Raw genomic sequence first — 55,713 nt, 5'->3', positions numbered from 1 at the left:
ATCGCTTCGCGATGACGGGCCTGCTGGAACCTAGACCTATTGGGCTTCTAGGCCGAACAGGGCTCGATCGGATTTCCGCTTACAGAACTTATCCATGAGCTTCATCAAGAGCGGAAGCTCAAGCCGCCCATCGTTCACAGCAGCCAGCACGGCCGCCCCGATCAGCACCTTCTTGTGGTTGAGTCGCCGGCGTTCGGCCGCCTGGTCCATCGCCTCCATCCGCTGTGCCCTTGCCTTCAGTTCGGCCGCCCGCTTCCTGAGCCCTTCGGCCTGCTCCGCCCTACTCGCCATCTCGTGGCCTCCTTATGTCCACCGTAGGGTCCGGAGGCGATTCCATGACTCTAGCGTGACTCTAGAAAATGAGAAATGCCAAGCATCGCCAAAAAGTGTTAAACATCATAAAAGAATAAAATAAAGAAGATGACCTAGGTTTGAAGTTGCTTGACGAAGTTCTGCGAGGCCCGGTTTTTTGGGCTACGAATCTGAGGGTCGGGCGTTCGAGTCGCTCCGGGACCACCACTCATTTCAGCACTTAGGCCCACCCGAACCGGTGGGCCTTTTTCATGTCTTCGGCTTCAGCCTGCGTACGGGGCAGCCGCTTTCTGTCGTCCCTTCGGAGGCCGTTCCGCTTGGTCGCCGGGTCAGGTCTGGATTGGAGCGATCAGCTCGGGCCCATCGTTCCGCACATCTCCGACAGCCGATCCCACGGGGTGGGCGGCCATCTGGTCGGTGGGGAAGGGTGCCAGCAGGGGGCGCAGCTCGCTTGTCTGGGCCGCGGGATCCAGCCAGAGGGACCAGGCCTCGCGGGGGAGGATGACGGGCATCCGGGTGTGGATGGCCGCCATCAGGGCGTTGGCCTCGGTGGTGATGATGCAGGCGCTGATCATCAGCTCGCCGTTCGGGCCGTGCCAGTCCTCCATCAGGCCCGCGAAGGCGAACGGCTCTCCGGGGTTCGTGGGGTGGATGTAGAAGGGCTGCTTGGCGCGGCCCTCCGCCTTCCACTCGTAGAACCCCGAGGCGGGGATCAGGCATCGCTTGCGCCGGAAGGCGCCCCGGAAGGAGGGCTTCTCCTCCAGCGTCTCGGCGCGGGCGTTGATGGGCTTGGCGAAGGCGTTGGGATCCTTCACCCAGCCGGGAATGAGGCCCCAGAAGGCCACGTCCGCCACGCGCTGGTCCCGCTCCGGGCGCACGATGACGATGTACCGGCCGGGAGCGAGGTTGTAGCCCTCCCGTATCGTGAAGCCGGGCGGCACCATTCCGAACGCCTTGGCCAGGGACTCGGCGGTGAAGGTGAAGGTGTAGCGGCCGCACATGGAGAGCATGGTGCCCGAAAAGCTTTTCGGAGGCCTCCCCCGTGCGGGGCCGGGCGCGCTCCTGGAGGCTTTATCCGATCCTCCTGTGGAATTCGCCCCCATCCAGGCGGAGTTGGGCTGGTATGTATAGGGTTCCACCCAGGATGACAGCGCGGTCTTGTGACCGGTCGATCGCCTCTGATCCCCTTTTCATGGAGGAAGCCTTTGTCCAGGAACCATGCATTCCAGCGTTCGGCCGCGTGGCTGGGGCTCTTGAGCCTCACGCCGGCCCTGGTCTGGGCCCAGGCCAAGCCGGCGACGGGCTACAGCCAGCCCCCGAAGGCAATCCTGGAGGCCATGCGGGCCCCTTCGCCGGCCTCCCCCAGCATCAGCCCCTCCCTCGACCGGATGCTGCTGGTGTCCTGGGAGGACTATCCCTCCATTTCCCGCGTGGCCACCCCCTACCTGCGCCTTGGGGGCGTCCGCGTTGAACCCGGGAACCACAGCAAGCACGACACGCCCGGGGGCTACGGCATTCCACCGGCGGTCCGCAGCTTCGAGTTGGTCCGCATCCCGGATGGCGCGACCACCAAGGTTCAGCTGCCGGCGGGCGGCATCGTGCAGGCCCCTCAGTGGAACGCGACCGGAACGGCGTTCGCCTTTTCCCGGGTGACCGACCATTCCGTGGAGCTGTGGGTGGGAGACGGCACCACGGGCGCCGTGCGACAGATCCCCGGAGTCTGGGTCAACCAGATGCTCGGCGGCGACGTCCAGTGGATGCCCGACCAGAAGACCCTGGTGGTGAAGGCGGTTCCGGCGAACCTAGGCAAGGCGCCCGTGGCGCCGGCCGTGCCGCCGGGACCGAGCATCCAGGAGTCCATGGGCGGAAAGGGGCAGAGCAGCACCTACGAGACCCGGGACACCCTGGGAAGCCCCCATGATGAGGACCTGTTCGACTACTACGCCACAGCCCAGCTGCTGCTGGTGAACGCGGAGACGGGTGCCGCGACTCCGATCGGGATCCCTGACCGCTACCTGCAGGTGCGCTCGGCGCCCGACGGGCAACACCTCCTGGTGACCGCGCTGCGGAAGCCCTACTCCTACGTGACCACCTTCGACCGCTTCCCCAAGGAGGTCGCGGTGTGGGACATCGCGGTGCCCGGGGCCATCGCGAAGCAGCCCATCGCCTCCCTGCCGCTGGCCGACCGAGTGCCCATCCATGGCGAGCCCCTCGGCCCGCGGCAGTTCTCCTGGCGGCCCACGGAACCGGCCACGCTGCTCTGGGTGGAGGCCCTCGATGGCGGCGACTGGAAGGTGAAGGTGCCCCACCGGGACAAGGTCATGGCCCTGAAGGCGCCCTTCACCGGGGCGCCGGTCGAACTCTTCCGCACGGAGCAGCGGTACCAAGGCCTGCAGTGGGCCGCGAGGCCCGGCGTGGCCCTGAGGTATGAATACGACCACAACCGCCACTGGCAGCGGACCTTCATCGTCAATCCGGACGATCCGAAGCAGGCGCCCCGGAAGCTCTGGGACATGTCCACGGAGGAGCAGTACGCTGATCCGGGTTCGCCGGTCATGAGCATCCGGCCGGACGGCACCTGGGTGCTCCGGCAGGAGGGAGACACGATCTTCCTGCGCGGCGGCGGCGCGTCGCCGGACGGGGACCGCCCCTTCCTGGACAGCCTGGACCTGCGCACCCTCAAGTCGGCGCGGCTGTTCCGCTCCGGCAAGGTGGAATTCGAGCAGTTCGTGGGCTTCACGGGCAAGGACTCGAAGCGGTTCCTCACCTGGCACCAGTCGCTCCTGGATCCGCCCAATGCCTACCTCCGCAGCCTGGGCAAGGGTGTGAAGGCCGAGGCTGGAGAGGCCGTCTTCACGTCCACCCGGAGCGCCGTGACGCACATCCCCGACCCGACGCCTGAGATCCGGAAGATCAGGAAGCGGCTGGTCAAGTACAAGCGCGCGGATGGAGTGGACCTGTCCTTCACGCTCTACACCCCGCCGGGCTACCAGGAGGGCACCCGGGTGCCGGCCATCCTCTACGCCTACCCCCTGGACTACGCGGATCCCTCCAAGGCGGGACAGGTGAGCGGCTCCCAGTACACCTTCACGCGGCTCCGGAACTACCGGCTGCTGCTGCTGGCGGGCTACGCCATCATCGACAACGCCTCCTTCCCGATCGTGGGCGATCCCACCAAGGCCTACGACACCTACCTGGAGCAGCTCGTCGCCAACGCCAAGGCGGCGGTGGACAAGGCCGTGGAGCTGGGCGTGGTGGACCGCGACCGCATCGGCGTCACCGGCCACAGCCACGGGGCCCTGATGACCGCGAACCTGGTGGCCCACTCCGACCTGTTCAAGGCGGGCGTGGCCACCAGCGGCTCCTACAACAAGACCCTGACGCCCTTCGGATTCCAGAATGAGCGCCGGTCCGTGTGGGAAGCCCCCGAGGTGTACCGCAAGGTCTCGACCTTCTTCTCCGCGGACAAGTTGAAGACCCCCCTGCTCATCATGCATGGCGCCGATGATGCCAACCCGGGGACCACGCCCCTCCAGGCCACCAAGCTCTACGAGGCCATTCGGGGCAATGGCGGCACCACGCGCCTGGTCATGCTCCCCTTCGAGCCCCACTGGTACACCGCCCGGGAATCGAACGAGCAGCTCCTCTACGAGATGGTCCGCTGGTTCGACACCTACGTGAAGACGGCAGGGAAGCCTCAGCCCTGAGCTTTTCCCGAGGTCCTTCCTCCTTTCGAAGGGCATCGAGAGGGGGAGGGACCTTGCGGTCTGCGTGCGGTCCAGCCGCCCGTCTCAGATGACCTGGCTGATGTGCATGGCCTGGAAGGCCCCGCCGCTCTGCTCGGCGGCGCGGGTCAGCTGGATCAGGCAGCCGGGGCAGGCGGTGACGACGACCTGCGCTCCGGTTCCCTGGATGTCCTCCTGCTTGCGCCGGAGGATGGCCTCGGCCGCCTCGGGGTGCTCCAGGTGGAAGCTGCCGGAGCCGCCGCAGCAGCGCTCCTTCTCCTTCAGCTCGATCAGCTTCCCGGCCTGCTCCAGGAGCTGCCGGGGCTGGCGGCGGATCCCTTGGCCTCGGGCCAGGTGGCAGGGATCGTGGTAGGTGAAGGTGGCTCCGGGAAGCGCCTTAGGACGGTAGCCGGCCGCGGCGAGGTACTCCGTCAGGTCCATGACCTTGGCGGAGAACCGCGCGGCCCGGTCCGCCCAGACGGGATCATCCGCAAACCAGGGCGCCAGGTGCTTGAGGGTCCCGCTGCAGCTGGCGCAGTCGGTCACCACCAGGTCCGCAGCCTCGAAGGCCCGGATGTTCTCCTGTGCCAGCTCGAGAAAGGCCTCGCGCTGGCCGTGGGCGAGGTGGGGCAGGCCGCAGCAGGCATGGTCCGGCCGCTGGAAGGGTGAGAACTGGGCCAGGATCCGCTGCGTGCTTCGGGAGGCATCCGGGAAGAGCAGCTTCATGCCGCAGCCCTGGAAGTAGGCGACCTTGGCGCCGGGATGGAGGGCGGGTTCCGGCCTCGGATCGGGAGCGCCCAGCAGCGCGGGACCCACGTGCTTCTCGAGGTAGGCCTGCCGGGAGGTCTCCCGGGGCACCAGCTGGGACGGCAGCAGGCGGTGGAGCCCCACGGCCCGAAACCCGGCCAGGGTGGCGGCGCCCAGACCGACCATCCTCCGGCGGCGGAGCACCCGGCCGATCCAGCGGCTGCGGAGCGGGGTGCTGCCCAGCCTGTCGGCGAGGGCCTGGCGGACCTGCAGCATGGCCTCGTCCGTGGGGACCTTGCCGGGGCAGGCGTCCGTGCAGGCCCGGCACAGGAGGCAGAACTCCAGGGCCTCCTGGGCTTCCTGGTCGGGCGGGATGAGGCCCTCGGCCAGCCCCCGGACGAGGGCGTTCTTGCCCCGGGCGCTGGCCCGCTCCACATCCTGGACCTGGAACAGCGGGCAGACGGGCAGGCAGGTGCCGCAGCGGTCGCAGCCCAGCACCTTCCCGCGGGCGGCCGTGAAGGGCCCCGGGCCGGCTTTCGTCGCGGCGGTCACCATATCTTCCCCGGATTGAGGAGGCCCAGGGGATCCAGGGCCCGCTTGACGGCCCGGTGCGTCTCCAGGCTCACGGGGCCCACGGCATCCGCGAAGTAGGGCCGCTTGGTGATGCCGATGCCGTGCTCGCCGGACAGGGTTCCCCCCAGGTCCAGGGCGGCCTGGAAGATGCCGTCCACCGCCTGGTGGGCCCGGGCCGCCTGGTCGGGGTCGGCGAGGTCGCAGAGCACGGAGGGGTGGAGGTTGCCGTCCCCGGCGTGCCCGAACACGGGGATGCGGAGGCCGCTGGAGGCCGAGATGGCGTTGATGCGTCGCACGACTTCGGGGAAGGCGCTACGGGGCACCGAGATGTCCTCGCCGAGCCGGTTCGGGGCCATGGCCGCCACGGCGGAGCTGAGGCCCCGGCGCTCGGCCCAGATCGCCTCGGTCTCCTCGCGGGAGGCCGCCGAGCGGAAGGCGATGCGACCGGCCCGGTCGGTGATGGCCCCGATCCGCCTGGACTGGGCTTCCAGGGCCTCGGCGCCATCCCCGTCGATCTCCAGGATGAGGCAGGCGCCGGCGCCCTCCTCCACCGGGGTGTTCCGGGCCCGGGCCACCGCCTCCAGGCAGGTGGCGTCCATGATCTCGGCCGCCGAGGGGGTGACGCCGTCCAGCAGCATCTCCTGCACGGCGGCGCAGGCCTCGTCCATGGTGCGGAAGACCACGCGGAGGACGCCCCGGGCCTTCGGCAGGGGCCGGAGCCGGAAGAGGGCCCGGGAGACGATGCCCAGGGTCCCCTCCGAGCCCACGAACAGGCCGGTGAGGTCGTAGCCGGTGACGTTCTTCACGGCCTTGCCCCCGGTCTCGAGGATCGCGCCGTCCGCGAGGACCACCTCCAGGCCCATCACATAGTCCCGGGTCACCCCGTACTTCACGGCGCGCATGCCTCCGGCGTTCTCCGCGACATTGCCCCCCAGCGTGGAGAACTTCCAGCTGCCGGGGTCCGGGGGGAAGAAGAGTCCGTGGCCGGCGCAGTGGTCGTGGAGGTCCACGGTGCGAACGCCAGGCTCGGCGCTCACCATCATGTTGGCGGTGTCCAGCTCCAGGATGGAGGTCATGCGGTCCAGGGAGAGGACGATCCCCCCTTGCAGCGGCACGGATCCGCCAGTCCGGCCGCTGGCGGCCCCCCGCGGCGTGATGGGAATGCGCCGCTCGTGGGCGAGGGCCATGACCCGGCTGATCTCCGCGGTGGTCCGGGGGCGCACCACGGCCTGGGGCATCGTGTTCCGGTCCAGGGCCAGGAAGGAGGCGTCGTAGGAGTACCCGAAGACTTCCAGGGGCGACTCGATGACGTGCTCGCGGCCGACGGCGTCGCGGAAACCGTCCAGCACCTCCGGTTCGAATGCGGTGAAGGTCGTCATGGGATCACCGCGTCAGGCCGAGCCAGTACCAGTAGGTCAGGGCCACCAGGGACATGAAGGCGGCGGCCAGCACGCTCATGACGGCGCCCGTGCGGATCATCTCCCGGGAGGTGACATGGCCGCTGCCCATGGCGACCGCGTTGGGCATGTTGGTGACCGGCAGCAGGTACTGGTGCTGCATGTTCATGCCGAGGACGAGGGCGAAGGCCATGGGATCCACGCCGATGGCCAGGGCGTGGGCGATGACGATGGGCGTGAGGGCCGTGGTCTTCGGGCCGCCTCCCGTGAAGAAGATCTGGAGGGCCGTCACGACCCAGATGAGGATGATCACCTGCAGGACATGGGACATCCCCGCGATGGGTCCCAGGAAGACGCCCGCCATCCACTTGGCCGCGCCGGAGGACGCCAGGGCCGTGCCCAGGGAGAGGCCCGCCCCGTAGAGGACGTACACGTTCCAGGGCACGCGGGTCTGGGCTTCCTTCCACTTCATGATGCCCTTGCCTGGCCAGAGCAGGGCGATGACGGAGGCCGCCCCCACGAGGACGACGTTCACCTTGTGGAAGGCGTCCGTGGCCCAGAGGAGCAGCGTCAGCAGGAAGACCGCCAGGGTGTACTTCTCCGCAGCCGAGAAGGGACCGAGGGCCTCGAGCTCCTTCTGGATGTAGTCGGCGCCGCCGCTGGCGGCTTCGGCTTCGGGGGGCCACATCCAGCGGATCACGAACACGCTGAGGAACGCCAACAGGAAGGCCGGCATGCCGCCCACCTTCAGCCAATAGGACCAGGAGACGGCGCGCTTCGTGGCCGCCTCGATGAGGCCCGCCGTGATGGGGTTGCCCACGTGGGCCGTGAGCACGCCCAGGCTCATCATCGTGCCGCTCATGGCCACGATGAACATCAGGGCCTTCATGGTGTTGCTCTTCCCGGGCTCGGCCTTCACCGCCTGGCCGATGCCGAGGATGATCGGAAGCATCAGCAGGGTGCGGGCCGTGATGGAGGGGACCAGGAAGGTCATGACCGCCATCACCAGGGCCACGGCCCAGTAGATGCGGGTGATGCTGCCTCCAGCCCGGGCCACGAGCCAAAGGGCCACCCGCTTGGAGAAGCCGGACTTCTCCATGGCCCCGGCCATGATGAAGCCGATCACGATGAGCCAGAGGGCGGTGTTGGAATACCCGCCGAACGCCGCAGCCAGGGGGACCGCCTTCAGCACGGCCAGAAGGAATACGATCACCAGGCCGCTGAGGGCGTCCTCCAGGGCCTCCGTGACCCACACCACGATGGCGAAGACCGCCACGGCGATGGAGGCCTTGCCCTGGGGACTGAGCCCCTTGACGGCGGGCGTCAGCCACAGGATGGCGGCGAGCAGCGCGAACGCGGCCACCAGCGATGCGATTTTCCTTGGACCCATGTCCATCCTCCTCGACGGTGCGCGATCGGGCCCCTCGGCCCGCCACTGGCATCAGATCGCGACCAGGGGGTCAAGAACATCCCCCGGGCGACGAACGGCCCTCAGGCGCCCACGAGCGGCCCTACAGAAACCTCAAAGGTGGAAATGGGACCGGATCCGGTCGGCGTAAGCCCGGCCCACCGGCACCTCGGCGGCCTTCTGGTCCCGGGGGGCCCGGAGCTTCAGCAGGTAGCCGTGGTTGAGCCAGGGCGTGAGCTGCTGGACCTGGTCGAGGTTCACGATGAAGTTGCGGTGGCACCGCAGGAACACCCGCGGATCCAGCTGTTCCTCCAGGTCCCGGAGGCTGGCGCGGATCGGCCACTGGCGGCCGTCGAGCGTCTCGACGATCACTTCCCGCTCCCGTGCCTGCACCAGGCGGATGCTGGTTACCGGAACCACCTCCAGGCTCGCTCCGTGCTCCACGAGGAGGGTGCGGACCCAGGGCTCGCGGTCCGGCTGCGGAGCCGGGGCCGATGGGGGGAGCACCCGCTCCGCCACGCGCCGGAGGTCGCTGGTGTCGAAGGGCTTGAGCAGGTAGTCCACGGCCTTCACCGAGAAGGCCTCCAGGGCGAAGGAGGCGTGGGCGGTCACAAAGACCACCCGCGGAGGCTTCGGCAGGGACAGCAGGCGCCGCGCGACCTCCAGTCCATCCATGCCCGGCATGTCCACGTCCAGGAAGACCAGGTCGGCTCCCTCCGCCTCGAGGAAGGCCAGGGCCGAGGGGCCATCGTGGTACACGCCCACCACCCAGGCCCAGCCCTGCTCCTCGAGCAGGCACTTGAGCTCCCCGCAGATGAGCGGTTCGTCGTCCACGAGGACGGCCTTGAGGCGCTTCATGGGACCTCCTCGCTCAGGGGCAGGTCCAGGGTAGCCAGTGTGCCGGCGCCCTCCCGGGCCCGGGAGAGCGTCAGCCCCGCGGGATCGCCGCACAACAGCTCGAGGCGGCGCTGCAGGTTCCGCAATCCGCTGCCTTCCCCGTAGCCTTCGGGCTCCCGACGGTTGATCTGGTCCAGCCGGACCTGGGGGAGGCCCAACCCGTCATCCTCGACTCGGATGAGCAGCCGTCCGCCCTCGCGTCCCGCCGTCACCTGTACTCGTCCGCCTTCCGGCCGAGGGCCGATCCCGTGCTTGATGGCGTTTTCCACCAGGACCTGGACGGCGAACGCGGGCACCAGGGCGCGGGACAGGACCGGGTCCACCTCGACTCGGCTGGCGATCCGGGGACCGAAGCGGGCCTTCTCGATGCCCAGGTAGAGCTCTACCGTCTTCAGCTCCTCGGCCAGGGGGATCTGCTCCTCGCGGCGGTGCAGGGACCTCCGCAGGAACTCCGACAGATGCTTGACGATCTCCCGCGCCCGGTCGGGGCTGGTGCGGGTCAGGGCGCCGATGGTGGCCAGGGTGTTGAAGAGGAAATGCGGGTTCACCTGGGCCCGGAGGGCCTGGAGTTCCGCCTGGACCTGGAGCGCCTGGGTGCGGGCGTCGGCCGTGGCCTTCTCCTGCTCCCGGTACACGTCCTTCACCACCAGGAGGAAGATGGCGACGGCGGTGGCGTTTGCCAGGATGGTGGGCAAGGCGATGGTCTTCTCGAGCTTCCAGGCCATGTCGAAGGGCTTGGACAGGGTCAGGATGCAGGCCTTCAGCACCAGCTCTCCCGCCACGCCCGTGAGGAAGGCCACGGGAACCGTGATCCGCCGGTAGCCCAGCCCGGTCTGGACCCAGCCCCCCACGAGGCCCGCCAGCACGTTCGCCACGAGGGCCGCCAGGGCGGTGTAGCCCCCCATGCCATAGCGGACGAGGCCTCCCAGGATGCCGGCCCCGGCCCCCACCAAAGGTCCTCCGATCAGTCCGCCAGCGATGGGCCCGACGATGCGCGTGTTGGCGAGGGCCCCGTGGATGGGCAGCCCCAGGAAGTTGCCGAGGATGGAGAACAGCCCGAAGACCAGGATGAGCACCAGCGTGTCCAGACGCCGGGAGCGGGTCCCCGTGAGGGCGCGGCGCACCGCGCTCAGGCGGGTCACGAAATAGGCGCCCATGCCGTTGAGGGCCAGGTTGCGGAGGATATCCCACAGCAGCTTGCCTTCGAACGGACCCCACGAGAAGTTCGTCCAGTCCATCATCCGCTCAAGTATCCATGGCGCGGCGGGCCCCACCAAGCGCGCGATCCGCCCACGGACGGCACGGGCAAGCCCAGGCCTGCCCGGTCAGGCAGGCCTGGGCTGGATCGCCGGGAATGGCCGGGGAAGCCTAGAACGCCACCAGCAGGGCGGCGACGACGGTGTTCCCGCCCTGCTCGCCGGTCTCGGCGCCGAAGGGCCGGAGGAAGTTCTTGCTGCGGGCGATGTAGTTGAGCTTGAAGTTGGCGGCCTTCACTTTCTCGGGGATCCAGGCGTAGGTGTAGCCAACGGTGACTTCGGTGTACTTGGGGCTGTAGTCGGTGCCCGTGGGCAGGCCGGTGGCCACGTTCGTGGTGTAGGGGTTGGTGGCCGTGTACCAGTCGTCCCCGCTGTTGAGGTTCATCAGGTCGTAGCGGGCCAGGATGCTGTGGGGACCAAAGGTATAGCCGCCCGTCACGTAGTAGCCCGTGAACTTCTGGTCCAGGTGCTCGCGCTTCACCACAGGGGCGCTGGTGGCGAGAGTGGCGAAGCGGCGGCCCAGCAGGCCGGTCATGTATTCCGCGGTGAAGGTCCAGGTGCCGTCCTGGTAGGCGTAGAAGGCGCCCAGGTTGGTGGTCTTGTCCTTGTTGTCGTAGATGGTGGCCTGGCTAGGCCACGTGCCGCCGGGGTTTGCGGCGATGGCAGTGGAGGGGTTGCCCTTGTCGGCCACGTCGGTCGTCCCCTGGAGGGTGTACGCCCCGAACTTATGCACCTTGCCCAGGCTGAAGTCCAGGCGCAGGACGAAGTCCTTCTGGGCGTTGGTGTCGTTGGTCTTGCCGGAGGTCGCGTCGTTCATGCCGTTGAACACGGCCGCGGTGACCTTGCCGGCGAACCCTTTGGGGTCGCCGTAGGAGTAGCCGAGGGCGAGGCCGCGGTCGCGCTTGTCGCCGAACATCCGGCCCAGCTGGCTGCGCTCGGCGAAGAGCAGTTCCGTGGAGCTGGTCACGCCCTCGTAGGTCTGGAGGTTCTTGAACTGGCCGGCCTTCACGTCGATGCCGGCGATGGGCTTCCAGACCACGAAGGCGTCCTGGAGGATGATGGGGTTCGACGTCCCCGTGGAGATGGAGGGATCGAACATGACTTCGTAATCCACACCCTCGGCGATGTTGCCGGAGACCTTGATCTCGGTGCGGCGGACGGAGAAGGTGTTCTCCTTGAACTCGCTGCGGAGGTTGTAGTACCCGCCAGGAGCCGCGCTGTTGTAGCGCAGGTTGCTGTCCATCATCTGCGTGTACCAGAGCTGGATGTCGCCGCCGATCTTCGCGGTCTGGGCCGAGGCGGGCAGGGCGGCCAGGGCGAGGGCCGCCAGGCTGAGGGTGCGCGTGCGCTTCATGGGGTCTCCTAGGGGCCAACAGGCCGATGGGGAAAGGTTCCCGGCTCCCTGTGACATGCCCGCGAAAACGCAGGTACGGTCCTGTGTCTGAGACGTGAATTCAGCTGAACCCTTGCCGGTCCCGGTTTTCTACAGGAGGTGCAGGCTTATGGAAACCTGAATTTACCCAATCTACCCACGGTTCTTGACCAGTAAGAACCTGAGCCGGTCGGTCCTTGCGAAAGCGCAGAGATCCCCTGCCAGTCCCATGGCCCTCGGGGTGTCGCCACACCATTGTGTCCATCATCACAACCATTGGAACTTTTGGTTCATTTTTGATAGACGCAAGCGACTCCCCCGTTTAGCTTGAATCCGTTTGATCAGCCCCCAGATATTCCGCGACTGATGTCCCAGACATCTGGTGGTCTGACCTGATTCGTCCACGCCACTCCTCTCCTTTCAATCCTCCCAACCCTCCCTCATTAGGAGCCCACCCATGAAGATCACCCGCCTTGCCGGCGTTGCCGCCCTTCTCGCCGCCGGGGTCACCCAGGCCCAGGCCCAGGACGTCAAGCTCACCGGCGTCCTCATCGAGTTCTGGCAGACCCAGATGCTGGACAGCAACCTGCGCAACAACGCGACCGCCACGGCCGGTGCCTCGAAGTACTACGGCCTCGACTCCCGGTTCCAGGAGAACACCTTCGCGGTGAAGCGCGCCGAGATCTACCTCAACGGCAAGATCACCGACGACGTCAGCTGGAACCTGATGTTCGACCCGAACAACTCCACCTCCAGCGTCGGCAACAACGTGCTGCACGACGCGGTCATCACCTGGAACGTCGGCAATGGCTTCACCGTGAAGGCCGGCCAGTTCAAGATGCCGACCACCTACGAGGCCACCATGGTGGCCGCCACGAACATCCTGTTCTTCGAGCGCAACCAGATCAACCGCGTGTTCGGCGACAAGCGCGACCGCGGCGTCTGGGGCATCTACAGCTGGGGCGACGCCAAGGCCTGGAACGGCAAGATCAATCTCGCCGTCTCCAACGGCACCACCGATGACGGCAGCGCCGGCAAGAACAACGACCTGAACGCCCAGAAGGACTGGACCACCCGCGTCGAGTTCGCCTACGGCCCCGAGCACAAGTTCGGCGCCTACTACCGCGAGGGCGTGACAAACCTGAAGGACGCCACCTCCAACAACGCCTCCGCCTGGGTGACCGCCGGCTACGTCAGCGCCGCCCAGATCAAGGACAACAAGGACAAGACCACCCTGATGGGTGCCTACTACGCCTTCGACAACGCCACCTGGCATGCCAGCGCCGAGTTCGCCACGGGCCTGCTGGGCCGCCGGTACCCCACCCTCTTCGCGGCCGCCACGACCAATCCCCTCCGCGAGCACCTCGATCAGAAGTTCCAGGGCTTCGTCGTGGATGGCGCCTACAAGATGGGCCGTCACTGGTTCACCGCCCGCTATGACATGATGAACTACAACTCCGGCGACGACTGGTACACCGCGACCAACCCCTACAAGCCCACCGCCGGTGGCGACTACAGCCCCAAGTACACCGAAGTCACCGTGGGCTACAACCTCCTGTTCAACCCCGCGAAGTACAGCGCGGGCAAGCTGAAGCTGGACTATGTCCACCGCAGCAAGAACTTCCTGGCCCCCCGCGCTGGCCAGACCGGCGAGCAGGGTGGCGACAGCCTGGTCGCCTCGGTCATGATCGGCTTCTGATCAGAGCACGTTCTACCCGGCAGATCCTTCTCTCTGCGCAGCCACGGAACTCACGGGTCACAACCCGCGAGTTCCGTGATTTTTTTGACCTCCAGCAGGTGTAGAATCCCGATACCTTCCAACCACATCTCTTTTGCATCGGAGCTGGCATGCGAAAGCACCTCTTGGCCCTGGGCGCCGCCCTAGCCCTCTCTCCGTGTCTCATGGCGCAGAAGGTCGGCGTCATCAACTCCATGAGTGGGCCCGAGGCACCCATCGGGGAACACATCACCAACGGCATCAAGCTTGCCGAAGAGGACCTCAAGAAGAAGGGCATCAACCTCCAGCTGGTGTGGGAGGACGACACGGGCAAGCCGCAGATATCCATGAGCGCCATGGAGAAGCTGGCCACGCGCGACAACGTCGTGGGCGTGGTGGGCCCCTACACCTCGGCCTGCTCCAACGCCGTCGCCAAGCTGGCGGAGAAGTACCGGGTCCCCCTCCTGATCCCTGCCGCCGCCAAGGAGGAGATCACGCGTCAGGGCCTCAAGTACGTCTTCCGGATGAACGCTCCGGCTGACAAGTACGCCTCCAGCCTCATCGATGCCGCCGCCGCCCTCGGCAAGCCGAAATCCATCGCCTTCATCTACGAGAACACGGATTTCGGAACGTCCACGACCAAGACCGCCAAGGAGTATGTGGCCAAGAAGGGCATGCAGGTCGTGGCCGATGAACCCTACCCCAAGGGCGCCGCGGACTACCGGTCCACCCTGGCCAAGGTGAAGTCGAAGAACCCGGACCTGGTGTTCATGGTCTCGTACGTGGCCGACGCCATCCTGCTCATGCGGCAGTCGAAGGAAGTGGGTCTCCAGCCCCAGGCTTTCCTGGGCGCCGGCGCGGGTTTCACCACGCCCGAGTTCGCCAAGGAGCGCGCGATCTCCGAGAACGTCATCTCCTGCACCCAGTGGACCGGCGATGTGAACTGGCCCGGCGCCAAGGAGTTCGAGGCCCGCTTCAAGGCGAAGTTCGGCAAGGAGCCCACCTACCACGCCGCCTGCGCCTACGCCTCCATGATGATCATGGCGGAGACCGCCAGGAATGCGGGTGGCGACCGGATCAAGACCCAGCAAGGACTGAAGGCCGGCAAGTGGAACGGTGTCATGGGTGAGGTCCAGTTCGCCGACTACGACGGCTTCACCAACCAGAACAACCACCAGATGCTCGTGCAGCAGATCATCAACGGGAACTACGAAACGGTGCTGCCCGCCAAGTTCGCCACCAAGAAGCCGATCTTCCCCTTCCCGAAGTGGAAGTAAGGCTCTACCCGGCCGGGGATTCCGCGCTGCGCGCACACCCCCGGGCCCCCGCGTCCCAGTCCGGCAAAGCCGGACTGGGGCTCTCCCTTCGGAGTCCTGCGCACCCATGGCTGTCTTCCTTCAATCTCTCATCAGCGGCGTCCTGATCGGTGGCGTGTACGCGCTCATCGGCATCGGGCTCACGCTCATCTTCGGCGTGATGCGCGTCATCAACTTCGCCCACGGCGACATCATGATGGTGGGGATGTACCTCACCTACCTGCTGTTCACGCTGATGGGCGTGGACCCCTTCGTGTCCGTGCTCATCAGCTTCCCGCTGATGTTCTTCTTCGGGGGATTCCTCCAGAAGGTCTTCATCAACCGCGTGCTCAACGCCGTCGCCCAGAACCAGATCCTGCTGACCATCGGCCTGGGCCTCGTCATGAGCAACACGGTGATGCTGATCTTCACGTCGGACTACAAGATCCTCACCACCTCGTACTCCTCCTCCACCATCCAGGTGGGCGGCGGAGTGTCGATCTCCACCCCACTGCTGGTCTCCTTCCTGATCACGGCCGTCATCACGGCCGCCCTGGGCTGGTTCCTCTTGAAGACGGACACGGGCCAGGCCATCCGGGCCACGGCCCAGGACCGGGACGCCGCCCAGCTGATGGGCATCAACGTCAGCCGCATGTCCGTCATCGCCTTCGGTCTCGGCGCGGCCCTGGCCGGGACGGCCGGCGCGCTGATCTCGCCAACCTACTACATCTTCCCGCAGGTGGGCGGCACCTTCACGCTGAAGGCCTTCGTCATCACGGTGCTCGGTGGCATGGGCAGCGTGGTGGGGGCCACGCTGGGTGGGATCCTCATCGGCATCACCGAATCCATGAGCGCGGTCTACATCTCCTCCGGATGGAAGGATGTGGTGGTCTTCGTGCTCTTCCTGCTCGTACTCCTTTTCAAGCCCTCGGGCCTGATGGGCAAGTCGCGGACCTGAGGAGGACGACATGAACAAGAGCATGCTCAAGGCCGCGATCGGCCTCATCGTACTGGCGGGCCTCCTGGTTGTTCCGCGTTTCGTGGAGAGCCCGTACGCACTTCACATGATGATCCTGCTGTTCCTCAGCGTGTCCCAGGGGCAGAGCTGGAACATCCTCGGGGGCTACGCGGGCCAGTATTCCGTCGGCCACGCGGCCTATTTCGGCGTGGGCGCCTACACCACCATGATGCTCATGTATTCCAGGCAGGTGGTGCCCTGGGTGGGGGTCTGGGCAGGCGTCGCGGCAGTGATCGTCGTGGCGCTCGTGATCGGCAGCATCTGCTTCAGGCTGCGCGGCCCCTACTTCGTGCTGGCCTCCATCGCGGTGGCCGAGATCATGCGGCTGTCCGCCATCAACCTCACCACGCTCACCAACGGCGCCGAGGGCATCCTGGTCACCGAGATCCCCGCCTTCAAGATCGGCGAGCGGGTGGTGACGGACTTCCTCACAAAGGTGCCTTTCTACTACATCGGCCTCTTCCTGGCCCTGCTGACCCTCGCGATCACCTACTGGGTTCAGCACTCCAAGCTGGGCTACTACTTCCAGGCCATTCGGGAGGACCAGGACGCGGCCCACTCCCTGGGCATCCACATCTCGGTCTACAAGAACATCGGGCTGGTCATCTCGGCGGTGCTGACGTCGCTGGCCGGGAGCTTCTATGGCATCTACGTCGGATTCGTCGATCCCCCCACGGTGCTCGGGCTGGATGTTTCCGTCCAGATCATGCTGATCTGCATCATCGGCGGCATGGGCACCATCTGGGGCCCGGTGCTCGGATCCCTGCTGCTCGTGCCCCTCTCCGAGGCCCTCCGCAGCAACATGATCACCGAGGGGCTCGTGAAGATCGGCCTCGTGAGCGCGGATTCGAAGGTGGGGCTCTTCCTCAAGGAGAACCTCGCCCACGCCCACGTCCTCATCTACGGCATCCTCGTGGTGCTGGTGATCCTCTTCATGCCGGACGGCCTGATGGGCTTCGTCAAGAAACTGGCTTCGCGCCGGAAGCGGGAGGCGGCCTGATGCCCATCCTGGAGATCAAGAACGTCAGCAAGTTCTTCGGAGGCCTGGCGGCCAATTCCGATGTGTCCTTCTCCATGGAGCAGGGCATGATCATGGGCCTCATCGGGCCCAATGGCGCGGGCAAGACCACCCTCTTCAACTGCATCACCGGCTACTACCCTCCTTCCAAAGGTGAGATCCTCTTCGATGGCCGGCGCATGAACGGACTCCAGCCGGACAAGGTCTGCAAGCTCGGCATGGTCCGGACGTGGCAGAAGGTCCGCCCTCTGGCCAAGCTGTCGGTGGTGGACAACGTCATGGTGGGTGCCCTGGCCCGAACCATCTCGCTGAAGACCGCCCGGGACATGGCCATGGAGCAGCTCAAGGTGGTCCGCATGGAGCACCGGGCGGACTTCCTGGCCGGGGGCCTGCCCATCGGTGAGCGGAAGAAGCTCGAGGTGGCCCGGGCCCTGGCCACGCAGCCGAAGCTCCTGCTGCTGGACGAGGTCATGGGTGGCCTCAACCCCGCCGAGAGTGAGGAGATCATCCAGCTCATCCTGGACATCAAGGCGCAAGGCCTGACGCAGATGGTGATCGAGCACGACATGAAGGCCATCATGCGCATTTCTGACCGGATCGTCGTCCTCACCTCCGGCGAGAAGCTGACCGAAGGCACCCCCCAGGAGGTGGTGAGCAATCAGGACGTGATCGATGCCTATCTGGGTGAGAGCCATGCTTAAGGTCGAGAAGCTGAATTTCGCCTATGGCGATCTGAAAGTCCTGTGGGACGTGGACCTGGAAGTCCACGAAGGCGAGATCGTCACGGTGGTCGGCGCCAACGGCGCCGGGAAGTCCACCACCCTCAAGAACATCTCGCGCCTCGTCAAGCCCGCCTCCGGGAGCATCACCTTCGAGGGCAAGGACCTCGGCAGGATGCTCCCGCATCACGTGGTCGAGGCCGGGCTCGTCCAGGTGCCCGAGGGGCGCCGGATCTTTCCGGAGATGACCGTCATGGAGAACCTCCGCATGGGGTCCTACGTCAAGGCCACCCGGGCGGATCGCCAGAAGAACATCGACTGGGTCTTCGAGCTGTTTCCGCGCCTCAAGGAGCGGGAGCAGCAGCTGGGCGGGACCATGTCCGGCGGCGAGCAGCAGATGCTGGCCATCGCCCGGGGGCTCATGGCCAACCCCAAGGTGCTCCTCCTGGATGAGCCCTCGCTGGGCCTGTCGCCCCTGCTGGTGAAGAACATCTTCGACATCATCACCGGCATCAACAAGCAGGGCGTTACCATCCTTCTCGTGGAGCAGAACGTCTACCAGTCCCTTCGCATCGCGCACCGCGCCTACGTCATGGAGACGGGCCGCGTGTTCATGACGGGCCGCGGAGAGGAACTGCTCGCCAACGAACACATCAAGAAAGCCTTCCTGGGCATGTGAGGAGACCCGTCATGAACACGGTCGAAAAGTGGATGACCAAGAACCCCATCACCATCGAGGAGGACGCCTCCATCATCGAGGCCATCCATCTCATGAAGGAGAAGGGCATTCGGCGGCTCCCCGTCATGGCCAGGGGCAAGTTCGTCGGCCTGATCACCGAGCGCATGATCAAGGACTACACTCCCGGGAAGGCGACCTCCCTGGACACCTGGGAAGTCCACTACCTGCTTTCCAAGACCGCCGTGAAGGAGGTCATGAACCTGCATCCGATCACGGTGACGCCGGATACCGATCTGGCCACGGCCGCCCAGGCCATCCTCGACCACAAGCTCTACGGCCTGTGCGTGGTGGATGCCAAGGGGCAGCTGGTGGGCATCATGTCCGTGGGTGACATGCTCAAGGCCGTGGTGGAGTTCGCGAAAGCCGGTAAGTAGGGACACAGCAGGCCACCGGGGCCTCTGGCGGGAGAACCGCGGCCTTCCGGGTGTTCCCCAGGCAGGCTCCTGGAGGGCATGGGTTGACCCTGCCTCCGGTTCCCCGGGAAGATCGAAGGTCACCATCACTCCCCAGGAGGTCCCTTGAGCCCAGCTCGACGCTTGCGTGAAATCCGCGACGGATTCGAGCGGCCCTTCTGGGTCGCGAACGTCAGCGAGCTGTTCGAGCGGCTCTCCTACTACGCGGCCTTCGCCTCCCTGGCCCGGTACCTGAACGAATCCCTGGGGTTTCCGACCCAGGACGCCAGCAGCCTTGCCGGGTTGTTTGGGGGGCTGGTCTGGTTCCTGGCGGCTTTCGGAGGCGCGGTCGCCGATCGCCTCGGCTTCCGTCGCGCGCTCTCCCTCGCCTATCTGATTCTCAGCTGCTCCTATTTCCTTCTGGGATCGCTCGGCTCCTCCTGGATGGCTCCGGTGCGCGGCCTGGTGCCGCTCGGCGCGCTCGTGGCGTTCCTGCTGATGCTGCCGGCCCTCGGCATCGCGCTGGTGAAGCCGGCCGTGGTGGGAACCACCGCACGCGCCTCGAAGGAGAATGTCCGCTCCATCGGTTATTCGATCTATTACACGCTGGTGAACATCGGCGGCGCCGCCGGTCCCTTTGTCGCGTCGTACGTCCACCGGCACATGAGCGTGGAGAATGTATTCCGCGTGGCGGCCATCAGTGTGTTCCTGATGTTCTTTGCGGTGTTGCTCCTGTTCAAGGAGCCTCGCAAAGACGGCGATGTGCCGCCTCCCTCCCTGGCGGAGACGGGCAGGAACTTCCTCACCGTCCTTTCGAACCCGAAGTTCATGCTGTTCCTGCTGATCTTCACGGGGTACTGGGTGGTGTACTGGCAGGAGTTCATCACGCTGCCCCTGTATGTCGCCAAGTACATCGATCCGAAGGCGGACACGGAGCTGCTGCTGATGACCGGCCCGCTGGTCGTGATCTCCCTGACAGTCCTGATCAACTTGGCTACCCAGAAGATTGCCTCGGTGAAGGCGGTCACGATCGGCACCCTGATGTCGTCCCTCGCCTGGATCGTGCTGATCTTCAGGCCGACCGTGACGGGCGTGATCATCACGCTCGTCTGCGTCGCGCTGGGGGAGATCGTGCAGTCGCCACGCTACTACGAATACATCTCGCGCCTCGCCCCACCAGGCCAGCAGGGGACCTACATGGGCTTCGCCTTCCTCCCCATCGGCCTCGGCTCCCTCATCGGGGGCTGGTTCGGCGGGAAGCTGATGCACCACTTTGGTGAGGTGACGCACAAGCCGGCGGGCATGCTCTGGACGATCATCGGCGTGGGCGTGCTCACGGCCGTGCTGCTCTGGGTGTACGACCGCATGCTGCCCGCCACACGGGAAGCCTGATCTAAGAGTGCCTAACACAACCCCGACGGGGCCGCGAGAAAGCCAGGTGGGATGCTCCGCAAGGAAGGGCCCGCAGGGCGATGCGGGACATCGTTCAAGGGCCGTGACGCCGCGGGGCGCCCACCTGGCTTTCTCCCTCTGGGCGAGGGCCGGCGGGCGTCGCGATGCCGCGTCACGCTCGTCGCGCGTAGTACCCGCTACGCTTTGACTCGCGTTCCACGCCTCGCTCGCCCGGCGGCCCTCGCGCGACCCCGTGGGGGTTTTGTTAGGCACTCTATAGGTACTTCGACAGGAACTCCCACATGGCCTGGAAGCGCGCCCAGTTGTGCTGAGGTGCGCGCGGGCTGTGGTCGGAGCCAGGCAGCAGCACGATCTGCGTAGGAAGTCCGGCCTTCTGAAGGGCGTCGATGAGCATGACGGTGTTCTGGGGATGGACGTTGTCGTCCAGGGTGCCGTGGAGCAGCAGGAGCCTGCCGGACAGGTTGGCCGCGGCCTTGAGCACGGAGCTGGACTCGTAGCCGGCCGGGTTGGCTGAGGGCAGCCCCATGTAGCGCTCGGTGTAGATGCTGTCGTAGAGGCGCCAGTCCGTCACGGGCGCCCCGGCGATGCCCAGCTTCCAGGCCTTGCTGTGGGTGAGGCCGTAGGTGGTCATGAAGCCGCCATAGCTCCAGCCGTCCAGGCAGATCCGGTCCATGTCCGCCCAGCCCTGGGCCCTCAGCCAGGCCAGGCCGTCGAGCTGGTCCTGGAGCTCCTGGGCCCCCAGGTTGCGGTAGATGCCGTGGGCGCTGGCCAGGCCCTTCCCCGAGGCGCTGCGGTTGTCGCAGACCCAGGTGGCGATGCCCTGCTGGGCCAGGAACTGGAACCAGGGCATGTCCCGGCGCCAGAGGTTCCGGACTTCGGGGGCCATGGGGCCGCCGTAGAGCGTCTGGAACACGGGGTAATTCTTCGCGGGATCGAAGTCCACGGGCAGGACCAGCATCGTTTCCATGGGGAAGCCGTCGCGGGTCTTCACCTGCTGGAAGCTCACCCTGCCGAGCTTCAGGGCCTTCCAGGCCTCGGCCGGGTTGGCGTCGATGAGGCGGACCAGCTTGCCATGGCCGTCGTGGAGTGACTGCTGGGGAGGGGTGTGGATGTCGCTCCAGGTGTCGAGGAAGGCGGTGAACGCGGCATTGAACTTCACTCGGTGGGTGCCCGGCCGGTCCGTCAGCCGCACGAGGCCCTTCCCATCAAGCCCCACCCGGTAGGCGTCCAGGCCGATGGGGCTGCGCTCGGTCGCATCGAAATAGAGTTGCCCGGTTCTGGCGTCCACGCCATGCACCTGCCGGACATCCCAGTCCCCGGCCGTGACGGCGCCGATGAGCTGGCCGTCCTTGCCGTAGCGGTAGACGTGGTGGCGCCCTGTGCGTCCCGACTCCCACAGGAAGCTCCCGTCGGAAAGGAAGTGGGGCAGGGGCAGCCGCTCCTGCCAGGCGCGGCCATTCTCGTGGATGAGCAGCCGGGATGTGGCCCCTTCGTAGCGGCGGAGGTCCAGCCAGCTCTGGATCCGGTCCTGGTGGGTGGCCAGCAGGTGGCCGGCCGAGTCCCAGCCCACCTGCACGATGAGGGTCTCCTGGCCGGAGTACGGCTCGTCCATCCAGGTGGTGGATCCTGAGAGGTCCACCACGCCCAGGCGGGCAGTGGGGTTGGGGTCCCCGGCCTTGGGGTAGCGAGCTTTCAGCGCCTTCTGGGGCTGGAAGCGGTCATCCATGAGGGTGTAGACCGGCACCTTGGTCTCGTCGAGGCGGAGGTAGGCCAGGCGCTTCGAGTCCGGGGCCCACCAGAAGGCGCGGAAGCTTCCTCGGCCATAGACCTCCTCCTGGTACACCCAGTCCAGGCGCCCATTGAACACGGTCTCCCCGCCGCCGGTGGTGAGCCGGGTCTCCCGGGCCGTGGCCACCTCCACCCGGTAGAGATCGTTGCCCTTGAGATAGGCGACCTGCCGGCCGTCGGGGCTGAAGGACGCTTCTTCGGGGTTTCCACCCACGAGCCGCTTGGCCGCGGCCGCCTTCACGTCCACCAGGAAGAGGTCCTCCGCCACGGTCAGCAGGAAAGCGCTGTGGCCCTCCTTCCAGATGAAGGCGCCGCGTCCGAGGGCCTCCTTGGCGGCGGCCTCTCCGGCCCCTGCCGCCACAAGGGCCGCTTGGAGGCGGGCGGACTCCAGCAGGGGCTTCCGTTCCCAGGTGGCGGGGTCGATCCGGTAGAGGGCCACCTGGTCGCCCTCCCGCCGGGTTTCGACCAGGGCGCCGTCCGGCAGCCAGTCCAGGCGCGTGGCCGGCCGACCTGCATAGGCCACCCGCTTCGTGGGATGCGCCACGGCTTCGAGGGTGAGCTGCCCAGAACCCTGTCCCGACAGGGCAGGGACGAGAATCAGGCAGGCCAGGAGGGCGCGGACGGGCATGGAGGCTCCGGGGGATCCTCCATGTATATCGGAAAACGAGGCTTCGTCAGCCCTCTGCTTCCTCCAACCGGATCTCAACCCAGGCCAGGGTTCCCGCGGTGAGCGGGATCAGGCCCATCTGCCCCCCCATCAGGTGGACGATCCCGGCGGCCAGGGGAAGGCCGATTCCGAGCCCGCCGCGCCGCCGGCGGAGGCTGCGTTCCTCCTGTTCGAAGGGCCTCAGAAGCCGCTCCCAGTCCGGCGGAAGGCCGGGGCCCTGATCCTCGATCTCGAGGCGCAGGCGCCAGGCGCCACCCTCGGGCCGGGCGATCATGCGGAAGGACACCGAACCGCGCTCGGTGAAGCCCACCGCGTTGTCCAGCAGGGCCTCCAGGGCCTGGGAGAGGCGGGCCGCGTCGCAGGCCAGGGGGGCGGGGAGCGGATCCAGGGCGACCTTCGCCTCCAGGCCCTTGGCCCTGGCCTGGCATTCGAACTTCTTCCCGAGCTGCGCCAGATGGGACCCCAGGTCCGTCGGGCCGGGCCTCAGCGTGAGGGTTCCCTGGGCGAGGCTGGCGAAGTCGAGGAGGCCCTGCACCAGATGGCCCAGGCGGGTGGCCGTTTCCTGGGCGCGGTCCAGGATCGCAACCTGTTCTTCGCTGGTGCTGAGGTCCCGGGCCATCTGCAGGTGGCCGGCCAGCACCTGCACGGGCGTGCGGAGCTCGTGGTGCGCGTTGTCCATGAAGGCTTCCTGGGCCAGGCGGAGGCGCTGCTCCGCCTCCAGGGCCTTGCGCTGCTCGCGGATGACGCGCGACTTCGCCGACACCACGCTGAAGAGCGCGAGCCACGCCAGCACCACCACGACGAACGTGGCGAGCACGAAGATCAGGAAGAGATGGACTTCCTGCATAGGAACACCTTGGCGAGGGCGATTTCGTAGAAGACGATCACCAGACCATGCACGAGCCAGGGAAGGGGGAGCAGGTGGGGCGGCAGGACACGCAGGAAGTGGTTCGAAATGGCATTGAAGATCAAGGTGGTGGAGCCGTAGATCAGGATCGCGCTGTTCAGCCAGAACTCGGGCTTGGCCGCGAGGTCCTCGTCATCGTCCCGCAGGGCGAGCCCGCGCAGTTCGTAAATGCCCAGAACGATGAAGATCAGGCACTGGGTGGTGGTGAACAGCGCATTCCGCAGGAACAGGCCGTTCACGAACACCCCGGCCACGGCGGCCAGCAGGCCGATTCCAGCACAGGCCCAGTAGAGCCTCACCCGTCGTGGTGACGGGTGCGAGGTCCTGACGAGCACCCAGAGCGTTCCCGCGAAGACCACGGGCTGTGACAAATGTCGGAACCACTGGTTGTTCCGGTGGGAAAGGGCCAGGGCAATGAAAATGACCCCTTGAACCAGATCGACGACCTGGACCGCGAAGAACCTTCCCATCCAGTGAGGGCGGGAAAACCCTCCCCGGATCCGGCTCCAGGCGAAAGCGAGGATCGGTGCCAGGATGAACGGATCGAAGACGTAGAGGAGGATCCACCTATAGATGGGCTTGATCACCGGGACACCAGGTTCCTCAAAAGTCCTCCTAGAGGCTGGTTCCGGTGCAATAGGGCGGGCAATCGTGGCTGTTCTGGATGTAGACCGCCTGGGCGCTGTCCAGGTCCTTCCCTGCGGCGTCTACCGCCACCATCACCATCGTCGGCGAGCCGTCCGCGTGCCGGGCGTGGTAGATGCGGATACCGGCTGCGCCGGGCTGGGCCAGGAGCTGCTCGAAGGCGCTGCGGTTGAAGGCCGAGGCGCGGTGGGAGCCGGCCTCGGCGCGGGCCTGGTGGTTCCGGACCAGGCTCGCGGCCTCGTCACGCGTGATGCGGTGGTCGCGGGCGGAATCGAAGGGCTGGGCGGACACAGGGTCACTCCTGGAGGGCGGCCGGGGGCCTGGTTGGGAGGTAGATCAAAAGGATGTCCCTCCCATCAGACCCGAAGACGCACCGGCTCACAAGATGGGACTGAAGCAAAAGGTGAGGTTGCCTGATCCAGGCAGCTCCGCAGGCTAGTTGGGCAGATGCGGCCGGGTGAGGTTGCGGTGCCCGGAGGAGGTCACCAGCAGGTTGTCCTCGATGCGGATCCCGCCGCAGGGCGTGAGCTCGTCGATGACCTTCCAGTCGAACCTCGCCTTGTGCTCGTTCTCGCGGAAGGGGCGCAGCAGCATGGGGATGAAGTAGAGGCCGGGTTCCACGGTGAACACCTGGCCCGCCTCGATGGTGCGGGTGGTGCGCAGGGTGGGGTGCTGGGGCGGCGGAGGCGCCAGGGTGCCGTCGGGCGCGCCCTGGCGGCCGGCCACGTCGTGCACCTGGATGCCCAGGTGGTGGCCCAGGCCGTGGGGGAAGAAGGGGCGGCTCAGGCCCAGTTCCACCGCCTCCTCGGGATCGGCTTTGAGGATGCTGTGTTCCTTCAGGAGGGCCGCGATGGCCAGGTGGCCCAGGTGGTGGAAGTCCCCGTAGGGCATGCCGGGCTTCACGGCGTCGCAGAGGCCGAGTTCGAGCTTCACCATGCCGTCCACCAGGTCGGCGAAGCGGCTGTCGCAGTGGGGGGCGGCCACGGTGCGGGTGATGTCGGCGGCGTAGCCGCGGACCTGGGCACCCGCATCGATGAGGAGGACATCGCCGTTCCTGACGTTGGCGCGCTTGTGCTCGTAGTGGAGGATGGCGCCTTTCTCGTTGAGGGCCACGATGCTGCCGTAGGGCATCTCGTGATCGACGATGCCGACGGCCTGGATGTAGGCGTAGTGGATCTCCAGCTCACTGGCGCCGGCCAGGAAGGCGGCCCGGGCGGCCAGGTGGCCCCGTGCGGCCAGCACCGTCGCCTCCTCGATGCACTGCACCTCATAGGCGGACTTGTTCGTGCGGTTCCAATCCAGGCGGGCGGTGAGGCCCGCCGGATTCAGCTCCAGATTGGCGGCCTCGGCCCGCTCCGTCTCGTTGCCGATGTAGGCGGCCTGTTCGGGCGATCCCAGGCGTTTCCATGCCTCCTCGACCGTTCCCACCTCCTCGATGTCGAATTCCGAGGCCCAGAACGGGCTCCCCAGAGGCAACTGCTCGTACCAGAAATCCTCGGGGGCGTACCGGATGAGGCGGGGGCGCTGGCCGGGCCGGACGACGAGGAGGTGATGGGGGCCCGCCATGGGGCACCAGTGGGCGAAGTGAGGCGTCGGATGGAAGGGGGCGTCCTGGTCGTCCGCGAAGTGCGTGTAGACCTGCCCGCTGGAGATCACCAGGGCGTCGAAGCCCGTTTCGGCCAGGGCCTCGGTGGCGGTCCGCTGGCGCTCGGTGATGTGGGTGTGGAAGAGGGAGGCGAGGTCGGTCATGGGGCGTCCTGGTGGGGGGGGGTCGGTGGCGGGCGTGCTCAGAGGAACCGCAGCGGCTTTTCTTCAGGGGCGAACCCGTGCCGCACGGCCTTCTCGAAGAAGAGGGCGAGGCTTTCGCGTTCGGCCTCGCCCAGGGTGTAGCTGATGTTCTCCGTCAAGTACTCGTGCAGCTCGATCTTGGTCCAGCCGATGGTGCGCCGGGCCTCCTCGATGATGGCCGGAAGCTGGGCCATGCCGATCTCGTAGCTCCTGTGGAAGAAGGAGGCCACCCCGCCGGGCACGGGCAGTTGCGGGGCGTTCTTCCGGACCAGCCACAGGGCGAAGACGAAGGGCAGGCCCGTCCAGGCGTGCCATTCCTCGGCCAGATCCAGCACGAAGAGCCCCTGCCGGGGGGCCCGCATGGCCGAGTCGCCGATCATGATGGCGGCGTCGTGGGCTTCGAGCATGGCCGGCAGGTCCGGTCCCATGTCCGTGATCTCGGGGCTCACCCCGTAGCGCTCCCGCAGGATGAGCTGCCCCAGCACCACGCTGGTGCGGCTGGAGGTGTCCAGGGCCAGGGTGCGGATCTGCTCGGGGGGCACCTTGGAGAGGATCACCACGCTGCGCACCCGCTTCGGCGACGCGATGCAGAGGCCCGGCACGATCAGGAGGTCCGGGATCCGCAAGTACTCGATGGAGCTGACGATGCCGGCATCCACCTCGCCGGAGCGCAGGCGGTCCGCACAGGCCGAGGGGTAGTGGAACTTGAGGTGGAAGTGCTCCCAGCCGAGGCCATGCTTGAATCCGTGGTTCAGGGGGGCGGCGTTCAGATAGTCGATGATGGACAGGCGAAATGGTTCAGTGGCCATGGAAACAGTCTAACGACCCTGCGATGATTCCCTGATGGTCCTCTGGCACTACGAGCTGAACACCCTGCTGGGGCCGATGCGTGCGGCCTTCGATGGGCGCGGGCGTCTGCGCGAGCTGGCCGTGGAGGGCCTCGATCCCCGCAAGACCAGCCCGTTGCCGCCCAAGGAGCAGCGGGAGGCCAAGCGATACCTCGACCGCCAGCTGGACGCCTACCTGACGGGAACCCTCCGGACGTTCACGGTGCCCGTGGATCCCCAGGGTTCGCCCATGCAATTGCGCATCTGGGACACGGTGAGGACGATCCCCTACGGTCAATTCCGCCGTCCCGCCGACCTCGCCGCCTGGCTCGGGGTGGACGAAGACCTCATCGTCATGACCTGCGCGGCGAATCCCATCGCCCTGCTCGTCCCCTGCCACCGGGTGGTCCTGCCCGGCGAGGGGCCCATTCCGAGGGCGCTGCGGGAACTGGAATCGGGTCTGGGATGGCGAAATCCCTGATCCATTGCAACAAAAAACCGTGATTCTGGCATGCTGGTGCCTATGAACGGGCCCTTACATCTGCTGCCCACTCCCCTCGGGGACCTGGGCGCGGCCTTCGACGGGGAAGGGCGCCTCTCCCACCTGGTCCGGCTGCACGGCCAGCCTCCCCCGGTTCCCACCGGCCCTGTACCGAAGAGCCTCCCCTTTCTGAAGCGCCAGCTGGAGGCCTACTTCTCGGGGAATCTCCGGAATTTCAACATTCCCATGCATGCGGAAGGCACCGATTTCCAGGCGCGGGTCTGGAAGGAGCTGCAGAAGATCCCCTATGGGCAGGCGATCTCGTATCTGGAGCTGGCCCGGCGTCTGGGGGACGAGAAATGCATCCGCGCGGCAGCCCGCGCCAGCGGCGCCAACCCCATCTCCATCCTCATCCCCTGTCACCGCGTCATCGGTTCCGACGGATCCCTGGTGGGCTATGCCGGGGGCCTGGACATGAAGGAGTTCCTGCTGCGCCTCGAGGGGGTGCTGCCCAAGGCACCGCCCCAGCCCCGCCTGCCGCTGACCTGGGACTGACCGGAAGAATTCCGGCGCCGCCCATCGGAGGACTTCCCTCCGGCGGGCTCCTAGCATGGAGCCATGCGCTGGTCGGACGAGCACCTCTACGAACGGATCCTGGCGAAGGATGCCTCCTTCGATGGGCGCGTGCTCACGGGCGTCCTCACCACAGGGATCTACTGCCTGCCTTCCTGTCCGGCGCGGAAGCCCCTGGCCCGCAACGTGCGGTTCTTCCTGGATGAGGCCGCCGCCCAGGCGGCCGGACTGAGGCCCTGCAAGCGGTGCCGGCCCGACGCCTTCTATCGGGGAGAGGACGCGGACCTGGCCCGGCTGGAGGAGGCCATGGCCCGCGCCTGGGCAGACCCGGCCGCTTTCGGCAAGGCCGAGGCCCTGGCGGAAGTGGCCGGCGTGGGGCTCACGAAGCTGAAGACCCTCTTCCGCGACCATGCCCACACCCAGCCCGCCGCCTTCCTCCAGGGCGCCCGCATCCGAGCCGCCTGCGCCCGGCTGCGGGAGGGCGCGACGCCCCTGCTGGACCTCGGAGCCGCCGTGGGCTTCGAGAGCCCCTCCGGCTTCCACGAAGCCTTCCGGCGCCAGACGGGCCTGGCGCCCGGAGCCTATCGGGACCTGCTGGGCTCCGACCGCTTCACGCTGCCGCTGCCCGAGCGCACCCGGCTCGGAGATCTGCTCCGATTCCATGGCCGGGACCTCGAGAGCGTGTCCGAGCAGGTGCAGGGCGACACCCTTCGCAAGGCCGCCCACTTCGCCGGCCGGCCGGGGGTGCTGACCCTGGCGTTCGGTTCCAGAGATGCGGTGGTGTCCCTGGCGGGCGCGGGTGGCCCCGAGGCCATGGCGGAAGCCCACCGGGCGGCTCTGCGGCTGCTGGCCTGGCACGGGGATGCCACCTCCTTTGAAGAAGCGCATCCCCGCCTGGCCCGAGGCCGCGAGGGCCTGCGGGTTCCCCTGACCCTGGATCCCTTCGAGGCGCTGGTCTGGGCCATCCTGGGCCAGCAGGTGAACCTGGCCTTCGCCTACGCCCTCCGCCGAGACCTGATCCGCCTGGCGGGAACCCCCGTCGGCGACCTCATCGCGCATCCGAACGCCGCCTGCATCGCCGCCCTGGATCCCGCGGACCTGACGGCCCGGCGCTTCTCGCAGCGTAAGGCCGAATACGTCCTGAACGCCGCGGCTCTGGTGGCGAGGGGCGACTTGAAACTGGAGAACCTGCTGACCGCGACTCGGGCCGAGACATCGCTGATGGCTCTGCGGGGCTGCGGCCCCTGGACGGCCCAGTACGTGCTGATGCGCGGCCTGGGTTTTCGGGACTGCGTGCCCGTGGGGGATTCGGCACTCACCCTGGCCCTCCAGCGCTGGTTCCAGCTTGAGGAGCGCCCGGGGCCCTCCGAAACCAAGAGACTCATGGCGCCCTTCGCGCCCCATCGCAGCCTCGCCACCTTCCACCTCTGGGCCAGCCTGAAGGGGGTGCCTGCATGATGGGAATCCACCGCCTCGATACCGCTCTCGGTCCCGTCCAGGTCGCCTTCGACGCCAAGGGCGCCGTCATCTACCTGGGTTTTGTAGGCCATGAATTCCGTGAAGCCCTGCTGGCGAAAGTCGCTCGGTCGGGTCCAGTGGCATCGCCGGATCCTCGCGCCGCGGCCCGCCTCCGCGACCAGCTGGAGGCCTATGCCGCCGGCCGGAGAACCGCCTTCGAGCTGCCCCTCCGCCTCCACGGAAGCCCCTTCGAGCAGCGCGTCTGGGCCGAGCTCCAGCGCATCCCCTTCGGAGAGACCCGCAGCTACGGCCAGCTGGCGGCAACCCTGGGCGGCGCGAACCTCAGCCGGGCGGTGGGCCGCGCCAACGGCGCCAACCCCATCTCCATCCTCGTGCCCTGCCATCGCGTCGTTGGCGCCGACGGCACCCTCACGGGCTATGCCGGCGGCCTTCGGATGAAGGAGCGGCTCTTGCGGCTCGAAGGGGCGATCAGGGATGGATCGCCCGCAGGGGCCCGCGCTCCAGCGTCATCCGGGTTTCTCCCGTAGCCTTGAAGGCGGTGTGGAGGACCGCCAGGCCCCGGTCCATGTCCACGGGCCCGCAGCTGAAGAAGTCCACGGCGGCGAACTGGTGCTCGGGCCAGGTGTGGATGGCCAGGTGGCTCTCGGCGATGATCACGGCTCCGCTGACGCCATGGGGGCTGAAGTGGTGGAAGCTGTGGGTGACGATGGTGGCGCCGGAAGCCCGGGCGGCGTCCAGCATGGCGGTGGTGATCCGCTCCAGGTCCGCGAGGATGGCGGCGTCGCAGCCCGTGTATTCCACGAGCAGGTGGCGGCCGAGGGCGCTCGCGGGGGCGCTCACGGCCGTTTGGCCAGCAGGGCCACGCACTCCACGTGGCTGGTGAGGGGGAAGAGGTCCAACACGGCCAGCTGCTCGAGGTCCCAGGAGGGTGCCAGGCGCTTCAGGTCCCGGCAGAAGGCCGCGCCGTCGCAGCCCACCAGCACGAGCTTTCCGGCTCCGGCGGCGCAGAGGCGCTCCGTGAGGGCCGGTTCCAGTCCCGCCCTGGGCGGATCCAGCAGGATCACGTCAGCGGATTGCCCCAGTCCCTCGGGCACCCAGGCGGCCACATCGCCCACCTGGCATTCCGAGGGCAGGCCCAGGGCCGCCAGGTTGCGGCGGGCCCAGGCCACGGCCGCCTCGCCGGACTCGACCAGCACGCGGTGGTCGAAGCGCTTGCCGAGCAGCGCGGAGAAAAGGCCTACGCCGCCATAGAGGTCGTAGAGGGTGCGACCCCGCACGTCCCAGCCTTCGAGCAGGCTGCGGAAGGCCTCGGCGGCCCAGGGTGGGCTCACCTGGAAGAAGGCGCCAGGCTCATGCCGGAGCGTGATGCCGCCGAGGCGCTGCGCGAGGGGCTCCTCGCTGCGATGCCATCCATCGGGTTCCAGACGCCAGGTGCGACCCCGCTCATCCGTGGCGAGCACCTCGCTCGCGGGCGTGCCGGTGGACAGTTCCCAGCGGCCTGGGCGGGAGGTGAGGATGTGCGCCGCCAGCGCCTCCTGCAGGCGCGGGATGGCCTGGGACAGGGGTTCCGCGGCGGCGGGGCAGGCGGAGACGGGCACGAGTGCATGGCTGTGCCGACGGAAGTAGCCCAGGGCGGAGCCGTCCCAGTGGAGCTGGATGCGGTGACGGCGGGCCTCCTCCGGGGCGGGGCGCCAGTCCCAATGCACCTCTTCGCCCAGCTGGCGACGGAGAAGGTCGGCCACCATCTGGCGCTTCAGCTCGGGCGCGTGGCGACCGGCTTCCCACAGCTCGCAGCCGCCGCAGGTTCCGGCCACAGGGCATTCCGCGGGGGCCCGGCGGGGGTCCCGGCTGAGCCAGCGGGTGATGCGCCCTTCGCCGTGGCGGGCCTTCCAGATGACGGTGGCTTCCACCTGCTCACCAGGGAAGAGGGCCAGCGGCGCCTCCAGCAGGAGCAGCCGGCCGTCAGCTTCGTGGGCCACGCCCCGGCCGCCCCAGGCCAGGCGATCCACGGATCCCTGCCAGGTCGCGGTGGGGGCGGGGGAATTCCGATATGCTGACGGGACTTTCGTCTTCGCCTTCCTGGAGCCTGCATCCGCCTTGCGCTTCACTGTCGCCGTCCCCCCAGAGCACCGTAGCATCCTCCTGGACCGCGTGGCCGGGGAGTTGCGGGAGGCCCTGGCCTTCGTGGAGGGAGGGCGGGCCGACGTGGTGCTGGGGGTGCCCGGCGACGGCACCTTCGCTGATTGCGAGGTCTGGCCGGGCCTGGAGGCCGCCGAGGCCCTGGTCCGGGCCGCCTGGGCCCGGCTGCAGGATCGCCGCGACATGGAACGGCTCCATGAGGTGGGCCGCGCCCTGGCCTCGGAACAGAACCTGGACCGGCTGCTGGATTTGATCCTCACCAAGGCCCGGGAACTGCTGAACGCCGAAGCGGGGTCGATCTACCTGCTCGCCGGCGAGGAGGATCGTCCCGAGCTGCTCTTCGCCCACACCCAGAACGCCCGCGTGAGGTTCCCCTTCCACCGGGAGGCCCTGCCCATCTCGCGGGAGAACCTGGCGGGCTTCGTCGCCCTCTGCAAGGAATGCCTGAACCTGCCGGATGTCTACGACCTCCCGGTCGAGGCTCCCTACCGGTTCAACGACAGCTTCGACCGTCTGGCGGGGTACCGCACCACCTCGATGCTCGTGGTGCCCATGCTGGACACGGAAGGCGAGATCCTCGGGGTCCTGCAGCTCCTCAACCGACTGGATGAGGATGGGCGCGCGATCGCCTTCTCCGCCTCGGACCAGCGGCTGGCCCAGAGCCTCGCCGGCCAGGCGGCGGTGGCCGTGAAGAACGCCCAGCTCCGGGAAGAGATTGAGCGGCTCTTCGAGGGCTTCGTCGCCGCTTCCGTGACGGCCATCGAGGCCCGGGACCCGGTCACCAGCGGCCACTCCGGGCGTGTCGCCGAGCTCACCGTCGGCCTCGCGGAGGCCGTGAACGCGACGCCCAACGGAGCCTACGGAGGTCTCTCCTTCAGCGACCGCCAGTTGCGGGAGCTGCGTTACGCCAGCCTGCTGCACGACTTCGGCAAGGTGGGCGTCCGCGAGCAGGTGCTGGTGAAGGCCAAGAAGCTCGATCCCGGCCAGCTGGAGATCATCCTCCAGCGCCTGCGCCAGCGGGAACTGGAGCAGGCCCTCGAGGCCCTGGCCCAGGCCTGGAAGGGCGGGGGGGGCTTCGACCTTTGGGAAAGCGCCATCCGGGATCGCCGGGAGGAATCGGAGCGGCTCATCCACCTGGTCCGCCAGAGCAACGAACCCACGGTGATGGCCCAGGAGGTGGCGGAGGGGCTTGGGCTCCTGGATGACCTCACCTTCACCCACTGGAGCGGCGAGCGCCGGAGCCTGCTAGAAGCCGGTGACTTGGCCAGCTTGCGCATCCGCAAGGGCAGCCTCTCCGAGACGGAACGCCTCGAGATCGAAAGCCATGTGACCCATACCTTCCGGTTCCTGGAACAGATCCCCTGGACCCGGGACCTGGCCGGCATCCCCGACATCGCCTACGCCCATCACGAGCGGCTGACAGGCCGGGGCTACCCCCGGAAGCTCACGGAACCGGAGATTCCCATCCAGAGCCGGGCCATGGCCATCGCGGATGTCTACGACGCCCTCACGGCCCAGGATCGGCCCTACAAGGGCGCGGTGCCCGTGGAGCGGAGCCTGGCCATCCTGGAGGACGAGGCCCGGGCAGGGGCCCTGGACCGGGGGTTGCTGGACCTGTTCATCGAAGCCCGGATCTTCGAGCGGACGGCCCGGCGATCCTGAGGCTGGAGGCCGGGGGGCGGAGCCGGTAACCTATAGGATTGGAGTGCCCATGTCGGAACGCGAACCCCGAACGATCGACCTGCAAGGAATCCTGGACCTGCTGCCCCACCGGTATCCGATCCTCCTGGTGGATCGCATCCTCGATTTCGAGCCCGGGCAGTGGATCCGGGGGCTCAAGAACATCAGCTTCAGCGAGCAGGTCTTCCAGGGCCACTTCCCGAGCCGCCCCGTGTTCCCCGGCGTCTACATCCTCGAGGCCATGGCCCAGACCGGCGGCTGCCTGCTCCTACAGGACATCGAGGACCGGGCCCGCAAGGTGATCTACTTCATGGGCATCGACGGGGCGAAGTTCCGGAAGCCGGTGCTGCCTGGCGACCAGCTGGTGATGGAAGTCAAGGTGGTCCAGCTCAAGGGCCGGATCTGCAAGATGCGCGGCGAGGCCTTCGTGGATGGCCAGAAGGTCGCGGAAGCCGAATTCATGTCCATGCTGATGGACCTGGCCGAGGGAGAAGGACGATGAGCACGCAGATCCATCCGAGCAGCGTGGTGAGCCCGGAGGCCCGGCTGGGCGAGGGCGTGGTCGTGGGGCCCTTCTGCGTCATCGAGGGCAACGCCGTCATCGGCGCCCGCACCCTGCTGCGCAGCCACGTGGTCATCGGCCCCCATACCGAGATCGGCGAGGACAACGACATCTACCCCCACGCCACCCTGGGCATGGGACCCCAGGACCTCAAGTTCAAGGGCGCCCCCACCCGCCTGAAGGTGGGGAACCGCAACGTGATCCGGGAGGGCTGCACCCTCCATCGCGGCACCGAGGGCGGCGGCGGGCTGACCACCCTGGGCGATGACAACTTCCTGATGACGGGTTCCCACGTGGCCCACGACTGCCACGTCGGGAACAAGAACATCTTCGCGAACTGCGCCACGCTGGCTGGCCACGTGGAAGTGGGTGACGGCTGCAACATCGGTGCCTTCTCCGCCGTCCACCAGTTCTGCCGCGTGGGCCACCATGCCTTCATGGGCGGGTTCACCGTGGCCACCCAGGACGTGCTGCCCTTCATGAAGACCGCTGGCGCCCGCGACACCAAGAGCTATGGCGTGAACACCATCGGCCTCCAGCGCAAGGGCTTCCCCGTGGAGGTCGTCGAGGCCCTGAAGAAGGCCCACCGCCTGCTCTTCCATGCCGGGCTGCTCCGCGAGGAGGCCATGGCCCAGACCGAGAAGGAAGTGGGGCACGTGGCCGAGGTGGCCTACCTGTTGCAGTTCATCCGGGAAGCCAAGCGGGGCGTGCATCGTGGCTGACCAGTCCGGCGCGGACCCGCAGCGGCGTCACGCGACCATCGCCATCATCGGCCTGCCCAACGCCGGCAAGTCCACCCTGCTGAACGCCCTGCTGGGCCAGAAGCTCGCCGCCACCAGCCAGATCCCCCAGACCACCCGCACCCGGGTGCTGGGCGTGGTGAACCGCGGCGACGTGCAGCTGGCCTTCCTGGACACGCCGGGCATCCACCTCCCCAAGCACGCCCTCAACGAGCGCATGATGGCCCATGTGGAGCAGGCGCTGGAAGCGGCCGACCTGCTGCTGTGGGTGGTGGACGCGGACGACTACCTGGGCACCGGCGAGCACGCCCTGGCCAAGCGCCTGCGCAAGATGGGGCGTCCCACCTACCTGCTGCTAAACAAGATCGACCTGCTCTCCAAGGGGCGCCTCCTGGAGAAGGTGGCCACCTACAAGGACCTGCTCCCCTTCAAGGAGATCGTGCCCATCGGCGCCAAGATGGGGCTGAACCTGGATCCCCTGTGGACCCTTCTGGAGCGTGATGCCGCCCAGCCAGGCTGGCTGCACGACGAGGAGACCTTCACGGATCAGACCGAGCGCTCCCTGGCCGCGGAGTTCATCCGCGAGAAGGTCCTCCGCAAGACCCGCGAGGAGGTCCCCCACGGTGTGGCGGTGCTCATCGAGCAGTGGGTCGAGCCCGGCCACGCGGACTATCCGGAGGATCTGGGGCCTGAGGGCGTATTCATCGCCGCGCGCATCCTGGTGGACCGCGACGGCCACCGCAAGATCCTGCTGGGCAGCCAGGGCGACATGATCAAGGACATCCGCCAGAGCGCCCAGCGCGAGCTGAGGAAGCTCCTCCAGCGCCCGGTGCGCCTCGAGCTGTTCGTGAAGGTGGACGAGGGCTGGCGGGACCGGCCCGACCGCCTGGACCGCCTGGAGATCTGATCCCCAGCGCGGTCGGCTAGATCGACAGGTCCGTGGCCCGGTGCTCTGTGTCCAACGGCGCCAGGCCCGCCGTGCCCGTGACCGAGGTGTACTGGCCCCGGTCCGGATCGAACGCGAACACCTCGCCGGTCTCGATCTTGTAGACCCAGGCATGCAGGTGCAGCATGCCGTTGGCCACGGCCTTGGCCACGGCCGGGTGGCTGCGGAGGTTCTCCAGCTGGACGAGCGCGTTCTCCTCGACGGTGGCATGCAGCAGCTCGTGGCCCTGGAGGTGCCCGTAGCTCTCCCACATGATCTGCTCGGTCTTGCGGGCATGGGACAGCCAGGTTCGGGTGGCGGGGAGCTGCCCCAGCTGCTCGGGCTCCAGCAGAGCCTTCATGGCGCCGCAGTTGGAGTGGCCGCAGACGATGATGTCCTTGACCTGGAGGACGGCGACGGCGAACTCGATGCCGGCGGCCGTGCTGCCCAGGCTCTCGTAGGGGGGCACCAGGTTCCCGACGTTGCGCAGGATGAACAGCTCGCCGGGCTGGGTCTGGGTGATCAGGTTCGGGCTGATGCGCGAGTCCGAGCAGGTGATGAACAAGGTCTCCGGCGCCTGATCCCTGCCCAGGCGTTCGAAGAGGTCCTTGTGCGACTTGAAGATCTGGGTCTGGAACTGGTGGATGCCGTGGACGAGCTTCTGCATGCCTCCAGTCTACCGGAGGTAGGCTAGAGATTCAGGTGCGCCAGGTGCTCCTCCGAGCTGATGGGCGTGTTCGGCTCGTCGTGGATGACCTTGCCGTCGCGCAGCTTGACGATGCGGTGGGCGTGGCGGGCGATGTCCTCCTCATGGGTGACGAGGATGATGGTGTTGCCCTTCTGGTAGAGGTCCTCGAAGAGGGCCATGATCTCCACGCTGGTCTTGGAATCCAGGGCGCCGGTGGGCTCGTCCGCCAGAAGGATGGACGGATCGTTCACCAGGGCCCGGGCGATGGCCACGCGCTGCCGCTGGCCGCCGGAGAGCTGGTTGGGCATGTGGTCGCTGCGGGTGCCCAGGCCGACGTTCTCCAGGGCCTTGATGGCCATCTGGTGCCGCTCGGCGGGTGTCTTCCCCGCGTAGATCAGGGGGAGTTCGACATTCTGGAGGGAAGTGGTGCGGGCGAGCAGGTTGAAGGTCTGGAAGACGAAGCCGATCTCCTCATTGCGGATCTGGGCCAGGTCGTCATCCGTCATGGCCGAAGCCAGCTTGCCATTCAGCTCGTAGGTGCCGCTGGTGGGTGTGTCCAGGCAGCCGATGACGTTCATCATGGTGGACTTGCCGGATCCGGAAGGGCCCATGATGGCCACGTATTCGCCCCGGCGGATCTCCATGGACACGCCGTCCAGGGCCCGCACTTCCATGTCGCCCATCTGATAGACCTTGGTGATGTCGGTAAGCCGGATCAGGGGCGCGTCGGTCATGGGATCCTCGAGGGGCCTCCGAAGGCCCTGGTCCATCTTCGCAGAAGCCCCGGGCCAGGTTTAGGGCTCCCCGCAAAACCCCAGGATGCCTCGTGGGGGGCTCTTCCTGGATTCCCGCTACAATCCTTGATCCGCCTACATCCTGCCGTTAGGTTCCGCCACGATGATCGATTCCCTGATCCGAACCCTGGGTCAGCCGCTGTTGCGGCTGCGCTACCGAATCCACACCGAGGGCCTGGAGGCCGTTTCCTCGAGCGCCAAGCCGGGGATCATCTTCCTGGCTTCCCACCCGAGCCTGGTGGATCCCTTCATCCTGGGATCGGAACTGCACAGGCAGTTCGCGCCCACCCTGGTGATGGGCCGCGACCATGCCGCCTCCGCGCCCATGCGCTGGCTGGCCCGGGCCCTGGGCGCCAGGCCCCTTCCGGACCCCGTGGAGCATGGGGACCGTACCCGGGAAGCCCTGGACGAGGAACTGGCGGCGCTGGCGGATCGCCTGGCCTCCGGGCGCAACATCCTGATGTTCCCGGGCGCCCGGCTGGCCCGGCAGAAGACCCAGGACCTCGCCGACAACAGCGCCGTCGCGGAGATCCTCCGCCAGACCCCGGGCGTCCGGGTGGTGGTGGTGCGCCTGCATGGACTCTGGGGCAGCCGCTTCAGCGCCGCGTCGGGGAGGCGTCCCTCCGTCGGACTTGAATTGTTGAAGGGATTGGGCTACCTGCTGGCCAATGCCCTGTTCTTCATGCCGCGGCGAGAGGTCCGGGTGGCCTTCGAGGAACTCCGTGACCTGCCGGTGAAGGCCGGGCGCGAGGCCATCAACCGCGTGCTGGAATCCCGCCTGAACGAAGGCGCCACGCCGCGCATCTTCGTGCCCTACCTGGTCTGGCGGGATCATGCGCCCCGCACCCTCCCCGAGCCGCCCCGGCCCAGGGTGGAAGGCAATCCCCGCAGCGTGCCGCCCCAGGTCAGGGATGCGGTGAGACGCCACTTGCAGGCCGTGACGGGCCATCCGGACATCCAGGAGCACCATCACCTCGTGAGGGACCTGGGTCTGGATGTCCTGGGTCATCGCGAGCTGGAGATCTGGCTCGAGCAGGCCTTCGGATATCCGTGCAGTGACCCGGCCTCGCTTCAGACCGTGGGCGATCTGCTATTGGCGGCCACCGGTGCGGCGGTCTCCCTGCGCCAAGGGGAACTCAAGGCGGTGCCCCATGCCTGGTTCCATTCGCGCACGGACCTGCCCATCGAGATGCCCGAAGGAGACACCATCCCCGAAGTCTTCCTCAAGCAGGCGCGGCGGGATCCGGGCCGCGTGGTCCTGGCGGACCAGCTCGGCGGCGTGAAGACCTACCGGGATGTCATCACGGCGGTACTTGTTCTGAAGCCCATCTTCGAGCGTCTGGAGGGTACCCATGTGGGCCTGATGCTGCCCGCCTCGGGAGGCGCCAGCATCCTGTACCTGGCCCTGCTCTTCGCCGGGAAGACCCCCGTGCTGGTGAACTGGACCGCCGGGGCCCGCAGCACGGCCTACGGCCTGGACCTCGTGGGCGTGAAGCACGTGGTCACCGTGTCCACGCTGGTGAATCGGCTCCAGGCCCAGGGCGTGGACCTCTCGGCCGTGAGGGACCGCCTGCTGCTGCTGGACGAGGTCGGGAAAGGCATCACCCTGCGGACCAAGGTGTCCGCCGCGCTCCGTGCGCGCCTCGGCCGGTTCTCCCTCGATCCGGCCAAAGCCCCTCCCACGGCGGCCCTGCTCTTCACCAGCGGCAGTGAAAGCCAACCCAAGGCTGTTCCCCTGAGCCACGGAAACATCCTGGCCAACATCCGGGACATCACCCAGGCCATCCATTTCCACGAGGATGAGCGGGTGCTGGGGTGTCTTCCGCCCTTCCACGCCTTCGGTCTCACCACCACCACCATCCTGCCGCTGCTGCTGGGCCTGCGGGTGGTCTACCACCCCAATCCCACCGAAGGCCGGATGCTGGCCCGCCTCATCGAGGCCTATCACGCCACGCTGCTGGTGGGGACGCCCACCTTCCTTGGCGGGATCCTCCGCACGGCCGAGGATCGGCACCTGGAGTCCCTTCGGATCGTGGTGTCGGGCGCCGAGAAATGCCCGGATCAGGTGTACGCCACCCTGGCCCGGCGCTGGCCGAGGACCACCGTGCTGGAAGGCTATGGCATCACCGAGTGCTCGCCGGTGGTGTCCGTGAACCGGGAGGAGGATCCCCGGACCGGAACCATCGGGAAGCCGCTGGTGTCCGTGGAGTGGGCCATCGTGGACCTGGAGGCGAGGCGCCGAGTGGAGCCGGGCCAGGCTGGCATGCTCCTGGTGCGCGGACCGAGCATTTTTTCGGGCTACCTCAACCCCGATGTGGAATCGCCCTTCGAGTCCTTCGAAGGCCGGGACTGGTATCGCACCGGGGATCTGGTGCGCCAGGAGCGGGGCGTGCTGGTGTTCGCGGGGCGCCTCAAGCGGTTCGTGAAGCTGGGCGGCGAGATGGTCTCCCTGCCGGCCATCGAGGAGGCCCTGGCCAAACGTTTCCAGGGGGAGGACGAGGTCGAGCCCCTGCTGGCGGTGGAAGCCGCCACGGAGGACCTCAACCCCGACCTGATCCTCTTCTCCGTGGCGGGCATCGGTCGGGATGACGCCAACGCAGCCATCCGTGCCGCGGGGCTATCCTCCCTGCACAACATTCGCGTGGTCCGGCAGATCGACCAGATCCCCACCCTTGGCACGGGAAAGACGGATTACCGGGCCTTGAAGGCCATGCTGGAAGTGGCCGGGGGCTAGGCGGGAACCTCCAGGAGCAGGGCCAGCCCCAGTCCCCCGCCGATGCCGAGCGTGGCCACCCCCAGGCCTCCGCCCCGCTGGCGAAGCTGATGGACGAGGGTCACGACGATGCGCGCTCCCGAAGCGCCGATGGGATGGCCCAGGGCCACGCCCCCGCCGGCGACATTGAGGCGGTCCTCCGGCAGGCCCAGCTGCCGCTGGCAGACCAAGAGCTGGGCCGAAAAGGCCTCGTTCAGCTCCCACAAGTCGATGTCCGCCACGGTCATCCCGTGGGCCGCCAGCAGGCGCCGCACGGCAGGGACGGGCGCCTCGCCCATGTCCAGCGGGTCCACGCCGGCCTCGCTCCACCCCAGGATCCGGGCCAGGGGAACGGCGCCGTCGGCCTGCTCACGTCGGCCGATGAGGAGCCCCGCCGCGCCATCCGACAGGGCCGAGGCGTTCCCCGCCGTGACCTGGCCGTGCGGATCGAACACCGGGGCCAGGCGGCCCAGGTCCTCCACCGCGACCTTCTGGCGTACGCATTCGTCGTGATCCAGCGCTGGATGGGGCAGGAGTTCCGCCCGGAAGTCCGCCCGGGAGGCCCGCCGATGACTTCCGGCCGCCCAGGTGTCCGCTTCGATCCGAGAGACGCCGCGCCTGGCGGCCAGCCGCTCGATGGTTTCCCCCATGAGAAGCCCGGTCACCGGGCAGCGCAGGCCGTCGTGGTGCATGACGTCCGGCAGCTGGCGGTGACCCATGCGGAACCCCCAGCGCAGGCCCGGCACCAGGTGGGGCGTATCCGACATGGCTTCGCTGCCGCCGATGAGCACCGGGGCCTCCGCGCCGTCCCTCAGGCGCTGGGCGGCGAGGATGAGGGCCTGGAGGCTGGAGCCGCAGGCCATGTTCACGGTGAACGCCGGGGTGCCGAAGGGCAGGCCCGCCTGCAGGGCCAGGGTGCGGGCCGGGTTCATGCCCTGGGTGTGGCTTCGCGCCACGCCCCAGATCAGGCTGCCGGGTCGGGGCAGGTCCGTCCGGGCCAGGAGGCCCTCCACGGCAGCGCGTCCGAGGGACACGGCGCCCAGGCCCGCCAGGCTGCCGCCGTAGCGGCCCTGGGGAAGCCTCCCGGCGCCGAGGATCAGCAGGTCGCGGGCTTCATTCATGAGGCCGGGTCCCAGTCATCCGGGGTCGGCTCCCGGGGGCCCAGCCGCGCATCCGGCGGGAACCAGACATCCCAGAGAGCCAGGTGCCTGGCGACGTACTCACGGGCCCAGTAGCGGATCCGATTCACGGGTGGACGGCTCTCGGTGGAGGCGGGGACGCCCCATGCCTGCAGCCCGAGGTGATCGGCCAGGTAGAGGGCCCGGGGCAGGTGGAAGTCCGAGGTGACGATGACCACCCTCTGCTGACCGAAGACGGTCTGCGCGCGCTTGAGGCTGTCCCAGGTGCGGAAGCCCGCATAGTCGCTGATGATGCGGGTGGGGGGAACGCCCTGCTTGACCAGCCAGCGTCGCATGGCCTGAGGTTCGTTGTAGGAGGGGTGGCGATTGTCGCCGGACACCAGGAACCAGCGTACCTTCCCGCTTTGGTAGAGGCTCAGGGCCGTACGGAGCCGGCCCTGGAGGAGCTCGGTCGGCTCGCCATCGCCGTAAACGCCGGCGCCCAGCACGAGCACCGGGCCGCCCATCGGCGGAAGCTCCTCAGCCCGGTAGATTTGCTGGTGGTGCATGGCCGGGAACCTTCCCAGGGTCCAGAGCAAGTCTCCCAGGAGGAGAAGCGCCAGGGCCAGAAGCAGGGTCCGCCGGTGCGGCCTGAAGCGATGAAGAAAGGCGGAGATCGGCATCGTGAGTTAGCATAGACCTTCCGTACGCCCCAGCCCCATGGACCTCCCGCCTGAACGAGACGCCTTGATGAACATGAGCCTTGATCCCGCAGTCCGTTCCCCTCGTCTGTCCCCGCGCCGCCTCCCGTTGGCTCTGGCCCCGTTGGCCCTGGTCCTGGCCGGGGGCGTCACGGGCTGCTTCCGGGCCACGGGTGTGGGCCGGCCCACGGTGGCGGTGGAAGAAATCCCCGCTTCCGGAGGCGATCGCCTGCACGGTCTGAAGGCGACCTCGGGACCCGGAGACTTCTACCTCGGCAACGATGCGGTCCAGATCGCCGTGGACGGCGCGGCGTTCGGGAACCGGGAAGGCCAGTTCGGCGCGCCCTCCGGTGGCGCCATCCTCGATGTGGGCAACGTCGCCCTCGACCAGAACTACAAGCGCGTGTCCCTGCCCACGGACATGGTCGAGCGCCTGGGTCCCGTGGTGAACCAGGACCCCGACCTGCCGCTGGTTTTCGACCGCTACTCGCCCGGGACGGGTGTGAACGAGGTGTACCTGGACATGCAGGGCTACCTCCTGGATCCCAAGGGGAAGCTCGGAGTGGCCACGGATGCCCAGGGGAGGGTGCTGGGAGTCAGCGTCGCCCACCGGATCACCCTGAACAAGGCCAATACCTACTTCACCCTGGAGACCACGATCACCAACGAGGGAACGTCGGCCCTCCCCATCCGGAACCTCGGGGATTTCCTTTCGCAGCATGGCGGTGGATTCCGGTTCGTGGTCCCCGCCGTGACGACCTTCGATGGGACCCCGATCAGCAGCTGGGGGGTGGAGATTCCGGGATCGGACTTCACGGCGCCTCTGACGACGAGCGTGGTGACGCCCATGGTGGCGCTCATGGGCTCGGAATCCTCCGGGGACACGCTGGATGCCCACTCTACCCTCGGCATTCTGCCGCTGGACGTGGATCAGGTGCTGGTGGCCTCGGATCCTCAACCCGCGCTCACCGAGCTCCGTCCCCGCTTCCCGGGCCGGCTGGTCGTGGGGAGCCCCGCTGCGACCAGCCTGCCGGCAGGACAACCCATGACCTACCGGCGCCGGTTGTACGTCCTGGGCGGAGAGGTCGGGAATGCCAGCATCTCAGGCACCCAGCCGGCCCAGGCGACCGCGGTCTTCAACGAGATGGTCCAGGCCCGGCTGGGGTTCCACAGCGGCGAATACGGCATCCTCACGTTCGACTCGTTCGGTACGGCCGCCCGCACGGGTCCGCTCCAGACCGAGTTCCGGTTCGATCGCTACACCGGGTCTAGCGCGGACCCCTCCACCGACGCCGATCCCTCCCATTGGGTCACCGAACGCGTGGAGTGGCGCGAGCCCAGCGACATCCCTTCCTCCAGCGGACCCATCGGCGTATTCCTCCCGGCCGTCGCGGATGCCAGCGGCACGGGCCTCAGCCAGCCGTACCGGGTGACCGCGCGAAACGCTTTCCAGAGCAACACGCTGTATCTCGGCACCAATACGTCCAACGCCGACCGGCCCTACCTGCCCACCCCCATCACACCTTCCAAAAGCCAGATCTGGACGTTGGCGGAGAACCTGAGTCCCGAGCGGGCCGAGGTCACGGACACGTCAGGGAACGTGGTCCGCAGCAAGCAGCAGCGCCACACCTTCGTGGCCCGGCAGGCCGGAACCCTGGAGATGGATGGCCTGAACCCGCTCCGCATCACCCTGGCCGGCCAGGGAGGAGCGGCCGATCCCTCCATGAAGCGCTCCCGCCGCCTGGCCGGGTACTACGACCGAATCTACAAGGCCAAGGTGATCTCAAGCGCGAGCGTGGCGGACTACCAGTACACCGCAGGAAATCAGGTTTTCGGGACCTCCTTCCGGTATTCCGGTGGAGGGACCTCGGTCTTCCTCCCTCCGGGAGACTACCTGGCCTACGGCACCCGCGGTCCGCTGTCCCACCTGGAAGCGCTGCCCGTGAAGTCCTATGACGGCCAGACGGATTTGAGCCATACCTTCGTGACCCTCCCTCCGATCCTGCCGACCGGTTGGAAGGCCTTCGATGTTCCGAGTCCCACCCAGGCGACCACCGGTGGCCTGAATCCGGGCGAGATGCTCAGCTCCGCCCTCGCGGAGGGGGTGGATGCGGTGGCCCGCACGGAAGAGGACCACCTGACGGATCCGACGGCCCTCAGGACCGAATTCCGAACGGAGATCGAGAACGCGGCGGTCACGGATGCCCAGCGCGTCCCCATCGGCATCGATCCGCTGGTGGTCGGTGCCCGTAGCTCCATGCTGGCGGACGGATTCGTGACGGCCCTCTTCACGCCCGCTCCCAACGGAGATCGCAACGGCGGAGCCAGGCCCTCCAAGGGTTGGACCCTGGCGGACTTCATCACCCAGGCGGAGGGGCGCTACAACATCGTCCACCGGCCCCGGGGGCCGCAGGGCCTGTTCACTATCCGCGGGTTCGACCCCGCCGTTCCCCTCGGATCGGGAGCGAACGCCTGGTGGACCCAGACCGGCCCCGTGTCCCTCGGTGCGCACCAGGGGGACTTCGATGCCCTGGAGCTGATCCGGGCCGAAGGGTGCGATCCCGCGGATCCCACCGCCTGGTTCGCCGAATTCAAGGCGGTCCGGAGCGACTGGTTCTCCCTGCTCAACCAGCAGACCCCGACGGCCTTCACCAAGGCGCTGGGGCTCTCCGCCTCGAAGTTCAGCTATGACACGCCGGTCGGCCTGGCCCGCACCTACCTGAAGCTCGGTTCCGAAACCTTGACCCAGGACACCCTTGATCCCCTGCTGGCCGCCCTTCGCAGCGGCGCAGCCGTGGCCTCCACCGGCCCCCTGCTCGACGTGGCCGTCAATGGCGTGGGTTCCGGGGGGCTGGTGGCCGGGCCCGCCCCCACCGTATCCATCGCCATCTCGCTCTACGCGGCGGACTGGGTGCCGGTCGATGAGGTGCGCGTGGTCGTGAACGGGGTGGCCCAGGCGGTGCCCATGAGCAGTTTCACCGCCTCTCCCACGGACTTCCGCCTCCGCACGGCGACCCTGGATGGCGTGGTCATGCCCACAGGCAAGGATGCCTGGGTGGTGGTCGAAGCGGGTGTGCCCCTGGCCACCACTGGGGCCTATCAGGCCGGAACACCCTGGAACAAGATCATGAAGGGCATCTATCCCATCGCCGTCACCAACCCGATCTTTGTGGATGTGGACGGCGGGGGGTACACTCCTCCGGGACTCTAGTCGGCAGGGGTGATGTGATGGCGGATTGGCTTCCGGAACGCCTTCCGGAGGATATTGATGCGGAACGGTCCTTCCTGGCCACCTGCTGCGCCCCGGGCGCGGGGTTCGTGGCCAGCGAAGCCGTCTTCGCCTTGGCCGAGGAGGACTTCGTCCACCCGGCCCACCGGGCCGTGTTCCGGGCCCTGCGCACCCTCATCGAAGCCCAGGTGGAGGTCAACTCCCTCACCCTGAAGGATGCCCTGGACCAGGACGACAGCCTGAACAAGGTGGGCGGCTATCCGGGCCTGGTGGAACTGCTGGCCGGTGAGGATGTGGAGCGCCCTCAGGTGCTGGCGGACCTCATCCGGCGCAAGGCCAAGCTGCGCCGCCTCGTCCATCTGGGGGCCCAGCTGGTGCGCCAGGCCGCGGAGGAAGACGAACCCCCGGAAGTGCTGGTGGACCAGACCGCCCAGAGCCTCTTCCACCTGGCTCAGGGAGATGCCAAGGCCAAGGGTCTGCTCACCATCCAATCGGTGGCGGACGACGCCATGGAGCGCCTCCACGATCGCCTGGAGGGACGTTTGTCGCCCGGCGTGCGGGTCGGTTTCCAGCGTTTCGACGAGCTCACCCAGGGCTTCCAGCCCGGCAACCTCATCGTCCTCGCTGCCCGCCCCGGCGTCGGCAAGACAGCCCTGGCCCTCAACTGGATCCTGCGGGCCGCCCAGGAGCGGGATGGCCGTCCAGGCCAATGCGGGGCCTTCTTCAGCCTCGAGATGAGCCACGAGGAGGTCTTCCTGCGCCTGCTCGCCGCCCAGAGCCAGACCAACATGAAGGACCTCCAGTCCGGCCGCGCCACTGGACGGCTGGACCACGTGATGCGGTCTCGGGACGAATTGGTGCAGATGCCGCTGTTCATCTGCGACCAAGCCTCCATCACCGTCCCCCAGATCCAGAACATGATCGTGAAGCAGGGCAGCCAGAGCAACCGGAGGGTGGAGTTCGTCATCATCGACTACCTCCAGCTGCTCAGCAGCCCGGAGAACAGCCGGGGCGCCAAGCAGAACGAGGCCGTCCGCATCGGCGAGATCAGCCGCGGCCTCAAGCTCATGGCCAAGGACTTCGGGATTCCCGTGGTGGTGCTCTCCCAGCTCAACCGCGAGGTGGAGCACCGTCAGGGCGGCCGGCCCCAGCTCAGCGATCTCCGCGATTCGGGTGCCATCGAGCAGGACGCGGACATGGTGGCCTTCATCCACCGCAAGCTGATGCCCTCGGCCAACGAGGAACCCGACAACTCCGCCGAGCTCATCGTGGCCAAGCACCGCAATGGCCCCACCGCCATCATCCAGCTGCACTTCCAGGGCGAGTACGCGATGTACCGCGAGATGGTCCGGGAGACCTCCTCCTACGCGTAAGAAAGCGGTTCGTTCCATCTCTTCACCTTACGAAAAAGCGGCCATTCGGCCGCTTTTTCACATGGCTCGATGAAGGATCTACTCCAACCCGAAGGTGGAGTTCTCCAGCTCCTTCTTTACAAACGCCATGAAGAGGTCGCCCATGGCGCCATCGATGATCCGATGGTCGAAGCCGAGGCTGCTGAACATCACCTGGCGGATGGCGATGAAGTCGGTGCCGTCGGGGCCTGTGATGACCACGGGGCGCTTCACGATGGCGCCCACGCCCTGGATGGCCACCTGGGGCTGGTTGATGACGGGCAGGCCGAAGGTGTCGCCGTAGACCCCGGGATTGGTGATGGTGAAGGTGCCGCCGCTGATCTCGTCTGGCTTGAGCTGCTTGCCGCGGGCGCGCTCGGCCAGGTCGTTGAGGCTGCGGGCCAGGCCGCCGAGGTTCATCATGTCGGCGTTCTTCACCACGGGCACGATGAGGCCCCAGTCGAGGCTCACGGCGATGCCGAGGTTGATGTCCTGCTTGTAGACGATGTTGTCGCCGTCCACGGAGGCGTTGACGATGGGATAGGCGCGGAGCGCCTTGCAGGCCGCCATCATCACGAAGGGCATGAAGCTCAGCTTCGTGCCGAATTGGGCCTCAAAGGCCTTCTTGTGCTTGTTGCGCAGCTGGGCCACGTGGGTCATGTCGATCTCGAAGACCGTGTATACGTGGGCCGAGGTGCGGCGGCTGGCCACCATGTTGTCGGCGATGATCTTCCGCATGCGGCTCATGGGCTCCACCTTCACGCGCTCGCCCGGGGCGAAGGCGGGCATGGCGGGGGCAGGGGCGATGGACATGCTGGGCGCCAGGCCCATGGTCGGCGCAGAGGGATCATGCACGGCGGGCAGGGCCGGGGCGATGGAGGGGGCCGGGGTGGCGGGGGTGGTGGCAGGGCCCTTGGCCAGGTAGGCTTCAAGGTCCTCCTTGGTGACGCGGCCGGCTTGGCCGCTTCCTGAGACCCTTGCGAGGTCGATGCCGTGCTGCTTGGCCATCTCACGCACGAGGGGGCTGCTCTTGGTGCGAAGGCGGCCTTCCAGGCTGTTGTCATCCTCCTCGGCCAGCGGGGTGGGGGGCGCGGCGACAGGGGCTTGAGCCGCGGCGGGGGCGGCCGCGAGGGGCGCGGCTGCGCCGGAGGGCTTCTCCGAGGCATCGCCAATGCGGGCCACCACGGTGCCGACCGGAACAGTTGCGTTGACTTCTACGAGGATCTCCAGCAGCGTGCCGGCAGCGGGGGCGGGAATCTCCGCGTCCACCTTGTCGGTGCTGATCTCGTAGAGGGTCTCGTCCTTGGCAATCGCGTCGCCGGCCTTCTTGTGCCACTTCAGCACGGTGGCTTCCGCAATGCTCTCGCCCATCTGGGGCATGACGACATCAAAGGCCATGGTTCGCTCCTATGCGGACAGGGTCGGGGTTTCGAGGTGGTGGCGGGTCAGGGACTGGAAGGCGTGGGCCGCCTCCAGCAGGCGGACATCCGAAAGGGCCGGCCCGATGAGTTGGATGCCGGCCGGAAGGCCGCCGGAGAAGCCCGCCGGCATGGACAGGCAGGGAAGTCCCGCCAGGGCGGTGGGTACCGTGAAGACATCGGCCAGATACATGGACATGGGGTCGTCCGTCTTGTCGCCGAAGGGGAACGCGGTGCCCGGGCTGACGGGGGAGGCCAGGATATCGGCCTCGGCGAAGGCGGCATGGAAATCGGCGGCGATGAGGGCCCTCGCCTTGAGGGCCTTCATGTAGAAGGCGTCATAATAACCCTTCGATAGGCAGAAGGTCCCCAGGAGGATCCGGCGCTTGACTTCATCTCCGAGGCCCGCGTCGCGGGTTCGGGCGATCATCTCCGGCAGGCCGCCCTCAGCTGAGGGTTCCCGGAGGCCGTATCGCACGCCATCGAACCGGCTGAGGTTGCTGGAGACTTCGCTGGTGCAGAGCAGGTAGTAGGTATCGATGGCGTAGGGGGTATGGGGGAGGTCCACCTCCACCAGCTTCGCGCCCTGGCTTTCGAAGACTTGGAGGGCGGCGTCGAGGAGAGTCCGGACGCCGGGTTCCAAGCCATCCCCGAAGTACTCCCTCGGAAGGCCGATGCGGAGGCCATTCAGGTCCAGGGGGCGGAGGTTGGCCAGGCGCTCCACACCCGGCAGGTCCATCGACGTGCTGTCCAGGGGATCGACGCCGGCCATGACGCTGAAGGCCAAAGCCAGGTCCGCAGCGGTGGTGGCGATGGGCCCCACCTGATCCAGACTGGAGGCCATGGCCGTGAGTCCGTAGCGGCTGAGGATGCCATAGGTGGGCCGCAGGGCCGTCGCGTTGCAGAAGCTGGCGGGCAGGCGCACCGACCCCCCCGTGTCGCTGCCCAGAGCCAGGGGCGCGTATCCGGCGGCCACGGCCACAACAGAACCGCTGCTGCTGCCGCCGGGCACCCGGGAGGTGTCCCAGGGATTCCGGGCGGAGGCGAAGGCGCTGTACTCGCCGCTGGAGCCCATGGCGAACTCGTCCAGATTGGCCTTGGCGATGGGAACGGCTCCCGCTTGGATCAATCGGCGAACCACGGTGGCGTCGTAGGGGGCCACGTAGCCTTCGAGCACCCTGGAGCCGCAGGTCATGGGGAGCCCGGACCAGTGGAGGTTGTCCTTGAGGATGATCGGAAGCCCCAGAACCGGGGTCCGCTCCCCGGATCGAATCCGTCGGTCGGCCTCCCGGGCCAATGCGATGCTGCGCGGCTCGTCGACGGCCAGGATGGCGTGGAGGGTGCCGTCCAGGTCCCGGATGCGATCGAAGGCGGCAAGCACCAGGCTTTCGGAGGACAGGTCGCCGGCATCCAGGCCTTCGCGCCAATCCATTGCCTTGCCCGACGCCATGCGCGCTCCCGTGGAACCTTCTACTGTGCCATCACGCTGGAGCTTCTTCCAGTCTGGACGGGCCTGGCCACCACCGCATTCTGGTGAGATTCCGCCATGTTTCGTGGTCCAAAAGCCTGCACGCGGGATGGAAATAGGCTACCATCCTCTGCTCAAGCCCTGTTCTTCCATCCCCATGCGATGCGCTGGCGCAGGGTGCCCTGTGGACCCCCATGAATCCTTTCGATGTGCTGGAAATCCCTCCCGAGGCCTCTCCCGAGGACATCAAAGCCGCGTACCACCGGCTGGCCAAGCAGTGGCACCCCGACCGGTACACCGGCGCCGCAAAGGTCGAGGCCGAGGCAAGGTTCCGGGATCTGGCGGAGGCCTTCAGCATCCTGAAGGATCCAGGGAAACGCCTCGCCGCGATGCAGCAGCTGCCCAGGACTCCGGTGGCGGCCTCCACGCCATCCGGGAAGGAAAAGGATGCCGAGGCGGCACCAGAGCGGACCGCCGAGGATTGGGCGACGCTGGCAAAGGAGGCTTTTGATGGGGGTCGGGTCGATCAGGCGCAGGCCCTCATCCAGTACGCGATCCGGATGGATGGCAAGAAGCCGCAGTACCATGCGTTACTGGCCACCATCCTGGAGCAGGGCGGCGGCGACCTCCGCACCGTGGTGAAGGCGCTGGAGGCTGCGGTCCTGTTGGCCCCGCGGGATGTGGACAGCCACCTCCGCCTGGCCACCCACTTCCAGACGCTGGGGATGGTGGCCCGTGCGCAGCGCCACCTCCAGACCGCCCGTGAGATCGCCCCCAACCATCCGAAACTGCGGCAGACCGCCCCGAGGGGCGGGAAGGGGGCTCCTGGAGCCGTGGGCCAGAAGGGGAAGGTCCAAACCCCGGCTGGCCAACCGGGCCTTGTGGATCAACTGAAGGACCTCTGGGGCCGATTGACGGGAAAGGGTTGACCATGAGGATCCACGCCGCGGGAAAGACCGATGTCGGTTGTGTCCGGAAGCACAACGAGGACAGCTACCTGGCCGACGCGGACCTGGGGCTTTTCGTCGTGGCGGACGGGCTCGGCGGACATGCCGCCGGTGAGGTGGCCAGCCAGATCGTCGTGGATACCGTGGCCAAGTTCGTGGGCGACACCCGGGAGAAGGACCGGACCTGGCCCATGGAGTACGATCCCAACCTCTCCTACGATGGGAACCGTCTCAGGGCGGCACTGCTTCTGTCGGATCGGGCGATCGCCGAAGATATCCGACGCAACCCTGAGCGGGAGACCATGGGTTCCACCGTGGTGGCGGGTTTGCTTCATGACTCGCAGGTGACCCTGGCCCACGTGGGGGACAGCCGGGCCTACCTGTTGGGCCCCGACGGCATCCGGCAGGTGACACGGGACCACAGCTGGGTGGCCGAGCAGGTGGCAAGCGGCATCTTGACGCCTTCCGAGGCCCGGGTTCACCCCTTCCGGAACGTCATCACCCAGGCGCTGGGCAACGGGGGGGACCTGGATATTGAAGTCCAGAACCTGGAGCTGGGTAAAACGGAGCGACTTTTGCTTTGCTCTGATGGCCTGTCAGGAATGATCGGCGATAGACAGATCTGGGACATCGTGACGCAGTCCTCGAACCTTCAAGAGGCTGTGGAATCACTTGTTCTGGCTGCCCGAGAGCAGGGTGGCGAGGACAATATCACGGCCATTCTGGTCGGTCTTGGCCCTGAATTGACCTGACGCAAAAATAGTTAACCTTGACCTAACCCATTCCAGCGCTACCATCTCCAATACCTATATTCTCCAAGTGAGGCATCCGGTGGGTCTCTTCGGAAGCAAACCCAAAAGTCTTGTTGGCTTGGATATCGGATCCAGCTCAGTGAAAGTCTGTGAACTCCAGCAGATTGGAAAGGGTGGCCAATCGCGCTACCGCCTCCAGAAGCTGGGCAGGGTCGCCCTTCCTCCCGATGCCATCGTGGACGGCGACATCATGGATAGTAATGCCGTGGCCTCTGCTATCCGCCAAGTCATGGCGGAACAGAAAATCAAAGCCAAGGATGTGGCCATCTCCGTGTCAGGTCAGCAGGTGATGGTCAAAAAAGTGACATTCCCGCTCATGAGCCAGGCGGAATTGGCGGAATCCGTCCGCTGGGAAGCCGAAAGCTTCTTCCCGGCCGGCCAAGGTTTGGATTCCTACGCCCTGGATTACTACCTCCTCGAAGAGCGGGCGGCGGACGGCAACATGGACGTGGTGTTGGTGGCCTGCCGCAAGGACAAGCTGGAAGCCTACGTCAGCTGCGTGGCCCAGGCCGGGTACAGCCCCAAGGTGGTGGACGTCGATGTGTTCGCCATCCAGAACACCTATGAAGCCAACACCATGGGAGGTGGCCGAGACGAGGTCGTCGCCCTGGTCAACCTGGGCGCCACCTTCACCAACCTCACCATGATGGTGGGAGGCAAATCGGTGTTCTGGCGTGACATGGCCTGGGGCAGCAGCCGCTACTCCGAGAAGCTCATGGAGGACTGGGGTGTGACTCGGGAGGGGGCCGAGCGGTTGAAGCGCAACCAGGCCGCCGAAGGGCACCAGCCGGACGAGGTCCAGCCGTCGATCAATGCCGTATCGGACGCCTTCGCGGATGAACTCAGCCGGACCCTCGATTTCTTCAAGAGCAGCTTCAAGGTGGACCGACTCGACCGGGTGCTCGTCAGCGGCGGCGGTTCCATGATCCATGGACTGATGGATGTGCTGGGCGATCGGCTGCGGGTTTCCGTGGACCGCTTCAATCCCTTCCAGCTCGTTGAGATCGATGGTCGGACCGAGGATCCCATGACGGTTCGCGAGATCGGCGGCGGCGCCACCGTCGTGGTCGGGCTGGCTTTGCGCCAAGTGGGGGACCGATGATCAAGATCAACCTGCTGGGTGACGCTCTGGCTCAGGTCGGGGGAAAGAAGGGGGCCAACAAGGCGGCCGCCGAACCCGTCCAGGTCTACACGGGTGAAGGCGGCAGCCGCTCGAGCTTGCCGATCGCCGGCGTGGTGGTGGGCCTGGCGATCGCGGCCTGCGGCGGCATCTACTATGTCTGGCTGAACAGCCTCCTCACCAAGGCCGAGAAGCAGAAGGCCGACCTGGAGCGCGACAAGAAGCAGTACGAGCCCTACATCGCCCTGGAGAAGACCTTCCGCGAGAAGAAGGCCGCCCTCCAGAAGAAGGAAGAGGTGATGACCACCCTCAAGCGGCAGCAGTCGCTCCCGGTGCACCTCATGGAGGAACTCGCCAACAGCCTGCCGGACGACGTGTGGTTCAAGAAGATCAGCCAGAAGGGGGCCCTCATCACCATTGAGGGTGAAGGCCGGAATTTCGAGGCCATCAATGCCTTCTACGGCAACCTCCAGTCCCGCACGCGCTGGTTCAAGAAGATCAACTATCCGAGCGCGAAGCGCGGGACCACCGGCTCCTTCGACTTCACGATCTCCTTCGAACTCCAGAACGCTGTCTGAGGTAGGCCATGAATCCCCAGCTTCAGAAACAGATCGGCGTCGGCGCGGTGGCGGGCATCGTCGTGGCCGGCTTGGTCTACTTCCTGCTCGGCGGGAAGCGGGGCGAGCTGGAAACGGTCCAGACCGAGGTGAAGACCCTCCAGGCAGAGGTGGACAAGGGCCGTCTCCTCAAGGCCAGTTACGAGAAACTGCGCGACGAGGTCGCCAAGCAGGACAAGCGCATCGAAGAGCTGATCAAGATCATGCCCTCCGAGGCGGACTACGGCGAGATCCCCTACCGCATCAAGAAGCTCGCGGATAATGCTGGCATCGACCAGGTCTCCTTTTCCCTCAAGCCCGAACGGCGCGACACCTACTACACGGAAAAGCCTGTGGAGTTCGAGTTCCGGGCGGGGTATCACAGCTTCGGCCAGTTCACCTCCCTGATTTCCGGCTACGACAAGATCATCAACGTCTCGAATGTCGAGTTCATCCGCAAGGTCGAAAAAGGCAGCACCTTCTACCCGGCCACGGTGAAGTGCACCATCAGCGCCTTCATCTACAGCCCGGAGCCCCCCCCGGCTGCACCCGCCAAGAAACCCGGCCCGGCGCCAGCCGCCAAGGGCCGGGCCAAGGAGGATTGAGGAACTCGCCATGATCCATCGACTCCTACTCCTCCCCCTGCTCGCCGGCCTCACACTGGCCGCTCAGACCGGCCCGGCGGCCAAGCCCGCCGAGGCTCCAGCCGCTACGACGACGGCACCCGAAGTCCCCGCCCAGGACGTGGCCGTCATCAAGATCACACCGTACAAGCCCACCATCCAGCGGGACCCCTTCTCCACTCCCCGGGATGACCGCCCCGCCGATGCGCTCGACCTCATCGACGATATCTCCGTCAAGGGCATGATCCGAAAAGACGGCAAGAATTTTGCCATCGTCTCCGACAGCCGCGGGACTGTCCGCTGGCTGCCAGTCGGCCATCGGTTCAAGGATGGCGAGATCGCCAGCATCACCGACAAGGCTGTGACGTTCCACCAATGGGATGTGAACACCACCAACCGTTCTATATTCCGCACCATCACGAAGCTATTCAAGCGTGAGGAGGGTAAACGATGAATGCTCGCCTGAGTTCCTTGCTGGTCGCAGGGGGCGTGGTCCTGGCGGGGATCCACACGGGGTCCCTCCACGCCTCGCCGACCGTGGAAACCGCTGCCGCGAAGGCCGTGCTGGTCTCGGCAACCTTGGAACCCGCCGGCGCGGGTGCCAAGGTCCTGCTCCGGATCCCTGGCATGGCGGGACAGCCGGCCATCCAGGTACTCTCCAGCCCTCTCCGGGTGGTCCTCGATCTTCCGGGTGTCGCCCGGGGGACCGCCGTCACCAAGAAGGACTTGGCCCTGCTGACCCATCCGCTGGTCCAGAAGGCCCGTCTCGGTCAGTTCTCGATGGCACCCAAGCCGGTGACCCGGCTGGTGCTCGAGGTGGCTCCCGGCACTCAGGTGGTGGTGGGCAGCAATCCCGAGGGGGTCCAGCTGATGCTGAATCCAGGCGCGGGTCCCGTCCAGGCTCATCTTGAGGGCATCTACCGCCCTGAGGCCCTGCCGCTTCCGACGGTCGTCAAGGCTTCGGCTCCCGCAGTCGTCGCCTCCGCCCCGGCGGCTTCGCTCAATCCTGGAAGACCTCCTGCCGCCCCCAAGGCCTTGGCCAGCCTCCCGGCGATGGGAAGTTCCTTCCAGCTTCTGCCTCAGCTGGCCGCCTCCACCGCCCTTCCGGTGGCTAGTCCCGAAGCCGTGCAGCTGCCCGAAGCCGAGAAAGCCCAGCCCCCTGCTCACAACCGATACGCTGGCCGCACCCTCGGCGAGGCCACCACCAAGTACACCGGCGCCAAGATCACCATCGACCTCCAGAACACGGATATCCGGGACTTCCTCCGCATCCTCGCGGACACCGGCAAGCTGAATTTGGTGATGGACCCGGACGTGCAGGGCAACTACGGGTTCAAGTTCAACGAGACCCCCTGGGACCAGGTCCTCGACGTGGTGCTCAAGAACGCCAGCCTGGGCAAGGAAATCCAGAACGGCGTCCTGCGCGTCGCCAAGGTTGAAAAGCTTCAGAAGGAAGAAGAGGAGCGCAAGAGGCTGGAGGAGACGAAAGCCCTGGCGGGGGAACTCCAGACCATCACCCGTCCCCTCTCCTACGCGAAGGTGAGCGATGTCCAGAAGATCCTCAAGGAGATGATGACCAAGCGTGGCTCGGCCATCCTGGATGATCGCACCAACACCCTCATCATCACGGACCTGCCTTCCCGCATTCCCGTCATCTCCGAACTGCTGGACACCCTTGATGTCCAGATCCAGCAGGTGCAGATCGAAGCCCGGGTGGTGGAAGCCAACAAGGACTGGCAGCGTCAGTTCGGCGTCAAGTGGCCCCAGGCGAACGGTACCACTGCAAGTATCACTGGTGGAACTGGCACATCTGGAACACCTTGGGTAGGTTCACAGGCACCATTCTGGAACGGCATCCAAGGCTTCAATCGCACAGCTTCAGGCCAACACGCCGCCGTGGCCTGGGCACCCGGTGTGACCGGAGTGACTTCTATCACCGCCCCCGCTGGTGAACTGTGGCTTTCCTTCCTCAGCAACCGCTTGAGCATCAATGCAGTCCTGCAGGCGCTGGAATCCGACGGCACCGTGAAGATCGTCTCCTCCCCGAAAGTGGTGACCCAGAACAACAAGAAGGCCACCATCCTCAGCGGCGAGAAGATCCCCTATCCCACCCAGCAGGGTGGCGCCCAGGGTGGTGCGATCACGGTGGCCTTTGTGGATGCCAATCTGCAGCTGGATGTCACGCCCCAGATCACCAACGAGGGCACCATCATCATGGACATCAAGCTGGAAAAGGCCGAGGCCGATTTCACCCGCACCGTGAACGGCACTCCTACCATCCTCCGCAAGGCTTTGGAGACCCAGATGCTCGTGCGAGACGGTGGAACGGCGGTGCTGGGTGGCGTCTACATCACGAACCATACCGCTGGCCGGGTGGGGGTCCCGTTTCTGTCGAAGATCCCCCTGTTGGGATTCCTCTTCCGGAAGGACACGAAATCCGAGTCGAACAGCGAGCTGTTGATCTTCATCACGCCGCGGGTGCTGCGCCAGTAGCCCGGCGCCACCCAAAAGGAAACGGCCCCGATCGGGGCCGTTTCCTTTTGGGTGGAATGAAACTACTTCGTGATGGGGAGGGTTCGGACGAGGCGCTTGCAGCTGTTGCAGAGGATGGTGAAGTTGTCCGCCTGCTCGAAGTGGTACTTGAATCCGGGATCTTCCGCGACCTTCTCCAGGCGGCCGAAGTGGTATTCGGCAATGCGCACGCTTTGGGGGGCGGTCAGATCGGCGCCGCAGTGGGTGCAGGAGATGGCGGCCATGCTTGCTCCTCGGGAAGGCTGGAGATTCAGGAATGGAACAGTTTCCAGAGCCCCCAGCTTAGCAGAGCCAGCGCGGCCAGGCCCACGAAGACCCGCAGCAG

The 55,713-nt window shown here is 66.9% G+C and carries 51 protein-coding genes (1 of these 51 running past the window's edge); 27 read left to right on the top strand and 24 right to left on the bottom strand.

Translation table 11 applies throughout. The features are described 5' to 3' along the window. Positions 1-36: 36 nt before the first annotated feature. On the bottom strand, positions 37-291 hold the full coding sequence (locus tag MLJ35_RS06820; RefSeq protein ID WP_243383691.1) for a mobilization protein: 255 nt from the start codon (positions 289-291) through the stop codon (positions 37-39). A 350-nt stretch (positions 292-641) separates the two neighbouring features. Beyond that, positions 642-1,322 (bottom strand): SOS response-associated peptidase, encoded by a 681-nt coding sequence (locus MLJ35_RS06815; RefSeq protein WP_243383690.1) that lies wholly within the window; start codon positions 1,320-1,322, stop codon positions 642-644. Between the two features lie 195 nt (positions 1,323-1,517). On the opposite strand from MLJ35_RS06815, the gene MLJ35_RS06810 reads away from it, so the two are divergent. Next, positions 1,518-4,019 carry an alpha/beta hydrolase family protein gene (locus tag MLJ35_RS06810; RefSeq protein ID WP_243383689.1) on the top strand — a complete coding sequence of 834 codons (2,502 nt, stop codon included), beginning with the start codon at positions 1,518-1,520 and terminating at the stop codon, positions 4,017-4,019. Positions 4,020-4,103: 84 nt separating this feature from the next. Here MLJ35_RS06810 and MLJ35_RS06805 read toward each other — a convergent pair whose 3' ends face one another. The 6 genes from MLJ35_RS06805 to MLJ35_RS06780 form a co-directional block, all read right to left on the bottom strand. Continuing rightward, positions 4,104-5,336, bottom strand: a complete 1,233-nt coding sequence (locus tag MLJ35_RS06805) for a (Fe-S)-binding protein (RefSeq protein WP_243383688.1) — start codon at positions 5,334-5,336, stop codon at positions 4,104-4,106. Then, positions 5,333-6,736: an FAD-binding oxidoreductase gene (locus MLJ35_RS06800; RefSeq protein ID WP_243383687.1), complete on the bottom strand. Its 1,404-nt coding sequence runs from the start codon at positions 6,734-6,736 to the stop codon at positions 5,333-5,335. The genes MLJ35_RS06805 and MLJ35_RS06800 overlap by 4 nt, the downstream gene beginning before the upstream one ends. Positions 6,737-6,740: 4 nt before the next feature. Next, the gene (locus MLJ35_RS06795) at positions 6,741-8,144 is read right to left on the bottom strand and encodes an SLC13 family permease (RefSeq protein ID WP_243383686.1); all 1,404 of its coding nucleotides are present in this window, start codon (positions 8,142-8,144) and stop codon (positions 6,741-6,743) included. A gap of 132 nt (positions 8,145-8,276) precedes the next feature. Beyond that, the gene (locus MLJ35_RS06790; protein ID WP_243383685.1) at positions 8,277-9,020 is read right to left on the bottom strand and encodes a LytR/AlgR family response regulator transcription factor; all 744 of its coding nucleotides are present in this window, start codon (positions 9,018-9,020) and stop codon (positions 8,277-8,279) included. Further along, complete coding sequence (locus tag MLJ35_RS06785) at positions 9,017-10,297, bottom strand: LytS/YhcK type 5TM receptor domain-containing protein (RefSeq protein WP_243383684.1); 1,281 nt, start codon at positions 10,295-10,297, stop codon at positions 9,017-9,019. The genes MLJ35_RS06790 and MLJ35_RS06785 overlap by 4 nt, the downstream gene beginning before the upstream one ends. Before the next feature lie 130 nt (positions 10,298-10,427). Beyond that, positions 10,428-11,669: a porin gene (locus MLJ35_RS06780; RefSeq protein WP_243383683.1), complete on the bottom strand. Its 1,242-nt coding sequence runs from the start codon at positions 11,667-11,669 to the stop codon at positions 10,428-10,430. 475 nt (positions 11,670-12,144) lie between these two features. Between MLJ35_RS06780 and MLJ35_RS06775 the strand changes: the two genes are divergently transcribed. From MLJ35_RS06775 to MLJ35_RS06740, 8 genes are all read left to right on the top strand, one after another. Further along, positions 12,145-13,386: a porin gene (locus MLJ35_RS06775; protein WP_243383682.1), complete on the top strand. Its 1,242-nt coding sequence runs from the start codon at positions 12,145-12,147 to the stop codon at positions 13,384-13,386. Positions 13,387-13,535: 149 nt separating this feature from the next. Then, positions 13,536-14,681 carry an ABC transporter substrate-binding protein gene (locus MLJ35_RS06770; RefSeq protein ID WP_243383681.1) on the top strand — a complete coding sequence of 382 codons (1,146 nt, stop codon included), beginning with the start codon at positions 13,536-13,538 and terminating at the stop codon, positions 14,679-14,681. Between the two features lie 106 nt (positions 14,682-14,787). Continuing rightward, positions 14,788-15,657 (top strand): branched-chain amino acid ABC transporter permease, encoded by an 870-nt coding sequence (locus tag MLJ35_RS06765; RefSeq protein WP_243293365.1) that lies wholly within the window; start codon positions 14,788-14,790, stop codon positions 15,655-15,657. A gap of 10 nt (positions 15,658-15,667) precedes the next feature. Next, on the top strand, positions 15,668-16,717 hold the full coding sequence (locus tag MLJ35_RS06760; protein WP_243321932.1) for a branched-chain amino acid ABC transporter permease: 1,050 nt from the start codon (positions 15,668-15,670) through the stop codon (positions 16,715-16,717). Beyond that, positions 16,717-17,436 carry an ABC transporter ATP-binding protein gene (locus tag MLJ35_RS06755; RefSeq protein ID WP_243321931.1) on the top strand — a complete coding sequence of 240 codons (720 nt, stop codon included), beginning with the start codon at positions 16,717-16,719 and terminating at the stop codon, positions 17,434-17,436. Before MLJ35_RS06760 ends, MLJ35_RS06755 begins: the two co-directional genes overlap by 1 nt. Then, complete coding sequence (locus MLJ35_RS06750) at positions 17,429-18,133, top strand: ABC transporter ATP-binding protein (RefSeq protein ID WP_243383680.1); 705 nt, start codon at positions 17,429-17,431, stop codon at positions 18,131-18,133. Before MLJ35_RS06755 ends, MLJ35_RS06750 begins: the two co-directional genes overlap by 8 nt. An 11-nt stretch (positions 18,134-18,144) precedes the next feature. After that, complete coding sequence (locus MLJ35_RS06745; protein ID WP_243383679.1) at positions 18,145-18,567, top strand: CBS domain-containing protein; 423 nt, start codon at positions 18,145-18,147, stop codon at positions 18,565-18,567. Between the two features lie 144 nt (positions 18,568-18,711). Beyond that, positions 18,712-19,977: an MFS transporter gene (locus tag MLJ35_RS06740; RefSeq protein ID WP_243321928.1), complete on the top strand. Its 1,266-nt coding sequence runs from the start codon at positions 18,712-18,714 to the stop codon at positions 19,975-19,977. Positions 19,978-20,251: 274 nt separating this feature from the next. Here the strand turns inward: MLJ35_RS06740 and MLJ35_RS06735 are convergent, their stop codons facing one another. The 6 genes from MLJ35_RS06735 to MLJ35_RS06710 all read right to left on the bottom strand — a co-directional run bounded on the left by MLJ35_RS06735 (position 20,252) and on the right by MLJ35_RS06710 (position 26,602). After that, the gene (locus MLJ35_RS06735) at positions 20,252-22,414 is read right to left on the bottom strand and encodes a S9 family peptidase (RefSeq protein WP_243383678.1); all 2,163 of its coding nucleotides are present in this window, start codon (positions 22,412-22,414) and stop codon (positions 20,252-20,254) included. Positions 22,415-22,460: 46 nt separating this feature from the next. After that, positions 22,461-23,300, bottom strand: coding sequence for a sensor histidine kinase (locus MLJ35_RS06730; RefSeq protein WP_243383677.1), 840 nt, complete (start codon positions 23,298-23,300; stop codon positions 22,461-22,463). Continuing rightward, positions 23,276-23,947, bottom strand: a complete 672-nt coding sequence (locus MLJ35_RS06725) for a hypothetical protein (protein WP_243383676.1) — start codon at positions 23,945-23,947, stop codon at positions 23,276-23,278. Before MLJ35_RS06725 ends, MLJ35_RS06730 begins: the two co-directional genes overlap by 25 nt. Before the next feature lie 28 nt (positions 23,948-23,975). After that, positions 23,976-24,296, bottom strand: coding sequence for a hypothetical protein (locus MLJ35_RS06720; RefSeq protein WP_243383675.1), 321 nt, complete (start codon positions 24,294-24,296; stop codon positions 23,976-23,978). Positions 24,297-24,440: 144 nt separating this feature from the next. Next, positions 24,441-25,754 (bottom strand): Xaa-Pro dipeptidase, encoded by a 1,314-nt coding sequence (pepQ, locus tag MLJ35_RS06715; protein ID WP_243383674.1) that lies wholly within the window; start codon positions 25,752-25,754, stop codon positions 24,441-24,443. Between the two features lie 38 nt (positions 25,755-25,792). Next, positions 25,793-26,602 carry a menaquinone biosynthetic enzyme MqnA/MqnD family protein gene (locus tag MLJ35_RS06710; RefSeq protein ID WP_243383673.1) on the bottom strand — a complete coding sequence of 270 codons (810 nt, stop codon included), beginning with the start codon at positions 26,600-26,602 and terminating at the stop codon, positions 25,793-25,795. Between the two features lie 34 nt (positions 26,603-26,636). Between MLJ35_RS06710 and MLJ35_RS06705 the strand changes: the two genes are divergently transcribed. The 4 genes from MLJ35_RS06705 to MLJ35_RS06690 all read left to right on the top strand — a co-directional run bounded on the left by MLJ35_RS06705 (position 26,637) and on the right by MLJ35_RS06690 (position 29,680). After that, positions 26,637-27,101: a methylated-DNA--[protein]-cysteine S-methyltransferase gene (locus MLJ35_RS06705; protein WP_243321917.1), complete on the top strand. Its 465-nt coding sequence runs from the start codon at positions 26,637-26,639 to the stop codon at positions 27,099-27,101. A gap of 30 nt (positions 27,102-27,131) precedes the next feature. Next, complete coding sequence (locus MLJ35_RS06700; protein WP_243383672.1) at positions 27,132-27,656, top strand: methylated-DNA--[protein]-cysteine S-methyltransferase; 525 nt, start codon at positions 27,132-27,134, stop codon at positions 27,654-27,656. A gap of 63 nt (positions 27,657-27,719) precedes the next feature. After that, complete coding sequence (locus MLJ35_RS06695; RefSeq protein ID WP_243383671.1) at positions 27,720-29,132, top strand: DNA-3-methyladenine glycosylase 2; 1,413 nt, start codon at positions 27,720-27,722, stop codon at positions 29,130-29,132. Beyond that, a complete protein-coding gene (locus tag MLJ35_RS06690) occupies positions 29,129-29,680 on the top strand; it encodes a methylated-DNA--[protein]-cysteine S-methyltransferase (RefSeq protein WP_243383670.1) in 552 nt (183 codons plus the stop codon). Before MLJ35_RS06695 ends, MLJ35_RS06690 begins: the two co-directional genes overlap by 4 nt. Here MLJ35_RS06690 and speD read toward each other — a convergent pair. Beyond that, positions 29,622-29,993 carry an adenosylmethionine decarboxylase gene (gene speD, locus MLJ35_RS06685; protein ID WP_243383669.1) on the bottom strand — a complete coding sequence of 124 codons (372 nt, stop codon included), beginning with the start codon at positions 29,991-29,993 and terminating at the stop codon, positions 29,622-29,624. The two genes, MLJ35_RS06690 and speD, sit on opposite strands and share 59 nt — an antisense overlap. Further along, positions 29,990-31,162 carry a class I SAM-dependent RNA methyltransferase gene (locus MLJ35_RS06680; RefSeq protein ID WP_243383668.1) on the bottom strand — a complete coding sequence of 391 codons (1,173 nt, stop codon included), beginning with the start codon at positions 31,160-31,162 and terminating at the stop codon, positions 29,990-29,992. Before MLJ35_RS06680 ends, speD begins: the two co-directional genes overlap by 4 nt. Before the next feature lie 88 nt (positions 31,163-31,250). On the opposite strand from MLJ35_RS06680, the gene MLJ35_RS06675 reads away from it, so the two are divergent. The 4 genes from MLJ35_RS06675 to era are packed head-to-tail and all read left to right on the top strand — an operon-like array spanning position 31,251 to position 35,181. Next, entirely contained in the window at positions 31,251-32,954 is a 1,704-nt protein-coding gene (locus MLJ35_RS06675) for an HD family phosphohydrolase (protein ID WP_243383667.1), read from the top strand. A 49-nt stretch (positions 32,955-33,003) separates the two neighbouring features. Then, positions 33,004-33,474 carry a 3-hydroxyacyl-ACP dehydratase FabZ gene (gene fabZ / locus MLJ35_RS06670; RefSeq protein ID WP_243288180.1) on the top strand — a complete coding sequence of 157 codons (471 nt, stop codon included), beginning with the start codon at positions 33,004-33,006 and terminating at the stop codon, positions 33,472-33,474. Beyond that, complete coding sequence (gene lpxA / locus MLJ35_RS06665; protein WP_243314885.1) at positions 33,471-34,256, top strand: acyl-ACP--UDP-N-acetylglucosamine O-acyltransferase; 786 nt, start codon at positions 33,471-33,473, stop codon at positions 34,254-34,256. Before fabZ ends, lpxA begins: the two co-directional genes overlap by 4 nt. Then, positions 34,249-35,181 (top strand): GTPase Era, encoded by a 933-nt coding sequence (gene era, locus MLJ35_RS06660; RefSeq protein ID WP_243383666.1) that lies wholly within the window; start codon positions 34,249-34,251, stop codon positions 35,179-35,181. The genes lpxA and era overlap by 8 nt, the downstream gene beginning before the upstream one ends. A gap of 16 nt (positions 35,182-35,197) precedes the next feature. Here the strand turns inward: era and MLJ35_RS06655 are convergent, their stop codons facing one another. Both MLJ35_RS06655 and MLJ35_RS06650 read right to left on the bottom strand, forming a co-directional pair. Beyond that, positions 35,198-35,866: a carbonic anhydrase gene (locus MLJ35_RS06655; RefSeq protein WP_243383665.1), complete on the bottom strand. Its 669-nt coding sequence runs from the start codon at positions 35,864-35,866 to the stop codon at positions 35,198-35,200. 23 nt (positions 35,867-35,889) lie between these two features. Further along, entirely contained in the window at positions 35,890-36,621 is a 732-nt protein-coding gene (locus MLJ35_RS06650; RefSeq protein ID WP_243383664.1) for an ABC transporter ATP-binding protein, read from the bottom strand. A gap of 163 nt (positions 36,622-36,784) precedes the next feature. Here MLJ35_RS06650 and MLJ35_RS06645 point away from each other — a divergent pair, with 163 nt between their 5' ends. Continuing rightward, positions 36,785-39,415, top strand: coding sequence for an AMP-binding protein (locus MLJ35_RS06645; RefSeq protein WP_243383663.1), 2,631 nt, complete (start codon positions 36,785-36,787; stop codon positions 39,413-39,415). Here MLJ35_RS06645 and MLJ35_RS06640 read toward each other — a convergent pair. Beyond that, positions 39,412-40,554: a thiolase family protein gene (locus MLJ35_RS06640; RefSeq protein ID WP_243383662.1), complete on the bottom strand. Its 1,143-nt coding sequence runs from the start codon at positions 40,552-40,554 to the stop codon at positions 39,412-39,414. The two genes, MLJ35_RS06645 and MLJ35_RS06640, sit on opposite strands and share 4 nt — an antisense overlap. Then, entirely contained in the window at positions 40,551-41,120 is a 570-nt protein-coding gene (locus MLJ35_RS06635) for a SanA/YdcF family protein (protein ID WP_243383661.1), read from the bottom strand. Before MLJ35_RS06635 ends, MLJ35_RS06640 begins: the two co-directional genes overlap by 4 nt. A 187-nt stretch (positions 41,121-41,307) precedes the next feature. Between MLJ35_RS06635 and MLJ35_RS06630 the strand changes: the two genes are divergently transcribed. Both MLJ35_RS06630 and MLJ35_RS06625 read left to right on the top strand, forming a co-directional pair. Beyond that, a complete protein-coding gene (locus MLJ35_RS06630; RefSeq protein ID WP_243383660.1) occupies positions 41,308-44,463 on the top strand; it encodes a CehA/McbA family metallohydrolase domain-containing protein in 3,156 nt (1,051 codons plus the stop codon). Between the two features lie 17 nt (positions 44,464-44,480). After that, positions 44,481-45,854 carry a replicative DNA helicase gene (locus MLJ35_RS06625; RefSeq protein ID WP_243321896.1) on the top strand — a complete coding sequence of 458 codons (1,374 nt, stop codon included), beginning with the start codon at positions 44,481-44,483 and terminating at the stop codon, positions 45,852-45,854. 78 nt (positions 45,855-45,932) lie between these two features. Here MLJ35_RS06625 and MLJ35_RS06620 read toward each other — a convergent pair whose 3' ends face one another. Both MLJ35_RS06620 and gatA read right to left on the bottom strand, forming a co-directional pair. Further along, a complete protein-coding gene (locus MLJ35_RS06620) occupies positions 45,933-47,270 on the bottom strand; it encodes a dihydrolipoamide acetyltransferase family protein (protein ID WP_243383659.1) in 1,338 nt (445 codons plus the stop codon). Positions 47,271-47,279: 9 nt separating this feature from the next. Continuing rightward, a complete protein-coding gene (gene gatA, locus MLJ35_RS06615; RefSeq protein WP_243383658.1) occupies positions 47,280-48,740 on the bottom strand; it encodes an Asp-tRNA(Asn)/Glu-tRNA(Gln) amidotransferase subunit GatA in 1,461 nt (486 codons plus the stop codon). A gap of 212 nt (positions 48,741-48,952) precedes the next feature. Here gatA and MLJ35_RS15870 point away from each other — a divergent pair, with 212 nt between their 5' ends. From MLJ35_RS15870 to MLJ35_RS06575, 7 genes are all read left to right on the top strand, one after another. Next, positions 48,953-49,687 carry a DnaJ domain-containing protein gene (locus tag MLJ35_RS15870; RefSeq protein ID WP_275976397.1) on the top strand — a complete coding sequence of 245 codons (735 nt, stop codon included), beginning with the start codon at positions 48,953-48,955 and terminating at the stop codon, positions 49,685-49,687. A gap of 2 nt (positions 49,688-49,689) precedes the next feature. Next, entirely contained in the window at positions 49,690-50,457 is a 768-nt protein-coding gene (locus MLJ35_RS06600; RefSeq protein WP_243321893.1) for a Stp1/IreP family PP2C-type Ser/Thr phosphatase, read from the top strand. A 67-nt stretch (positions 50,458-50,524) separates the two neighbouring features. Next, positions 50,525-51,619 carry a type IV pilus assembly protein PilM gene (pilM, locus tag MLJ35_RS06595; protein ID WP_338028443.1) on the top strand — a complete coding sequence of 365 codons (1,095 nt, stop codon included), beginning with the start codon at positions 50,525-50,527 and terminating at the stop codon, positions 51,617-51,619. Next, positions 51,616-52,215, top strand: coding sequence for a PilN domain-containing protein (locus tag MLJ35_RS06590; protein WP_243383656.1), 600 nt, complete (start codon positions 51,616-51,618; stop codon positions 52,213-52,215). The genes pilM and MLJ35_RS06590 overlap by 4 nt, the downstream gene beginning before the upstream one ends. Positions 52,216-52,223: 8 nt before the next feature. Continuing rightward, positions 52,224-52,838 (top strand): type IV pilus inner membrane component PilO, encoded by a 615-nt coding sequence (locus MLJ35_RS06585; protein WP_243383655.1) that lies wholly within the window; start codon positions 52,224-52,226, stop codon positions 52,836-52,838. 10 nt (positions 52,839-52,848) lie between these two features. After that, on the top strand, positions 52,849-53,310 hold the full coding sequence (locus MLJ35_RS06580; protein WP_243383654.1) for a pilus assembly protein PilP: 462 nt from the start codon (positions 52,849-52,851) through the stop codon (positions 53,308-53,310). After that, positions 53,307-55,349 (top strand): type IV pilus secretin family protein, encoded by a 2,043-nt coding sequence (locus tag MLJ35_RS06575; RefSeq protein ID WP_243383653.1) that lies wholly within the window; start codon positions 53,307-53,309, stop codon positions 55,347-55,349. Before MLJ35_RS06580 ends, MLJ35_RS06575 begins: the two co-directional genes overlap by 4 nt. Before the next feature lie 62 nt (positions 55,350-55,411). On the opposite strand, the gene MLJ35_RS06570 is transcribed toward MLJ35_RS06575, so the two are convergent. Next, entirely contained in the window at positions 55,412-55,612 is a 201-nt protein-coding gene (locus MLJ35_RS06570; RefSeq protein WP_243383652.1) for a hypothetical protein, read from the bottom strand. A 26-nt stretch (positions 55,613-55,638) separates the two neighbouring features. After that, on the bottom strand, positions 55,639-55,713 hold the 3' end of the coding sequence (locus tag MLJ35_RS06565) for a hypothetical protein (RefSeq protein ID WP_243321886.1). The gene runs 78 nt beyond the window's last position; only the last 75 of its 153 coding nucleotides appear in the window; the start codon falls outside the window, past its right edge; the stop codon is at positions 55,639-55,641.

Source organism: Geothrix alkalitolerans, from assembly GCF_022808885.1.
GTDB classification, from domain to species: Bacteria; Acidobacteriota; Holophagae; order Holophagales; family Holophagaceae; genus Geothrix; species Geothrix alkalitolerans.
This window is presented reverse-complemented; position numbering and strand designations above follow the sequence as displayed.

Excerpts from the sequence above, each read along its gene's own strand:
- MLJ35_RS06820 (WP_243383691.1), bottom strand. The coding sequence starts at position 291 with ATGGCGAGTAGGGCGGAGCAGGCCGAAGGGCTCAGGAAGCGGGCGGCC.
- MLJ35_RS06815 (WP_243383690.1), bottom strand. The coding sequence starts at position 1,322 with ATGCTCTCCATGTGCGGCCGCTACACCTTCACCTTCACCGCCGAGTCC.
- MLJ35_RS06800 (WP_243383687.1), bottom strand. The coding sequence starts at position 6,736 with ATGACGACCTTCACCGCATTCGAACCGGAGGTGCTGGACGGTTTCCGC.
- MLJ35_RS06795 (WP_243383686.1), bottom strand. The coding sequence starts at position 8,144 with ATGGGTCCAAGGAAAATCGCATCGCTGGTGGCCGCGTTCGCGCTGCTC.
- MLJ35_RS06790 (WP_243383685.1), bottom strand. The coding sequence starts at position 9,020 with ATGAAGCGCCTCAAGGCCGTCCTCGTGGACGACGAACCGCTCATCTGC.
- MLJ35_RS06785 (WP_243383684.1), bottom strand. The coding sequence starts at position 10,297 with ATGGACTGGACGAACTTCTCGTGGGGTCCGTTCGAAGGCAAGCTGCTG.
- MLJ35_RS06780 (WP_243383683.1), bottom strand. The coding sequence starts at position 11,669 with ATGAAGCGCACGCGCACCCTCAGCCTGGCGGCCCTCGCCCTGGCCGCC.
- MLJ35_RS06775 (WP_243383682.1), top strand. The coding sequence starts at position 12,145 with ATGAAGATCACCCGCCTTGCCGGCGTTGCCGCCCTTCTCGCCGCCGGG.
- MLJ35_RS06770 (WP_243383681.1), top strand. The coding sequence starts at position 13,536 with ATGCGAAAGCACCTCTTGGCCCTGGGCGCCGCCCTAGCCCTCTCTCCG.
- MLJ35_RS06765 (WP_243293365.1), top strand. The coding sequence starts at position 14,788 with ATGGCTGTCTTCCTTCAATCTCTCATCAGCGGCGTCCTGATCGGTGGC.
- MLJ35_RS06760 (WP_243321932.1), top strand. The coding sequence starts at position 15,668 with ATGAACAAGAGCATGCTCAAGGCCGCGATCGGCCTCATCGTACTGGCG.
- MLJ35_RS06755 (WP_243321931.1), top strand. The coding sequence starts at position 16,717 with ATGCCCATCCTGGAGATCAAGAACGTCAGCAAGTTCTTCGGAGGCCTG.
- MLJ35_RS06750 (WP_243383680.1), top strand. The coding sequence starts at position 17,429 with ATGCTTAAGGTCGAGAAGCTGAATTTCGCCTATGGCGATCTGAAAGTC.
- MLJ35_RS06745 (WP_243383679.1), top strand. The coding sequence starts at position 18,145 with ATGAACACGGTCGAAAAGTGGATGACCAAGAACCCCATCACCATCGAG.
- MLJ35_RS06735 (WP_243383678.1), bottom strand. The coding sequence starts at position 22,414 with ATGCCCGTCCGCGCCCTCCTGGCCTGCCTGATTCTCGTCCCTGCCCTG.
- MLJ35_RS06730 (WP_243383677.1), bottom strand. The coding sequence starts at position 23,300 with ATGCAGGAAGTCCATCTCTTCCTGATCTTCGTGCTCGCCACGTTCGTC.
- pepQ (WP_243383674.1), bottom strand. The coding sequence starts at position 25,754 with ATGACCGACCTCGCCTCCCTCTTCCACACCCACATCACCGAGCGCCAG.
- MLJ35_RS06710 (WP_243383673.1), bottom strand. The coding sequence starts at position 26,602 with ATGGCCACTGAACCATTTCGCCTGTCCATCATCGACTATCTGAACGCC.
- MLJ35_RS06705 (WP_243321917.1), top strand. The coding sequence starts at position 26,637 with ATGGTCCTCTGGCACTACGAGCTGAACACCCTGCTGGGGCCGATGCGT.
- MLJ35_RS06700 (WP_243383672.1), top strand. The coding sequence starts at position 27,132 with ATGCTGGTGCCTATGAACGGGCCCTTACATCTGCTGCCCACTCCCCTC.
- MLJ35_RS06695 (WP_243383671.1), top strand. The coding sequence starts at position 27,720 with ATGCGCTGGTCGGACGAGCACCTCTACGAACGGATCCTGGCGAAGGAT.
- MLJ35_RS06690 (WP_243383670.1), top strand. The coding sequence starts at position 29,129 with ATGATGGGAATCCACCGCCTCGATACCGCTCTCGGTCCCGTCCAGGTC.
- fabZ (WP_243288180.1), top strand. The coding sequence starts at position 33,004 with ATGTCGGAACGCGAACCCCGAACGATCGACCTGCAAGGAATCCTGGAC.
- lpxA (WP_243314885.1), top strand. The coding sequence starts at position 33,471 with ATGAGCACGCAGATCCATCCGAGCAGCGTGGTGAGCCCGGAGGCCCGG.
- MLJ35_RS06655 (WP_243383665.1), bottom strand. The coding sequence starts at position 35,866 with ATGCAGAAGCTCGTCCACGGCATCCACCAGTTCCAGACCCAGATCTTC.
- MLJ35_RS06650 (WP_243383664.1), bottom strand. The coding sequence starts at position 36,621 with ATGACCGACGCGCCCCTGATCCGGCTTACCGACATCACCAAGGTCTAT.
- MLJ35_RS06645 (WP_243383663.1), top strand. The coding sequence starts at position 36,785 with ATGATCGATTCCCTGATCCGAACCCTGGGTCAGCCGCTGTTGCGGCTG.
- MLJ35_RS06640 (WP_243383662.1), bottom strand. The coding sequence starts at position 40,554 with ATGAATGAAGCCCGCGACCTGCTGATCCTCGGCGCCGGGAGGCTTCCC.
- MLJ35_RS06635 (WP_243383661.1), bottom strand. The coding sequence starts at position 41,120 with ATGCACCACCAGCAAATCTACCGGGCTGAGGAGCTTCCGCCGATGGGC.
- MLJ35_RS06630 (WP_243383660.1), top strand. The coding sequence starts at position 41,308 with ATGAGCCTTGATCCCGCAGTCCGTTCCCCTCGTCTGTCCCCGCGCCGC.
- MLJ35_RS06625 (WP_243321896.1), top strand. The coding sequence starts at position 44,481 with ATGGCGGATTGGCTTCCGGAACGCCTTCCGGAGGATATTGATGCGGAA.
- MLJ35_RS06620 (WP_243383659.1), bottom strand. The coding sequence starts at position 47,270 with ATGGCCTTTGATGTCGTCATGCCCCAGATGGGCGAGAGCATTGCGGAA.
- gatA (WP_243383658.1), bottom strand. The coding sequence starts at position 48,740 with ATGGCGTCGGGCAAGGCAATGGATTGGCGCGAAGGCCTGGATGCCGGC.
- MLJ35_RS15870 (WP_275976397.1), top strand. The coding sequence starts at position 48,953 with ATGAATCCTTTCGATGTGCTGGAAATCCCTCCCGAGGCCTCTCCCGAG.
- MLJ35_RS06600 (WP_243321893.1), top strand. The coding sequence starts at position 49,690 with ATGAGGATCCACGCCGCGGGAAAGACCGATGTCGGTTGTGTCCGGAAG.
- MLJ35_RS06590 (WP_243383656.1), top strand. The coding sequence starts at position 51,616 with ATGATCAAGATCAACCTGCTGGGTGACGCTCTGGCTCAGGTCGGGGGA.
- MLJ35_RS06585 (WP_243383655.1), top strand. The coding sequence starts at position 52,224 with ATGAATCCCCAGCTTCAGAAACAGATCGGCGTCGGCGCGGTGGCGGGC.
- MLJ35_RS06580 (WP_243383654.1), top strand. The coding sequence starts at position 52,849 with ATGATCCATCGACTCCTACTCCTCCCCCTGCTCGCCGGCCTCACACTG.
- MLJ35_RS06575 (WP_243383653.1), top strand. The coding sequence starts at position 53,307 with ATGAATGCTCGCCTGAGTTCCTTGCTGGTCGCAGGGGGCGTGGTCCTG.
- MLJ35_RS06570 (WP_243383652.1), bottom strand. The coding sequence starts at position 55,612 with ATGGCCGCCATCTCCTGCACCCACTGCGGCGCCGATCTGACCGCCCCC.